This is a genomic window from Alicyclobacillus tolerans, from assembly GCF_900142255.1.
Classification (GTDB): domain Bacteria; phylum Bacillota; class Bacilli; order Alicyclobacillales; family Alicyclobacillaceae; genus Alicyclobacillus_I; species Alicyclobacillus_I tolerans.
This window is the reverse complement of the sequence record NZ_FRAF01000005.1, coordinates 57,672-115,342: the sequence shown is the minus strand read 5'-3', so window position 1 is coordinate 115,342 and position 57,671 is coordinate 57,672. Positions and strand designations below refer to the sequence as shown.

Below are 57,671 nucleotides of genomic sequence, written 5' to 3'. Positions count from 1 at the left end.
CTATATACCCGAACGGGCACACCGGCTGCTATGGCGCTTTGCGCAGCCAAAGCCACACTACCTGTTAGCGTTTCAGGATGAACCAAAGAGACAACTTCTACGGAGTACTGGTAATGTTTTAACCAACGGGCTGCGGCATATCCGTCTCCTCCATTGTTCCCCTTTCCTGCCAGTACGACGATATGGCCGCGCGGTCCGCGCTGTACCAACACATCGGCAATAGCTTTGCCTGCCAGATGCAAAAGGACAATCTCAGGAATGTGAAGCGACGTTACAGCGTGTCTATCGAGCTCTCTCATTTGTTCACTCGTGACCAGATACACAAGAGTACCCTCCCGAGGCTTGTTTCATAGATATTCAGCCCGTCCGTTCATTATGTATGGCTCCTCAATTCGATAAAATCGCAACAGCAAATGCTACTCCTGCAGCATGCGACAAACTTAAACGCACCTCAGTGCCAACAGGTAACAACGCATCCGAATGGTAGAAACGCGCAGTAAGACCCGCACTGCCAAGAAGAATATCCACTTGATGAGGATGAAGCTTGGCCAATCCACATCCAATCGCTTTAGCCAGAGCTTCTTTTGCCGCAAACCGACCAGCTACAAACTCGTGTAAACGTCTGCCTTCTAACAGACAGAAGGTTTTTTGCTCTTCCGGTCCCAATATGCGCTTGCTGAATGACGTTTTTTGGGAATTTATCAATCGGGCAATCCGCTCTATTTCTACAACGTCCGTGCCAAGTCCTAAAATCATGCTTCTCCTCCATACGAGTTTCATCCTATAATTTGCTTACTTCGCTCAGCGCATCATATGAAAGCACAATGGAAAAAGAAATTCTGCCGCCCAGTTTGGCAAAAGTTCGCACGGCAGATAGAATAGAGTAGAATTTTTATTTTACTCGAACAATGGCAGGTTGGAAAAACTACATTCAATAAGCTGGTTCTGATTCATCCCATTCTACATGTTGAAAGGACGATGGAATATGCATACGTTGTTACACTATGGTATCAAAATAGTATTTGCTATCATAACTGGAATTCTGCTCATTGCGGCTGTTGAGTTGCGACCGGACGGAAGACGTCTCAGTTGGCCGCGAAGAACTGCGATTTTTATCTTAGGACTCATTCTCGCAGAAGTATTCTTTTCTACTCAAACGCTCTATCAGACACCAATTGGCATTTAATGAACTTTCAGAGGTTAAAGTTTTTTTCAAATTTTTGTTCGGGCCTAAACCTCTGTCATTGCGTACCATTGTGAAGCCAGTAACGCACATATTGCTCCATGATATATTTCAATCGATATTTTGAATCATGAAGCGGATTGTACCTCTCTTCCGGCGGCAGAACCTGACCGCAGGATGGACATGTCCACGCTACATCAAACGGCGGCAGCGGCATAAATGAAGCATTGCAACCTGGACAAACTTGTGATGCCATATCCGTTCCCCCTACATTCGCCTCAGATACTTCTGTAGGTAATGTAGCACAGTTTGTCCAAAATAGGGTATGTAAAATGATTATACAGGAGGCTGTATCTTGATTGTTCTGAAAAGCCGACATGAAATTGGCATTATGCGAGAAGCTGGTAAAGTCGTTGCTGAATGCCACGCTGCTTTAAAAGATTTTGTACGAGAAGGCGTGAGCACGCTCGAAATCGATCAATTTGTAGAAAATTTTCTGACTCGCCACCATATGATTCCTGCCCAAAAGGGTTATAAAGGTTACCCATTTGCCGCCTGTACCTCTGTTAACGATGTCGTATGCCATGGTTTCCCCAGTGAATATCGACTTCAATCCGGCGATATTATCACCATAGACATGGTTGCCCAATATAAAGGATTGCATGCAGATTCTGCATGGAGTTATGCCGTTGGAGACATCAGTGAAACCGCCCAAAAATTAATGGAAGTGACAGAACGTGCACTCATGATAGGTATCGAAGAAGCGGTCATCGATCATCATATCAGCGATATCGGCCATGCTATCCAACAATATGTTGAAGCGCAAGGATTTTCAGTAGTACGAGATTTTATTGGCCACGGGATTGGGCGAAAAATGCATGAAAGTCCAGAAGTCTTACATTTTGGTCCACCCCATAAAGGACCACGCATCAAAAAAGGCATGACTTTTACTATCGAACCGATGGTAAATACAGGAACATACGAATGCCGCGTTGACGAAGATGGTTGGACTGCACGCACAGCAGATGGTGGACTCTCTATTCAATATGAACATACTCTGGCCATCACAGAAAATGGACCAGAGATTCTAACAGTGCTTTAATTTGTGAACTGAGCACAACTCTAAAACAGGTGTTGCGTAACACCTGTTTTTTTACGCAGAAATACAGCTAGATCTCTTTCTATAAAGTATTTTAGAATTTTTTATAGATAAATCTGAATTAATAGAATATATTGATCTTATCTGTTCGTAAAAACAGAAAACGTACGACCCAATCGTGCCCTCCATCAAACAAACGGTCGTATGAATGATTTTTGGGAGGGAGGCATCCCATTGTCAACCGTACTACAAGTGAAAGAATTCCCAATGTTTATGGACGGAAAATGGCAAGCGGCAGAATCCGGTGAATGGTTTGACATTATCTATCCAGGTAATGGTCAGACGGTAGCACGAGTAGCAAGTGGCCACAAGGAAGATGTAGACAAAGCTGTAGCGATTGCCCGACGCACTTTTGAAAGCGGTATCTGGTCCAAACAATCGATTGAAATCCGAGCGGCTTTGCTCCTCAGCTTTGCCCAACAAATTATGCAAAATGCTGATGAACTCGCTTATTTAGAAGTACTCAGTTCCGGGGGAACTCTCCGTAGAGTCCGGAACATGGATATCCTGCAAATCGCCGATCTCCTTTTGCAAACAGCAGAATTTATGAAATCATACCCATATGTTGAATACCTGCCCATCCAACCCTATCCCGGCCCTGCCAACGGTCAAGTTTGGCGTGAACCTATAGGCGTTTGCGCAGCCATCACTCCATGGAATTTCCCAATGATTTTAGCTATGTGGAAAATCGTTCCTGCTCTAGCCATGGGTAATTCTATGGTTATTAAACCTGCATCCCATACACCTCTATCCACTCTCAAACTCGCTGAATTAGCTGTTCGCGCCGGAATACCCGCAGGTGTTTTGAATGTGGTCACTGGCGCTGGCAGTCAAGTTGGCGAAGCGCTCGTCACGCATCCAGACGTGGACAAAATAGCTTTTACCGGATCAACTACAGTAGGACGTAACATTATGCGTCAAGCAGCAGGCACCATAAAACGCGTTACTCTAGAGCTAGGCGGAAAATCTCCCTCCATTCTTTTGCCGGATGCCGATTTGAGATTAGCTATACCCGGCAGCTTATTTGGCGTCTTTTTGCATAGCGGACAAATTTGCGAATCAGGCACACGTCTATTTGTACATGAATCGCAGTACGACCAAGTCTTGGCCAAACTGGCCGAACAAGCTCAAGCTATTCGTATGGGCGATCCGTTTGACATGGAAACACGCATGGGCCCACTCGTATCTAAACAGCAGATGGAAACCGTACTGAACTATATTGAGATCGGACAACAAGAAGGTGCTCGTTTGGTTTGTGGCGGCAAGCCCGTACAGATTCCTGGATGCGAAGGTGGATATTTCATTCCACCGACCATTTTTGCTGATGTAGACAACCAGATGCGCATTGCTCAAGAAGAAATTTTTGGCCCAGTCCTGTCCGTTATTCGGTATAAAGACGTAGACGAAGCAGTGCAAAAGGCCAACGAATCCATTTACGGCCTGGCCGCTGGAGTCTGGACACAAAATATCAATGAAGCATACCGCATTGCCCGACAATTACGTGCAGGCACCGTATGGATTAATGATTGGCACATGCTGCGCTCCGATGCTCCTTTTGGTGGTTTCAAGCAGAGCGGATTTGGTCGAGAATTGGGGAAATACGCATTGGATGAATATTCACAGTTAAAACATGTTCACGCTTCTCTCGTCACAGAAGAAAAACGTCGCGTAGCGTGGGATTTACTTTTGGAGAGCCCCATAGAAAAGGCATAGAAAGGAGTAGAAAAAGGGAATGACAACATCTCACTTCCAGTTCAATCTGCCAACGATAATTCATAGTGGTGTGGGTTGCCGCACACTGCTGCCGGAACTATTGCGCGGCCTTGGCGGAAAACGCGCCTTGCTGGTAACCGATCAAGGCCTGAAAAAGGCAGGTGTCGTCCAGCAGATTACATCTCTCTTTGAAGGCTTGCCACAACCAGTTCAACTTGTTGGCGTTTTTGATGAAGTTGAACAGGATGCCAAAGGTGCCATTATCAATCGTGCTGTCAGCGTTTACAAATCACATGCTGCTGACTGCCTGATTGCTCTTGGCGGCGGCAGCGTACTCGATACAGTCAAAGCCATGAAGTGGATGATGCATAAAGGTTTGACAGATATTCGCATGGCGCTGGTCACCAACACCATTGAGACTTTTCCCCGCGCTACGCGCATGTCGATTCCACACATCGCCCTACCTACCACCGCAGGTACTGGGGCAGAAGTCTCACCTATTTCCGTCGTATTCAATGAAATGCTACAGGTCAAGACCAATCTCATTCATCCATACGCAGCAGCCGATTTTGCTTTGCTCGATCCCGATTTGACAGTCGGTTTGCCAGCTTTTATAACGGCATTCACGGGTATGGATGCACTAACGCACGCATTAGAAGCTTATTTCTCGCCAGTTGCAGAACCAATCACAGACGCCTTTGCGATTCAGTCCGCACAAATGATAGTGGAAAATCTTCCCCTTGCTGTAGCAAACGGACAACACCTGGAAGCTCGTTCCAACCTGTTGATTGCCAGCGCCATGGCCATCACCGCTTTCAGCACAGCACTGAATGCTATTCCCGTTCATAACCTGGCACACGCCTTAGGAGCAAAATTCAATATTCCGCACGGACTGGCGAATGCTGTTTTATTGCCTTATGTGCTCGAAGAATTACCCGATTTTTACTTAACACGAGCGCAAAAATTTGCCGCTATTCTAGGCTGCAACGCTTCGTCTGAAACCCCACAAGCCGGCCTTCAAGCCATCGTGGAAGCCATTCAGAATTTACGCGCTAAAATTCATCTACCAGATACATTGACGGATTACAACATCCAGGAAAAAGATATGGATAGTATTGTCCAATGGGTTCATTCCGATCCATCGGGTATCCTCTTCAGATTACCCGAGCAGATGATTCGCAATGTTGTCAGACGCGCTGGAGGAATGATTCAAGTAGTCTCCTGATGCCCTAAGGTTCCATGCGCCAACCTAGAATTCTAATCAGATCGACGCGTGGAACCACCATTTTCTGGTTTCAACCTTGTATGGGGGTATTCTCAGCAACACTCACATGTAGTTTGCGAATGTAGTGGCTCAATAAGAACAGAGGTACTCCTGCGAGTACAAGCATGGCAACACAGCGAAACATCCAGGCGTCTCCCCAATCCCGCAAAACCACTCCACCGAGCCAAGGACCAAGAAAAAAACCGAACGAGGATAAACTGCTGGCTCCATAATAAGTAGCTCGCGCACCCAAAGGTGCTATCTCGGCAATATAGCGCGATCTGGGAGGGAACGAACAAATTTCCCCAAACGTGAGAACAACCATACCCAGAAATTCTCCAGGGAGACTATGGAGGATTCCAAACAAAGCATACCCTGCGGCAAATAGAATTTGTCCGATCACGATTTGTGATAAGGCAGACAAGCGTTGCACAGATTTGTGGATAAACCATTGACAAACTACAACTTCTACCGCATTGGTGAAAACAAGCAAGCTGAAGATATGGGCAGAAACAGAAACCGTATAGTGCATAGCCAAGCTTTCCGGAAGCGTAGAGTTAATTTGAGCATATCCAAATGTCTCCGTAAGGACGGCAAGTAAAAAAATAAGAAAGGCTCTATCGCGACCAAGAATTCCTAATAGCTGGAGAGGAGAAGGTGTTTTCAGCCCTGTCGATATAGGCTGTTGAACATCCAGACTTTGAATATTGGCTGGCACTTTCACCAAGAGAAAGATAACGTATAAGGCATCTACAGAAGCTGTGATATAAAAAGTCCAACCACTGGATACCGTGCCTAACCAAGCGCCTACCAACGGGCCTACGGCTGCACCAACATTAATGGCCCAGTAGCGAAGCGCAAAAGCTGCCCCCCGCATATCAGCCGGTGTAAAATCAGCAATGGTGGCCTGTGCAGACGGTTCAAAAAGTGGACGAACCAGCCCATTCACACTGCTAAAAACAATAAACGCAACAACACTGCGTGCATTTGCAAAGCCAATCATAGCAACTGTACCCAACAACATGCCGAATAGCATAAAGCGCTTTCTGCCTATTTTGTCAGAGAAGATTCCCGTAAAGAGTCCAAATAAGGTTCCTACCAGTGGTGCCGAACCTACCGCTAGACCTATTACCGCTGGACTAGCCTGCGTTTCGTGAGACATGTAAAGTGCAAGAAACGGCATGACCATGAATTGGGCAAAGCGAGTAAATCCAGTACCTGCAATAAGAAACCACACGACAGGATGAAGTTGAGGAATTTGGTTACGCCACCATACCATAAAGCCCAATCATCTCCGTTTCTGCGTTGCACTGGAAAATGATTGGGCCTATCGTATCAAGCAATCCTTCAAAGAGCAATGGTTCTAATTCATGAATAGTCAACAAAACTTCTTGATTTCACGTCTCAGGCATGCGGTAAGAAAATGATTCTTCCCAGTTCACCCAGACCGTAGGAGACACCACCCACTAAAATACCAACCAGCGTCATTTCCAAACCACTCGCCCACCAAGAACGTACCGTCATTCGACTTTTCAGAGCGCCCACGACAAAATGAGCAACAATCGAGACCACCGCAGCTGTAATCAACGCCGCGACCCCTTGCATGAAAAAGAAAGGAATCAACGGCACAATGGCTCCTACAAATGTCGATGCTGAACCAAAAATAGCCGATTGCCACGGATTGCCTTCACTCGTTTCGTGAATTCCAAGTTCCTCCTGGGCCATGGCTTTGATAAATTGCTCTTTATCCGCCGAAATTTGCGAAGCAATGCGCTCCGCTTCCGCCGGCTCGAAACCTTTTAATTCATAGAGAAGCGCCAATTCTTCGCGTTCATGATCGGGATCTTCTTCAATTTCCCTGCGCTCTGCAGCCAGTTCTGACTCCATCAGTTCATTTTCCGATTTGGTGGCCAACCAAGCCCCAGCGCCCATGGATAGCGTAGAAGCAAGTGCGCCAAAAAATCCGGAAATGAGTATGGTCGTATTTTGATTGGTGTAACCTGCCACACCTGCAATAATTCCAAAAATAGCCCCTAATCCGTCGTTGACTCCGTAAATCGCATCACCTAACCAGCCGCCACTTTTATTTCGATGCCAACGCTCATTGTCCCATATACGACTTAACTTTTTCTGCGGAGCAATGGCTGGTTTAAAGAGTTCGTCTAAACCGTGATGGTTTTTCTCGTCCTCGTCAATGATATCGAGAATCCGATGGATATCATCGTCATCAATGACGTTGCGTTGTGAAGCATACCAAGCTTCATTCCCCTGTTCCACACGTTCAATGGCATCCATCAATTGAGTAACGTCACTATGGGCTGGCAATTCTACCTTGGGGTAACTGAGCCCTTCTACCGTGCCACCGAGATCGGCTATTTTTTCCGCCCACATTTGTGCGTGTTTATACTCTACCTCCGCCAGTCTTTGCAAAATATTTTTGCGCCGCGCATCTTGCTCCTTTTCAGCAGAAACTTGATATAGATGGGCCGCCTGCATTTCTCTGCGCCAATTTTCACTCAGCGTTTTTTCTAAATATTTATCCATACGCCTTACGGCTCCTTTCTGCAGAAAGCGAATTGTACACCCGTCATAAAAAAGAAAAAGTAAAAATACAGTTACAAAATACAATAGCGATGGAGGATTATGCAAAGCTAATGTTTTGCATATAACCATCCATCGCTGAATAGTTAGGCTATACAAATTGACAATCTTCTAAATAAGCCGTATATAGGGTTCCAATATTTCGCAAATTTCCATGCGTTCCGGGAAACGCCCCTGTTCATGCTTTGAGAAAATGCATTCATCGTCTAAATAAACGTCAAAAGATCCATCGCCAAAATGAGGTACGAATACGAGTTTTGCTATACCGCTGCGATAACGATTCAACAATTCCTCAGCCACACGCATGGCGACGGACAGAAAGCCGCAGGACGTGCAGTATTCAATTCGCAATGAAACTCCGTCCGCCATTTTCTCCCTCCATCGCCTAAATTTTTCTAACCCGGATTGGACCCGGTTCATCTGTATAGCAGGAAATCAACCCGCGCTAGCCATTGAAAAATCTATTTGGCGCGTGCACAGTCGCTGAATCCTGCCGAACGATGACTACCGTCGCAGAAGGGCTTGTTCTGAGAATGGCCGCAACGGCAAAGTGAGAACGATTCTTTCACTGTAAACCGATTACCCTCAGCATCTTCCAAGATAACTGGACCTTTGACCCGCAATGAACCATTATCATTAACCTTAATGACTATTTCTTCAGACACTGCCCATCAACCTCCTATAAGCATCAACACACTTGCAACATCCCTTATCTAGTATAGAGAAGAAAACATGCTATTCTCAAGCGATATTTCAATGCCTGACCCATCCACGCAAGCTGTGGAAGTATTCCTCCATGCGCCGTGTCAAGAGATCATAAAGTAGAAGATAAGGAGCATGGAGGTGTGGCTTATGAAACATCATCAATCGATAAAACATAAATCTCATCATACAAAATCTGAGAGAAGAATAACCAGTAAACCAGTAAAACCTGCTTCTTCATCTATCTCTGTCGATGCTGAACCCTGTTTCCTTCCTCTGATGCTGCTGCCTCTTTTTAGTGGAGGACTACGCCGATGGAGCGGCAATCGTGGATGGATGAATTTTGGCGGTATGGGAGGATGGGGAAATGGGCAGAATCCTGCCTCCAATCAACCGTCTACTCCCAACTCTGGCTGGCAAGATGGATGGTTTGGTGGAATCTGGTCTCCCTTTGCCTGGCAAAAGTCTATGGGAATGGGGGGCTTCCCGTTTTTCAATGGTCAAAATCCACCTAATCTACCCATGAATGGCGGGTTTGGCGGATTTCCTTTTAGTTTTTGACAAGTTTTCGCCCAGACAAACTGAAGTGCGAACAACCCGATGTCTTTAGTAGTATAAAATGGATCCCAGACATCGGTTGTTCGCACTGCCATTTCTTTGGTCAAAAATAAAGCATTCCAATGGAGAATGCTTCACCATTGGAATGTCTGCCGAATGGATTTGAGTTAAATTTACTCAAGGAAGAACAGGTGTGGTGTTGCAAGTTGTGGTGTAGGTTGGAACCAACAAGAAGAAGAGAACAAAGATGATCAGGAACACCACAGCCCAACGTGTGTACCCACCAAATACTCCGTACATATGGAATTCCCTCCTTAAAGATTTGGTGCAACGCACGTTGTAATAAATGCACTCTTGTTCTGAATTGTCATGGATAGACGTCTAGATACTGATTATTTGATAAACTGTCATTGTAAACGATTAAGACAAAGGAGTCGGGCAGCATGAGATGGCTTTTGTTAGGTTCAGGACAAGCTGCCGCTGCTGTGACGCGCTGGTTTCTACAGATTGGTGAATCTGTAGTGATGGTGGTCATATCAAGCGAAAAAAGTCAAAGCGCGATACGTTATGCAGAACGATTTCCAAACATTGAGCAACTATCTTGGGAACATTTGCCTTATCGTTTACAAGATGCTGCTATTGACGGTGTCATTTTTTGTACGCCGGACACTGAAATCGCGCCCACTGCTGAACGTTTTGTGCATGAAATAGAAAAGATTTCAAAATTTCCCCAAGTGGCCTGGCAACTTTCCGGAGCACTGTCTTCTCAACAGTTAAACCCACTTAAAAGATTCTCTATTTCTGTAGCCAGCGTCCATCCATTGGCAGCCTTAACTTGGCAACTTCCAGATCAATGGGTACGAGGGATGTATTTTGCTCTTGAAGGAGAATCATTGGCCTGTGAATGGGCACAAATCTTAGTGGGTAAAGCTGAAGGACACACCATCCATCTTGCAGAATCAGATAAAGTGCGTTATCACGCAGCAGCCGTTTTAGCCTCTAATGCGCTGGTTGCGCTTGCTGATGCGGTGGCAACCATTCAGCCAACCCAGTATGGTATTGCACCATTCCTGCCCATCATGCGACAGACTCTAGAATCTGTCGCAAAATTGGGTACACATGACGCGCTGACTGGACCAGTGGTACGCAAAGATTTTGCAACCATCGAAAAACATTACAATGCTCTGCAGGCTTTTCCTATTCTGCAATCTTGCTATGCTCAGTTGAGCTTATGGATGGCTGAGATGGCCGACGCCGACCATTCAACGAATGTCCGAAAAATTCAATTACAACGCATCTTTGTTGATGAACTGTCTCATGATAGAAAGAAAAGAAATCGTGATCGAGAAAAATAAGGAGTGGAGGTAGAACCAAAATGACCCAAATCACGATACGCAATCTTTTACAGATGAAACAGAAGAAAGAAAAGATTGCTATGCTTACTGCTTATGATTATCCAACTGCGCGAATCATGGATCAATCAGGATTACATATTTTGTTAATTGGTGACTCACTCGGCATGGTTGTACAAGGCCATTCAACAACCTTACCTGTAACTTTGGATCACATGGTCTACCATACGCAAATGGTTTCCCGCGCCGTCGAAAGAGCCATGGTTGTGGCTGATATGCCCTTTTTGACACATAACGTATCGACAGAGGATGCATTGCGTGCAGCTGGGAGAATCATGCAAGAAGGCGGTGCACAAGGCGTCAAAATTGAAGGTGGCCGTGAATTGTCAACGACTGTGGAACGCTTGGTAGGAGCAGGTATACCTGTGATGGGTCATATTGGCTTAACACCGCAGTCGGTGCATGCTCTTGGTGGGTTCCATGTGCAAGGACGGACAGAAGAAGCTGCCATTCGACTTCTAGAAGACGCTTTGGCACTGCAGGATGCAGGAGCTTTTGCCATAGTCCTGGAAGTCGTGCCCGCAGAAGTGGCTCAAGTGGTGACAGAAGCATTATCCATACCAACCATCGGCATTGGTGCAGGCCCTCATTGTGACGGTCAAGTGCTCGTCTTTCACGATATGGCAGGCTATACTTCCGGTTACATTCCCAAACACAATAAGGCCTATGCTCATCTGGCCGACATCCTCAAAGAGGCGGGGGTGAAATATGTTTAGGAAGTGCAAAACGGAGAATTCCCTGGACCACAACAATCTATACATCTTCGTTCGGATGAAAAGAGTATGCTGACGAAATTGCAGCAACACGCCGCAACTCATGATAGGCAAGGAGAGATGCGCCCATGAGAATAACATGCACGATTCAGGAAACTCGGGAAAGATTGGCAGAAGCCAAAGCAGCCGGCAAAAAAATTGGCTTTGTTCCAACCATGGGCTACTTGCATGAGGGACATGCTCGACTTGTGGAAGTTGCAGGAAAACATTGTGATTTTGTAGTGGTCAGTATTTTTGTAAATCCTACTCAGTTTGCGCCTGGTGAGGATTTATCCACCTATCCAAGAGACGCTGAACGAGACGAAGCATTGCTAAAAAAAGTGGGATGTCAACTTCTCTTTCGTCCAGATGAAAAGGAGATGTATCCAACTCCTTCGTTGACAAGAATTGAACTTCCCGAACTGGCGAGCCAACTTTGCGGAAAATCGCGACCCACACATTTTCAGGGCGTAGCTACGGTTGTTGCTAAATTGCTCCATATAGTCCAGCCAGAATTTGCCTTCTTTGGTATGAAAGATGGACAACAACTCGCCATAGTCAAACGTATGGTGGAAGATCTCAACTTTCCTGTCCAAATTATTGGTGTGCCTACCGTTCGTGAAGAAGATGGACTGGCTAAAAGTTCACGCAATGTTTATCTGAATGAACATCAACGACAAACTGCGCCGCAAATTTATCAGGCATTATTGAAAGGTAAAGCGGCTATTGAAGCAGGAGAGACCGATCCAAATCGTGTTCGGCAAATCATCTACAGTCATTTGCAAGACCAGCCAGAATTGCGAATTGACTATGTGGAAGTGGTGCGACTCTCTGATTTACAACCTGCCGCGCAAATCGAAGGCGATATCATGTTGGCCGTTGCAGTTTATCTCGGCAAGGCACGCCTCATTGACAATCTGCAACTGCATGTCAAAAACAGCACATCAGGTCAGAGGCGTCAAGTTTTGGACAAAGGATTGGATATCCTCTAAACCCCAATTTTCTGATGGATTCCTTACAATCACCAATATATTTTGTCCATTTTGATATTGTATAAAAAGAGCGTGGCGCGTCGGTTGATTAGGCGTTTGGAAAGTTTCCCAGTCAACCGTTTGCGCCGTTTCCATTGGGCCCAAATGTTCTACCATATCCGGTGAGTCAAGAACAAGAGAATGATTTGACTCATAGACTACGTAATCCGCATAATTGAGGGTCAATATACCTCCCCCGTCAGCTGAAACAGATTGAAAATCGCCCAATCCAATTTTGCCGTTGGGCAGCAAAACATTGGCCAAATGGCTATGATTCGCCGCCTCCCGAATTCGACTAAGTTCCGCTCCCTGACTGGCTGAATATAGATTCCCCCCTTCTACCGCCTGTACCAAACGTACACAGCCACCTATCACAACAAGCGATAGCAACCCTGCAACAGCAACCCTTGTACGCTTCCCTATTTTGCGACGATAGTGATGGCCACGCCTGGTTTTTCGCCATCTCAAACGATTCATGGCAATTCTCCTCCCTTTTTTAGGGATACAAAATACATCCTGTAGCAACAGGATGTACCAAGCGTTGGGAGGAAATACCCTTTCTATTGGAAAACTTTTGTTGGATCCAGGAAAAGATTAATCGGGGTCAAACATACTTTCTCGGAGTACCCGATCAATACGTCTTCGTTCGTCTTTGGAGAGCTCTTTGCCTTCGTAATTTTCCACGTAATCCAAAAGTTTTTCTGCCCCTCCCTGGCTTACTAAAAACATCGGCATTCGGCTATCGCCATCAACATCCAAATGAACATCTGGATTTGAAAAATAGACAATGCCTTGCACCCAAACACGCACACCTTCTTCTTTCAGCCGCTCTGCCAATCGGTAGACATGCGTTCCCACCTGTTTGAGAGGAGAGTATACACGTTTTTCATACGTGTGACCGCTTGCAGTTGTTTTATATTGAATCCAATCCGATTCTTCCGTTTGACCGACTATCGTTCCTACAATATTTTTGGTTTCTACAACAAACACACCATGAGGAGCAACAATCACGTGATCAATCTGGCTCGATTTCCCGTCCCATTCTACAACCAGATTAGAATATACCGTGTATCCACTGGGTAATTCGCTAAAAGCGAGTATCGCTGCCTCTTCCCCTGCCAGACCTGCTCCAAGTACATTCATTTCTGTTCGTACTCGCTTCAATACCATAGCAGCTACAGCAATCGTCAACATACCTAGCAACGAATACATAGGTCTCGTAGCCATTGGACCGATGAGAAACAATAGAGCACCCACAGCTATAAAAAACCACGCATAGCGGCGGCGGCGGCGCCAATCATCGAGATCGGACTCCAGATGATTCTGTTCACCCTTGACAATTTCGGCCATCATCAGCTGTCTCCCTATGACAAAGTTTTCATAGACAGTATAGGCCGAACCATAGGTCATTTATACTCTTCCATCAACCGCAACAGGTTAAAAATCCGGATTATTTTGGAGAAAACCGCGCCACATACCTGCTATTCTCTGATGCATTTCACTTGGCATCATGGCTAATCGTTGTTTGGCATCGCCGTAGCCAATTTCAGTTTCACCACGCAGATAATCCGCAAATACTCCATCAGCAAAAGCATCCAACGGTTCACCAAACGTATGCAAACCCACACCACCTAAATCGGTATTGACCGCAGGTGGCAAAATTTCTACCACACGCACTTGGGTATCCGCCAATTGTTCGCGTAAAGAGAGGGTGAAAGAGCGCAGCGCTGCTTTGGTAGCACTGTATATAGGCGCAAAGGGTGCGGGAATCAAGGAGAGACCCGATGTAACTTGAATGATGGTCGCACGCTCCTTACTGCGCAAATGCGGTAAAAATAGAAGCGTCAAATGGATTGCCGCCTCTAAATTGATAGCAATTTCCTCTCGCAATTCTGACCAGGAACGGTCAGAGATTTTTGTCAGATTGATCCGCTTTTGAATGCCTGCGTTATTCACCAGCAAATTGCACTCTGGGTAATTTTCCACAACCCAATGGTAAAGTTCCACGCGACTTTCTTCATCTGCAACATCAGCAACACGTGTAATCAGACGCGGATGCTTGTCTTGAGCCTCTGCTAATTTCTCGGCACGTCGACCAACCACAATCACCTGACAACCCTGTGCTAAAAAGCGTTCAGCTAAAGCCAATCCAATACCTGTAGCGCCACCAGTGATGAGTACCGTATCAGTTGTGTTTGTCAATTTTGTAACCTCTCTTTCATGCATGTTCATCGGTACGTCTTGGCTGTTTGTAAAAATGAGCCAAGGCGGTTGCCAAGAGTTTTTGCTCATGATTCAAAACCTCGCCACGAAAAACAAGGATGGCACGGCTGTTTTGAATCGGCATGATGCGTGCTTGCAAAACATCTGAAAGACGTCCTGGGGCTATAAAATCGACTGACAAATTGAGTGTTAATGCCCTGCCTACAGAATGATCGACCGCAAACGCTGTTTCTGCCATAGCGGTGTCAATAAAAGCTGTCATCAATCCACCATGGAGAATGCCATAACGATTGAGCATTTCTTCTTGAACGGTCATTTCGTAAATATAGGCTCCATCATGCAGTCCACAATTTTCAAATTTCATCATCTCTTGTACAAACGCCAATGGGCGGTGATAAGTCGCTTTTTTTGCTTCAATCAAGCGATAGATAGCCTGTAACTCTTCTTCTGGCATACCCTGCAACGATTCTATAATTTTCTCTTTCATAAACATCGCCTCTCTTCTTATCTGACTTTACCGCCCATCTATTTACTGTGCAGATGGTTGATAAACCGCTGTATCTTCTGCACCCACCAACGGTTTTGGATAGGGGAAGAGATCGAGTGCACTCACAATTCGACCCTCTGTATCTTTAAAGACCACATGTTCACGTGAAAATTCACGCGGACTGGCTAACCCACAGGCCGCCGCCAAAGCAAAAACACTTTCACGCACATGGAGAATGTAATTCATAACGCGATATTGTTTCTCTTCCGGTACAAGCGCTGACATGTATTTGGGATCTGTCGTGGTAATACCCGTAGGACATTTTCCTGTATGGCACTGCATGGCCATAATACATCCGTTGGCAATCATAAATCCGCGGGCAGAGTTGACAGCATCCGCACCAAGCGCAAGGGCAATCGCAACTTTGTCAGGGGTAATCAACTTGCCAGATGCAAAAATTTTAATGCGATCACGGAGTCCATAACGGCGTGCCGCATTATCGACCTCGACCAGGGCTGAGAAAAGCGGCAATCCCATGCCATCGGCCATAGCTTTGAATGTCGCACCGGAACCTCCTTCGCTGCCATCCACAGTTAGGAAATCCGGACAGATATTCAACTTCTTCATAGCTATAAACAGTTTTTGCAAACGTTCCACGTTACCCACAACAATTTTCAAACCCACAGGTTTTCCGCCTTTTTCCTGCAACTTTTTCACAAACTCCAACGCTTCTTCTTCGTTATGAAGGAACGGAAACCGATTCGGAGAGTTGACCGTCTGTCCCACGGGAACTTTTCGTATATGGGCAATTTTCTCGTTGACTTTAGAACCTTCCAGATGGCCGCCGCGGATTTTGGCACCTTGATGAAATTTCAACTCAAAAGCCACAATGTTGGGTTGAGCCGCATGGGCAGCAAATTCCTCGAAAGAAAACTGACCGTGATCGTCCCGAAAACCAAACAACCCAGGCCCAATTTGGGCTATCACATCTACGCCTGTGGATAAATGCTCTGGTGCTACACCTCCCTCACCCGTGTTCAGCCACGCGCCGCCAGCCATAGCCGCGCCACGTCCTGTAGAAAGAATATAGTGCTCTCCGACGGCACCATAAGAGGTAGCAGAGACTCCAAACATACCTCGTAACTTCCAGGGATGTGGCCGCGATTCACCCACCACCACAGCGTCCTCTTCTGAATACAACCAACGTTTGGCCGAATCATTCACAATCTTTTCATGACGCGTGAATAACCCTTCATGAACAATGGTGTATTTTTTGGCTGGAATGGCTTCATCATTCGCAGCACGCAACTCGCTGGTCAGTTTTGGAAAAACATCATTAGCCAAATAAAGACCTGGCTTTTCAAAATCACGTTTCCCACCAAAACTGATTAAATCCGTACGATATTTCCCCGCAAAGACAACTGCTAAAAAATCAGCCCGGGAAAAAGGTCGTCCTTCCGTATCATTGTCAAACCAATACTGACGAAACTCTGGACCGAGTTTCTCCAAAAAATATCGCATCCATCCGAGATAGGGATGCGCACGTATCACAGAATGCTGAGGTTTTCTGGAGAGCACATAGAGATAACCCAATACTCCAATCGGCAAAACTACGAGAATAAAGATAACCGCAATCAGCAGTATCAAAATCGTTGTTTGCACGGCCATTGCCTCCTCTTTGTTCGGGTTCCAAATGGATGGTTTAGCAAAATCCTCCCCGGTTCATTTTCTACCCTAGCAAGGTCTATAAAAAATATCAAACATCCATTAAATGTAAAGCTGTATCAAACAAATACTCTGCCAACAACTGCATAAACCTTGCCGCAAAGAAGCACATTAGGCACAGCGGAGGGATGTACGATGAATCAACATTGGATACGTTACTTTGCGGTAACCGCTGTTACACTGCTGGCTGTTAGCGGTTGCAGCGTGCCCAGACAACACCAGCGCAACGGCACGAATACAGAAGTGAAAGCAACAGGGGCAAGAGCGCTCCCTTTTGAAACCGTGTTGGTCACCAATAGACAAGGTATGAACGATCTCGGTGCAAACGATGGTGCCTGGAATGGACTAGTCAAGTCGCATGAGATGGCAGACACTCAACCAGGCGTCGTACAATCTCATACAGTTGCGGATGAAATGAGCAATCTCGAACAGTTGGGCGAGCAGCATGTTCAATTCATCGTGGCTTCTAGTGGAATTCGAGAATCTGCGGTTCGAGCGGCTGCCAAGAAATATCCACTTACGCATTTTCTGTTGCTGGGTCAAGCAACGACAGGTCAAGCGAATGTTGCTGGTGCTGTTTTTGACACTCAACAGGCAGCATACGCCATGGGATATCTGGCAGGTTTAGCAGACAAGTCAAAGAATATGAATAAGCCCCAGAAAGTAGCAGTTCTCTATAATTCACAAAGTGCACAAGAGTTAGCGAATGCTCATGCGTTTGCCAAGGGATTTTCTCAAGCATATCCAGGACAAAAGCCTATGCTCATGCGTCTCCCGACTCCGTTTGCATCCATGTCTATCCAATCTGCCATCCACAACGCTACGGAAAAGGGAGCGTTTTTAATATATGGCGCAGGCAACGTGGAAACAGGACCACTCTTACAAGCAGCCGAAACTTCATCTCTACAAATTATGAACACAGGTTACGATGCGGCCAGTAGATTCCCACAACATGTACTTGCCAGTTTAGTCCCTCAGTACAATTTAGCTGTAGAGAATGCGGTTTCAGAGGTCGATCACAATCAATTCAAGAGCAACACAGCCACTTACAACTTGCAAAACCACGGCGTTGTCGTTAGTGTAAGTCACGATTGTCCCATGGAATGGTCGATTGCTGAAGACCGAGTTTTGCAATCTTTTGGGACAACCAGTGTTCGTCATACCTGACCTGAATTTAAACGCCAAGCAGCGCCGGATATGAGAGTTAAGGGAAGTTTTGTATACCAGGTTTATTGTGACGCAAATTCGAAAACAAAAGGGGCTGTCCCTCAGTTATGGACTGATTTGCGGACAACCCCTGTTTCATCTTGCCAAATTCAGATTACATATGCATCATCAAATTAAGTTTAAAAAATGTTACTTTTTCGTCTTTAAACGCAACTGATGAGAGACTGAAACCCACAAAGAAACCATCAAAGATAGCCATAAAATACCTGCCGCTATAGTGTGATGATGCAAAACAGCAGAAATTGCAGCTAGCAGGATGCCAACTACTAAAATAGAAGCAAGGCGCCCATCATCTACTAGAAGTCCCCATAGGGTTTTCAAAACACTCATGATTGGCTGACCTCCCCAGGAGTTTGCGATGAATCCTCTCCATGCGAAGAACGTAGAGCTCGCTTACAACGAGTGACCAATATATATGAGAGCAGGAGCAAAGTTACAATTAAATAAATAATAGACAAATCCTGATTAGGCCAACGTACATGAAAACTTTCTCCTAACCAGTAGGTTCCGAAAGAGGTGAGCATAATGCCGACAATAAATTTCATTGTGTTTTCAGGAATTTTAGATAAGGGCTGCTTTGCAATGATACCGAGTAAGATGACAACAACCGTGGCTATAAGAGCGCCAAGCACAGCAGATGAAATCGAATGCGAGGCCAATCCGAATGTGATGACAATAAAAATAGCCTCAAGACCCTCTAAAAATGTTCCGCTAAACGTTGTGGCAAAGGCAAATCGATCTATACCAGGCTTTACTTCTCCAGCCGCCTTCTGACGCTGTACTTCTTCTTCATAGCTTTCGGCTTCATTATGCAATGCTTTCAGTCCCGCATAACGAAGAATTGCCTTGCGTAACCAACGTATACCAAACAGCAGCATAAACAAACCAACCATCAACTGCACCCAAAATAAATCAATCACCTTAGCTAAAGGCGCACCTATCAGCGTAACCAAAATCGCTAAAACCAAGACAGCAGAGAAGGCGCCAAGCAGCGCATTTTTCCACCCGCGAATGGCCGCTACGGCGAGAACAATGGTCAACGCTTCAATGAATTCCACACCTGTACCTAAAAAGCTAGAGAGGACAGCAAACCCGTTCATGAATAGATCACCCCAATTTTTTTTGGTATCGTGACTGCTCACTCTCACCTCCTGCAACTAAGGTACAAGATTTCTTTTCCGTCCATACCCATACCTTACTCTTTATGGGGTACGCTTCTGACTGCCAAACCTCTAAAATTTCTTTTCCATGAGGCAACAAGATTTCCACTTTATAAAGCCACTGTGCTCCATGATAAGCTCTTTGCATAATGACACCTGTCCAGCTAAAAATATGATCGCCAGAAGAGAGGGACGGATGAAATCTGTCCTTCCATTCCACAGTTCCATCATAAGTATGGAGATGTAAGTGATGAGGACGGAGGAGAAGCAAGTACGGCATACGCTGGACAACTTTTTTGCCATCAAGCAACATCTGATATCCTTTCCAGTCTACCATAATCGATGAATGATCTGAACGTACAACTTGTACGGGTAAAACATTGGCAGCTCCCATAAAATGCGCCGCAAAAGCCGTACTGGGCTGAGTATACAGCCCTTGAGGAGAACCTGTCTGTTCCACTTTTCCCGCATTCAACAGTACGATATGGCTAGCCATGGACAAGGCTTCAATTTGATCGTGTGTCACGTAAATGGTTGTCGTCTTAGCTGCAGATGAAAATTCTAGTATTTCCCAGCGCATTTGTTCACGCAATTTAGTATCCAAGGAAGAAAGAGGTTCATCCATCAAAAGAATCTGTGGATTTGGAGCCAGGGCTCTGGCTATAGCAATTCTCTGCTTTTGTCCTCCTGAGAGTTGATGAACCATAGCATGTCGATATTCCTGCATGCGAACCAGAGAAAGGACTTCCTCCACACGATCGACAATCTGTTGGCGAGGCAATCTTTTCACCTTAAGTCCAAACGCAACGTTTTCAAATACCGACATATGTGGCCAGAGTGCAAAATCCTGAAACACCATACCCACATTGCGCACTTCTGGTGGTACAATATAACCGGGTCTAGCCCAAACCTCTCCAGCTACTCTTAATTCACCTGCTTGAATGTCTTGAAACCCTGCTAAAATCGACAGCAATGTGGTTTTTCCACACCCTGATGGACCTAATAGAGCTAAAAAAGCCCCAGAAGGAATATTCAAGGTAATGTTTTGTAAAACTTCTTTGTCTCCATAGCTTTTACTCACTCCCCGAAACTCAATCAGCATAGGGCATATTCTCCTTTCGCATGTCTAACGTACCGTTCAACAAAGTTTCTACTCGACTCCAACAGAGTTGGAAGAACGTAAAAGCATAGACTCTACCCATCTTCCCAGCATATACAGAAGGAGTACAATGATGAGTCCAAGAATGGACATTGCTGACCCCCGCGCAAATTCAAAAGCATTGAATTTCTGTTGAATCGTCTCTGGAAAAGGTGGCGAACCTGGTGGATAAAGCAAAGATGAGGCAGGAAGCTCAAACATTGTGCCGGTCATGGTCATAAAAAATGTTGAGACCGTCGTCGTTCGCACCAATGGCATGACAATTTGTGCAATCACTCGCAAGTTGGAAGCACCTAAACTAAATGCGGCAGTCGCAAGATTCCCAGACACTTGCTGCATGCTCCCTATCTGCAAACGTACAGCGTACGGCAATGAGCCTGCTAAATAAGCCATACCCAGACATATCGGCGTGCCGTAAATGACGAAATGAAGTGGAATAAGCCATGTTGCATTGTAAGCAAAGATGAAACCGGCTGCTAAAACAATACCCGGAACTGCAATGGTAGCTATCATTAACAAATTGATAAATTGATTGATTTTAGAGCGACGAAACATCATCTGATAGGCCAAAAAAAGCCCTAAAATCATTGTTAAAAATGCATTTGTCAACGCGTAGACCAACGTGCGTAAAAGCGCTTGAAGACCACTGCCTCCTGGTTTGAATAGACTCTTATAGTGGACGAGTGTCCAACTATGGGCATCAAGATGAGTCACATAATTTTTCAAAAGTGATTGAATGATGGTCGATCCGATGGGTAAAAAAAACGCTAGAAAAAGTATAAAAAAAGCCACAAGACTGAAACCACGATGATGGTTGCGTATTTCGGTTTGTTCTTTACTGTGTGTACTGATGGTGGCAAAAGAACGTGTTTTCAAAAAATGAAATTGCAGATAAAAAGCTAAGCCCATGATGACGATTAAAATCAGCGACAAACTGGCAGCTGAAGGGTAATTTACAGGCGTCTGGTCTAGAGAAGCGTATATTTGATACGTAATAAGCGGAATGTGCATCTGCGGAGTGATGGCTGCAGCCATACCAAAATCTCCGAATCCTTCAGCAAACGCCAACGACGCACCCGCTAAAAGAGCTGGTAAAAGCAAAGGCAATGTAATGCGTCGCAAACGATACCCTGCATTAGCGCCTAATAATCGACCTGCTTGTTCATACTCTAAGCCAATATTTTGAATGGACGGCACAAGAGCAAAATAAATAAAAGGAATATACCGCAAGGCCATGACCACAACGAGTCCTTCTTTTGAAAAAAACCATTGTGTCAATCCGTTTGGCAAATTCAACAATTCACTAAGAATACCTCCTTCTTGCATCAAACTCACCCAGCCCTGGGCGATGACATAGGAAGGAGCAAAAAAGACAATCCATACGGCAGTGTCTAAAATTTTGCCCATTTTCTTTCCACCACGAACTCTTGCAAAAGCAACCAACGTCGCCAAAAAGGTTGCCAAGATGGCAGAACCAGCTCCTAAAATAAGAGAATTGACTATGGCTTGCCCATTCAGAGGATTAGCAAAAAGTTGTTGCAAGGGTTGCCATGATGGTTTCCAAGATATAGGTGTATTAAAAACATTAGGAAATCCTACTTGAAGCAACAACGCTGCCAGCGGATAGAGAATGAGAAGAAAAAAAATCAGCAAACCGGGCAAAGAACCCAGCCCGCTGAAAAATGGCCTCCACTTCTGCTTATTCCGTAATGTTGTCATGGAACCATTCCTGAATTTGATTTTCCTGATTGGCAGCTTGTACAGGATTGACCCTTACCCAGTGAATACCATTTTGTTGTCGCGCTGGATTGGGAGATTCTCCTTGAATAATAGGATTAAAATATGAATCTCCTCCACCATTTTGCGGATTCAACATGACCTGTTGCCCTTGATGAGAAAGAACAAATTCAACGAATTTTTTGGCTGCAGCCATATCTGGAGCGTTTTTATCGATGCCCAAAACATCCGGTAACGTGAATACGCCAGATGAAGGATAAATGATTTGAATAGGTGCGCCCTTCTCTTTTGCAGCTACTAATGCAGAATCCTGAATCATAATAGCCTTGACCTGACCTTTTTCTAAAGCCTGCAATGTGACACCATTGGTTGGAAATATTTTTAACCCATTTGCCTTTAGACGAGTGAAAAAAGCTTCCCCCTGCTGTTTGCCCATCAACTGTAAAATCCCCGCTACAAAAGGAAAGGTAGGTCCTGAAATAGCCGGATCGTTCATAGCAATCTCATTCTTCCAATAGGGTTTAAGCAAACTGCTCCAATCGGTAGGATATTCAGAAGGAGAAACAAGTTTGGTATTGACAGCAATAGCTGCAGCTGCTGTTACACCACCTGGAAAATAGGCGTCACTAGAGGGAACCAATGATTTGCCCAGACTTGTATAGTTGTCATAATCGCTAGGCTTCCAGCCCTCCAGAAGCATCCCTTGATTGGCAAGCGCCTGCATGGTAGCTGCTCCATCAAACCAGGCAACGTCCCAATGAGGATTGCTTTTTTCAGCTTCCAATTTGGCGACAATCGTACCTGTTGAATTATCGTCTAGTTTCACTTGAATTCCTGTTGCTTTTTCAAACGCTTGAGCCATGGCTGAATCATAGCCTTGCGCTGAATAGAGCACCAATTGCTGATGACCAGTTGAGCTTACTGATGTAGTGTGGTTCTGTTGTTGACTGGCATTTGCATTTGTCGTGGATGCAGCAGTTTGACATCCTGATACCAAAAAGCCCAAACCTAATAATGAACCGAAAATACCCAACAATTTGCCATATCTCATGTTCAATCAATCTCCACTCCTTCTGTAGACATGCTTATGAACAAAACACGCGCAAACCCTCTAAAGGCTTGCGCGTGTAGACTAACAAATGAATATAAATGATAAATAAATTTCTCGTAAATATTTGTAAACTTATGATGAGGAATGTGTAAAGATTACAACACCGAAGTGGAAACGGCTATGGAGCTCTCTCGTCCTAAAGAACATGCTTCGACTATTTCGCGCCATTCCATATAGCGGCGCAAAATATCTTCTTCTATCAATTCACTTCCACGCTGTACTTCGACGAGTTTCAGTCTATCCAACGCACGAATGGCATGCCACTGTTCAGCATATACTCGAACCACATCTCCTGCACCAATGGGGAAAATACGATTGTCCAAAGCTACTTCTCCGTGTCCTTCTAAAATCGTCCAAGTCTCCGTGCGATGGAAATGTTTTTGGTAGGAAAGGTTGCAGCCAGGGGAAATTTCAATCCACTTGGTCAATACTTCTCCCTCTTCAAGTTTTTGATAATCGAGCACTCGATAACTTCCCCAGCGCCGTTCTTCATACATAGGTCTTCCTTGAAAAGGTTCGACCACATCTTTTAAGTGGGCGCTAGCCTCTTTATCTGCAACGAGTATGCCATCCGGCGTGGCCGCAATCATCATTCCCTGCACACCCAGCGCTACCACGGGAATACCCAGTTCGTTTAACACATGCGTCTCCTGGCAATCTTTTAGAACACCCGAACCAAGTAACGGCTGACTCATTTCTTCAGACAAACTCGCCCATGTACCTAAATCTTTCCATACTCCTCGATAAGGTAAAACGGCAATTTTTCCCGTTTTCTCTACAACTTCGTAGTCGAACGATCTTTTCGGCAACTCTAAAAATTGTCCTCGCAATCCTTGATAAGTGGCGTGATAACCTCTGCTTGCCAGCCAATGGCGCAAAAAAGAAAGACGAAATGCAAACACTCCGCAATTCCATAAAGCGCCGCGGTCCATCAATTTTTGTGCAATATCTGATGAAGGTTTTTCCACAAATTGTTCCACCCACGCTATACCATCCGTGGATTCACCAGGAACAATGTAGCCAAATTTGCTTGTGGGCTCTTCAGGAACGACTCCCATTAATACCATATCGGCTGACGATTCCTGTAGAACTTGCTCCAAACGAACAATTTGTTGAAAATAATGATTCTCCACAAAATGATCGACTGGTACCACGGCCACCACTTCATCTGGTGAAATTCCTTCTCTATCCAACAGATATAAAGCAGCCAAGCTGATGGCAGGAAATGTATCCCTGCGAGCTGGTTCTTGAATAAAAGAAATTTCTCCCAGTTGACTTTGCACCAATTCCCACTGCGCTTTGGACGCACAAACATAGGCGTTATTTTGCATACCCACGTCTTCCAACTGCTTCCACACTCGTTGCAACATAGACACAGGTTGACCCGTTTCCTTGTCTGGCAGTACTTTAAGAAATTGTTTCGATCTCGCTTCATTGGACATGGGCCAAAGCCGTTTTCCAGAACCTCCGGAAAGAAGAATGATTTTCACACCAAACGCACCTTTCTTGCGCACTCTATGACGAGTAATAACCTAAAAAGTAAACCATCTGAATGAAAGTTTCGCCACGAACCTATTGAAACCTGCTGATTTGCTTCTCCCTACAATACCTTCGGCAACACAACGGCCTCATTTTGAACATGGGGTGTAAACCAGCGTATACCTATACTTGGAGCATGTCCGTCACTTGGAGAAACCACCAATTGACCATCAGGGATGCGAGTCGAGCCCACAAAGATGCTGGTGTGCATGGGATGGGGTGTGTAAAACGTTATTCCTCTCAATTCAGACAGACTTGGCCAATGTTTACCAAACACCGGATCGTACAAGGGGTCAATATGAATTTCCAGCCACCGCCCCCGTTGAAGCAAATGATAGTGGAGTTGACTGTGAACCCGTTCATAAGTCAGTAATCGACTCGTTCGAGCCACCAATATTTTCCCATCATCCTGCCAGTGCGCCAAGGTCTGCAAAGCTTGGACCGCATTTTTTGGAAGACAGAGAAATTCCTGATTGGCAGCTAAATGTTGAGCAACGACCACCGATTTACCTTCACGAACCAATTTTCTCAGATGCACAAGCGAAAGTTCATCATCCAAATCCCCCGCGGTCCACTGCCAAAGAACTTCTCCTCGACTGCCAATCTTTTCATGAGTATAACGAGAAAATCCGTACAAAATGGATCCATCCGGCATATGTACCGGTTTCATTACTTTTTTCAATCCAAAGGATGTACTGTCGATGTCTGTCCACATATAACGAATACCCAATTTACGTGTTACATCTAAATGATAGTACGGAGATTGCGGTACCGCTCCCATTTGATAATAAAAAAACGGGCGCAAATGACGGGAACCAAAGTTATCAACATTAGCCATATTACCGTGATCGATCCATACGGGAACCTGGACACCATCCGAGAGCATACGTTGAACAGCCTTTACTGCAAGCAACCGATGAAAACGTGTACCTTTTTCTGTTACGGTACTGAAATCGCCATAACTATGCAAACTGTCTATCCATCCACAGGATAGATAATGGCGAATTGCGCTAGCTGCATAAGGTTTGAGACTCAAACCGTAAAAATAGGCAAGCTGTTGATGTAACGGAACACCGCCCACATCAATATTTCGTTGAATGTTGCTTCCGTTATAAATAAAAAAAGAATCGGCAATATCCAAACCAAGTCCCCGTCCGTATGGCGTCATATCATACGTGTTGAGAAACTGGTGAATTTGATTAAATTTGCGTAACGTCTGATGATCTGCGTCGCTGGCAATGGCTAACATGGCATGATAGGGATACGGATAGGGACGAAGTTGTACAGGCTGATTGAAGGATTCGAGAATTCTTCCCGGATGTCCAGACACACGCTTCCAAGGCACCATGCCATGCTCCTGGCAGGATGGCACCATAGACAGTGCCGAGATGAATCCGAGAGCAAGCAGAGCGAAACGTTGCCACGCTGAACGCATCAAGGCCACTCCCTTCATCCATACTCCAGAGCAGTCAGGATCGATGAGAGTATGGCCTTAAATGGTCAGCCATAATCAGGGATTTGATTGCGATTCGGGAATAAATTGGAATGTGTGAAGTGTCACGACATTCTGTGCTGAAACACTGGCTTGCACGCGCAGCCATTCATTTTGGCCTGCTACGCGAATCTTTACGCGACCTTTTACCAACAAAAGACGTGTTCCTTGAACATCAAGTTGAACATCAAACTGGGATGCATAATGTACTTGTTGGATGGAATGATGCAGCAGGGGATCCATCTGTGTGATTTGTTTCTGCCAGGCAACAGGGATCACTTTTGCATCAGGATGAAGTAACGCGTAAAGTTCTGGGATTCGATTTTCTGCTGACATATGCACAAATGCCAGAAATAATTCTGTAATGGCATTGGCGGCGGACAGCGGCGCATTGCTCTGTTGATAGGCAGGAGAAGGATTGCCTGTGTATATCAACGTGCCCATGGGTAATGGATTGTTGGCCAGTTGAATTTGTGGCGAATCCATAAGTTTTTTCGACAATTGCACGCTGTAAATGTCACTCGTATGAGCAGCAAGTACGGATTGAGGCGTAGCCTGTACAGCAACAAGCCGAGCAAAAACCAGATAGCGATAGGGTGTTAAATAGAGCGCATCGAGGGGATAACAAGCTTCCAAAATCATGCTGGGAGCTACCGTATTGGGTACGCTTGCACCCACATGTGCGATTTCATGTCCTGTAACCTGATATATATAGGTTTGTCCATAAGACTCAAATACCAGTTGGTCACCACTCTTCAGTCGATTGATGTGGCGAAACCAGGTTGCGTTGTGCGCGGCAATGACACTAGCACCAGGTTGTCCCGGTTCAGCACTGTTTTTTAGATGTCCAGCAGCTACATTGAGCACCGTATCGTCAGTTCCCTGCAAAACGGGTACGCGAACAGATAGACTTGGAATTTGCAGTATACCCATCAGGGGGGCAGATGGTACGCCCCCAAGAGATGCTGCTAACGCTGAGGCTGCAGGAGAAAGTGGAGCCAGAGACTGACGACTGGAACGCAACATTTGTTTGGCCTTCGCCAATTCGGCTTGCCCAATAACGCGACTTCTCAGATAAAAAAATGGAATTCTAGCTGCTATGCCAAGCCCTATGACGCAGAGCGCAATGCCGATAATAGTCAACCAACGTTTGGAAAGCTTTTGCATGACTTACCTGCGCCGGGCAATCCGCAAAACACCCGCGCCAAATCCTAGAAAAGCTAATGCCATAGCAGCTTCCGGCAATACAGGAACTCCCGTAACTGGCTTGGTTGCTGAAACAGTTTGTATGACCGGTGAAAGAACCACATATTCACCTGGTGTAGAAACTGAGAACTTGACGCTGCCCGGTTGAAACGACGCCGTTTGCACCGATTGCCAACCACCGGGGGTCTTCTGAACCAATTCATCTCCTGTTTGCAGAGAAGGGAATTGTAATTGGACACTTAAAGGCGCTTTTAAGCTTGTATTGGCTGAAAAATTGAGGGAGAAACTGGTTACCACGCGATCGCCCGCTGGTATCATTCCTTGAACTTGCGAGGGAGGCAGACTCACAAACAGCACTTCTGATTTTGAACTCACTGCACCTGCTAATGCGGAAACGGTGTATTTGAGAGCACCCAACTGTCCGGTAACCACGCTGCCACTTGGTTTCATTTGTGCATCGGCGCTGACAGAAGACGTGACAGGAATGGAAAGAGGGCTAAGATGAGCTTCAGCCAGTGCTGACTCACCAACCTGTGCCAATACTTCTTGTCCTTGCAGAGTGGGATGGACATCATGCAGGTATAGATCAACATATTCCAATTGATGACCGGCAAAAGCTGAATGCGCATGAGCTACAACCACTTTAGGGAAAGAGGCTGCCTCCTGGCGAATAATGTCATCCATCATTCCTTGAAATTGATTGGTCACCTGATGCAAGGGACTACCAGAAGGAAAGGGATTATAGAGCGTATATAAAATAATGGGTGCCTGACTTTCTTTACGAATGGCTGCTAATGTGGCCTGCAAATTTTCTTTAAATTGGTCAACGAGCTGCATACCACTTTGCATCTCTGACGGCGTCAGTTGCAGCCCATAGGTGGTAGCAACTGTGGAAGCATCTTGCAACAGATTATAGCGAGCGGCAAAATGAAGTAAATCGTTGCTGCCAATGTCCAGTGTAATCAGACTTGCGTGTTGAATACTCGAAGAAATGTCTGGTTGTTGCAAATTGAGCAGCAAATCTTTTGACGTCCATCCAGGCACGCCAAGATTCGTAACAGAAAGGTGATATTGTTTTGCCATCCAATCAGGAAACGCTTCCACAGAGGGAGTTGTATTGCCAGCAGTATCTGGCAAGTTATACCCAAACGTAATAGAATCCCCCAGTGCCACCAAGGTGCCTTCCATGGGGGCTTGCGTTGCCGCCATAACCGTTGGTGCGCTCAGTAGCGCCACTAACCCTGCTGCACCCACTGCGCCAGCAATCAGGCGCGTAGTATGCTTTCCTTTCATATCCATCGCGCTCCTTTGACCCACTTTCAAATCCAAATTCGTAAAGAATACTTCAGTGACTGACACAATGTCTGCTTGTCTGTCTTTCATCATATACCAAATCATTGAAAAGAAGAAATAGTTAAAAAAAAGCCTGGCAAGGATTCAATCATCCCTGCCAGGCTATCCGTATCTGCTCGATTTCTCAATGGCTTGAAACAGTTATTGTCCGTGCGCTACAGTAGCAGCAACCGGCGCAGAAAGTAAATCCTGCAACCAATCCCGCTCATGATGATCTGAATCTGTAAATACAATCAGGACCATATTATCTTCCATCCAATAGAAGTTGATTTGACCCTGTACACTATGAATAGATGATTTATCCAAATTCATGCCCTCAATTTGTTGTTGCAAATTCTGGAGTGTCTGCAGATATTGCAACAGGACAATCTCAATTTCTTCATCATAATCTCTGTCCGAAGCAATACTGTGTCCATTTTGATAGGCCATCCATCCGAGTACGCGAGTTTCTTCATGCAACTTGTAAAAGCGTTGAATCCAATCATCCAATTTTCCACTTTGCAATCCTTGTGAGACCAGACGGAATGGATGTCTATTTACAGGTACACGCTTGACCCCACTGGAAACGTTACTAGCAGAAGCAACAGGAGTCTCGTTCAATGAAGATGAGACAAACGGCTGATGAGCTAACGGCTCTGTTCGGTGTTCTTCAGTCATTCGCTCTACGTCTTCGAGAAGCAGCGATAAAAAATGTTGCACGTCATCCGTATCCACGTTACTGGTGGCTGCTACCTCTGTTTGAATGGGCGCTATCTCATGTGTCTGCGCCAGTTGGCGAAGTACGGTCGCCGCCTGCGAGGCCAGCGACTGTTCCTCCGGCTTCTTGGTTGGTTCTGCTGCCTGCGGCTCAATCATTTGCTTTAATACACGCTCCATAGCCACATCCAGCGAACTTTTTTCCGTTTTATGATGATGACCTGAAGTCTTGCTGTGCTCCAAATCTTCCAATACATTTTCCGCCAAACGTTGGATATCCATAGCTTCCATCCCCTTTCTTTCTGCCCGATCACGATGAACCCATCAGCTAGCTGCTTAGACTGACATTCTGTTTATGTTCCAAAACTTGCTGCAATAATTGAATCGCGCGGCGCGCTTTTTCCTTTTCTTCCTCCGGAGCATCCGGTAAAAGTCCTGTGCGTGCTTGATGCAAAGCAATCAGACCCAATCTTTCCATACGAGCAATTTCTACTGAACTAAGCAAACCTGTGGATTTCGGCAAATCCGCTTTTGACTGCATTTGCTCGGCAACCGCAGCCACACGATTGGTTTTACAAAAAACAGTGGCAATAGCTGCCAGAAGAGCAAGACCGCCTGAAATCCAGAACGCTAAAGCCAACCCATGATGGAATGCTGGCCCAATCATGTTTGGGAAGAAATGCATACCGAGCAATGTAGAACGATTCGCCGCGGACAGATTGTTCAAAATCTGCGCTGGCAACAAATGAGCCATTGGATTATAGCCAAGAAGCGCAGCAAAGAGAGACGCTGTAGGCGGAAGTTTGGAGACCATTTCTGCATACGGAAGTGGTACGCCATGTTGGCTCAACCCATTCAAATACGCTTGCGGCAAACGACTGGCCAATCCACTAATCACAATACTGAAGAAGAGACCCATACTCATTAACTGTCCAGCATTCATGAAAGTGGCTCGCATTCCCGAGGCAACCCCTCGATAACGCGGTGGCACAGAATTCATGATAATGGCTGAGTTTGGCGAAGAGAAGACACCCATACCTATACCAATGATGAAAAGATACGTTGCGAACGTCCAATAATGAAAATTGAACGGTAAAGTATTGATAAGTGCAAAACCACCAGCTGTAATAATCATGCCAGCAAACGTGTACCATTTCGCGCCTGCTTTGTCTGACAAATACCCGCTAATAGGTCCTGCTACCAAGAATCCGACCATCTGCGGCAGCGTGTCAATGCCTGCCTGTAATGGTGTATGAGAGAACGAAACGTTATGGAGCGGCAACCAGATACCTTGCAGCCAAATGATTAACATAAATGACAAACCACCGCGAGCCAAGGCAGCAAATAGTGAGGCAATATTGCCTAATGTGAACGAACGGTGCGCAAATAAATGCAACTGGAAAAGCGGATGCTCCACGTTCATCTCTACAAAGACAAACACAATCAAACAGACTACGCCGCCAGCCAAAGCTGTGACGACCCACGGATTTCCCCAACCCATGGAGCTTGTGCCATAAGGCATGATACCATATGTCAAACCCAGCATAATACCAAGAATTCCCAATCCCAAAAACAAATTCCCGAGCAAATCAAGCGAAGCTTTTACCTTGACGCCAATCTCTTTCAAAGCCAGATACGCCCATATGGTTCCAAAAATACCCACCGGAACATTGACTAAGAAAATCCAGCGCCAATCTCCAGCATCAGCCAACAAACCACCAACAACCAGACCAATAACGCTGCCACCCACTGCAGCAATCTGGTTTAATCCTAAAGCAAAACCGCGTTGTTCCATTGGAAAAGCATCTGTTAAAATCGCAGAACTGTTTGCAAACAGCAATGCGCCGCCGACACCCTGCACCAAGCGGAAGATGATTAATTCAACCTCACCGGCCACACCTTTGCTCCAGGTGATTGAACATAGAATTGAGCCAATGGTAAAGATGAAAAACCCAAGATTATAAAGCCGAACTCGCCCAAACATGTCCGACAGTCGTCCAAAAGTAACAAGAAAAACAGTAGTAGCCACATTGAAACCAAGTAAAACCCAGAGTAAAAGCGAAGTCTGATTGCCCGCCAGCGGATCGACTTGAATACCTTTAAAAATGGCAGGTAAAGCAATAATAAGAATGGTCTGGTTAATAGAGGCCATCAAAACACCGAGCGTCGTGTTAGATAATGCTACCCATTTATAAGATGAGCCACGCCCTGATGCATTGACGGCTGCAACTGATGTAGACATGCGCCTACTCACTCCCCTTCTGTGAAATAAATGTATATTTTTTTGTCTCTAAAGCTTTTTCTGTCATGCGAAGTTTTTCTTCGTAACGATTTTTCATATTTTGCAGATTTTGCATTTTTAACTGAATTTGAGAAAGTGTGCTGCGCAGCATATCAGCCGCTTCCTCAAGCTCAGAACGGCGAATCTCTTCACTGAGACACGCATTGTCCGCATTGAGACGAATCTGGTCAAGCCTAGACTCCACATCCAGCATATGACGAATCTCATTGAGAGAGTATCCCAGATGATTTTTTAAGCGGACAATTTGCTCAAGCTTGCCCACGACCTTTTCATCGTATAGGCGGTGTCCACCGCTTGTTCGAGATTTTGGCGAAATCAGGCCAATTTCTTCGTAATAATGCAGTGTTCTCGCCGTCAGCCCAAGCCGCTGGCAGACGGCTTCTACAGACAGTTCCGCCTCCGCTTGTTCCACTCTCCCCACCTCGTTGTTGATTTTAGACACTCTGATATTTCGCCTCACAAAAAGATACTAACGAAAATGTAACCTTACGTCAACGTAAGGAAGCGATTTCTTTACGGATTTTTTTTGATTTCATTAAATTGCCCATATTTCTTTAGCTCACAATAACAATTACAGACAACTCAAAAAACCTCACCCCCTGAGTTAAAGAAGGGTGAGGTGTGGAAAATCTCTATTCTAGAAATTTCATTAATGTTTGCTCGATTTTGGTTTACTGGGTGCAGGTGCCGATGTCGGTAGCACCGAGTTTCCTACAGGCACTGAATTCCCCTGTCCTCCAGGCGCTGGCGGTGAAGGTGGAGAACCCGTATTCCCAGTACTCGAAGAATTTCCAGTGGTGTTGCCCGGGTTGCCACCATTCGTATTATTTCCCGTGGTGTTTCCCGGGCCTGTGCCGTTTCCCTGACCACTTCCCGGTCCATTTGGTCCCTGTCCAGGTGGGTTGCCGGGATTGTTGTTACCTGGACCGTTGCCTTGATTGGGCAAAGTGGCAGACGGCACATTAATGGTTACTGTCAAGGGAGAGCCCACTGTCTGCTGCGTAGAAGGATCATACGCCTGAACTTGATACGTGTACGTGTTCCCCTGCACAACACCGGGATCGACAAACGTGGTATTTTGCGTTTGACCAATGAAAGTCAAGCTGCTTGAACTTGAATTACTGCTGTTTGCAGAAGAACTGTTGTTTGTTGTATTGCTTGCGCTGTTATTGCTGTTGCTTGCATTGGATGAACTGTCTTCTGCGCGCGAAATTTGATAGACCCAACCATTGTTTTGGCCATTCGCCTTCCAGTTGAGAATAACCTGATTTTGGCTGGCGTTGTAACTAGCCTGTAAACCAGAAATAGGCTGTGAAGTGTTCATAGCTGCATTCGGCAGACCTGTTGCATAAGGATAGGGACCTTCCGGAAATTGTTGCGGCGTCTGACCAGCAAGCGCGTTAACCATCACGTCTCGCCAAAGTTCAGCGGCATTGCCTGATGGGTCGAGCGTCACCCAAGACATATGATGTTCTGGGGTTGTCACGTCATAGCCGATGTAAATGGAACCCACAATATTCGGCGTGTAACCGTCAAACCAGCCCGTTCTTACCCAATTTGGATGATTGCCTACCAATCCAGGAGAATACTGGACTGTCCCTGTTTTACCAGCCACACCCCATCCCTGAATTTGCGCTAACTGACCCGTTCCAAAATCGACAACATCTTGCATCAAACGGGTTAATACGTGAGCCGTATGAGGTGTCATGACCTGCTTGGCTTGAACCGGATCGCGATAAATGACCTGACCGGATGCGTTGACAATTTTATTGATAAGATGCGCTTCCATTTGAACACCATTGTCATCAAACGGCTCATACGCCTGCGCCATCATGATCGGACTGACATCGAGATTCCCACCAATAGCAATACCCAACTGATGAGACGCCTGTTGGCTGACAGGTATACCATCATTTTCCGCAAAGCTCACACCGTTTTGAATGCCGATTTGCTGCAGCAACCAGACAGAAGCAACATTCTGGGACCACTGGATACCGTATTGCAAGGTAATTTTCGGTGGCGCATTGGGATTCCAGTTTTCCGGCGTATACCCACCGCCAAAATCATGTGGAGTATCGTCCAAAACGGACAAATAGTTCCATTTGCCACTTTCGATAGCAGGGCCGTAATCCATAATCGGTTTGATGGACGATCCCGGTGAACTAAGCGAATAGACACGATCAATGCCTAGTCTTGTGTAATCTTGTTTACGGCTGCCTGCTGCGCCTAAGATTGCACCCGTTTTTGGATCAAGGAAGATGGCGCCGCCTTCAACTACTGTACCGGTTGTGGGGCCTGGCCAATCATTGTCATATTTATTCGTAAAGAATACTTGATGCAAAGCCGCCTGAACATTGGGGTCAATCGTCGTATAAATTTTCAAGCCGCCCTGTGAAAGTTCTTCTGGCGAGATGCCATGACGCTGAGCCCAATCAAAGAGAAAATTCGTGAAAAGTGGATGTTGGCTCCAACCACTTTCACCCATAGAATGTGCAGAAACACCCAAAGGTTGCTTCATAGCCCAATCTGCTTTGGCCTGCGAGATATAGCCGTAGTTAGCCATATTTTGCAAGACAATATTGCGCCGCGCTATGGCTGCATGCGGATGCAGCAACGGATCGTATGCAGAAGGCGCTTGAGGCAAGCCAGCTAAAAGCGCAGCCTGATCTAGCGTCAAGTGAGGATCTTTGCGCAAGTCTACGCCAAAATACAATTTGGCCGCCTGTTCGACACCTGTAGCATTAGATCCCAAAAAAACTCGATTCAGATACATGGTTAAAATCTCTTGTTTGGTGTAATGACGAGATAATTGAACACCCAAGACCACTTGTTTAACCTTGTAAGAAATCGACTTGTTGTCGGTTAAGTAGACCATCTTCGCCAATTGTTCCTGAATGGTACTAGCACCTTGATCGGCTCCGCCAGCAAGCAGATCGACATAAGCTGCACGTAAAATAGAACGGAAATCGATACTCGATGGCGAACTCCAGAAGGTATGGTCTTCTGTAGCCACTAAAGCGTTCTGTAAATCCTTTGGAATATCCTGATAGGGAATCGAGGATGAACCATTGCCAATCGTTATATATTTTTGTCCATTACCATCATAGACAACGGTTGGCGAATTAAAATCATTCATTTTAGCTGCATTAAAAGGTGTAAACTGCACCAACAGAAAGAATCCTACAGTAAATAGGATAACCACTACCAAAAGAACAATAATCAGCGTCAAAATTAACTTTCCAATGGAAAATCCGCCTTTTACTGCTTTGGTCGTATTTTTTCCAGCAGGTGCTGTAGGTCGCTTCGATCGCAAAAGGTTCCCTCCTTGGCCGGAGCCTTATTCATCGATAATGATACTTTCTGACAGTCTAACAGAAGATGAGGAAAAGGGCACGGGAAGCCATCACATAGACTTCTTTACCCGTGCCCCCAACTCTTTTGTGTTTTCTTACCTTAAATATGTTTTAAACGCCAACTATACGATGGTGCGGGAATACTGGTTGGTGCTGTTAATGTTTCACTGATCTTTTGATTTCCCGCAATCACGGTTACAGTACCAATGGTTTGCCCAGCAGCAATGCTATGTGCCTTCATTGAATCTAAGTGTACAACGCGATGGACAGTCATTCCAGGCCAACCAACCATGCTAATGGGTGAAGTGGTTGTCACTGTTATTGGATTCGACATCCATGGTACAGACAATTGAGCCACAGGTGTTTGAGCAGGTAAAACTTGAACCACGCGAATCATTTTTTGCGCCTGCTCAGAAAGAGATACACCTTCATTTAAGGCATTCATTAAAGGTTGTAACCCTTCCTGCCCCAGGACCACACCCAGAATGGTCGCTTTTTTGCCATCTACCATCTTTTTGGATGCAAAGACGAAACACCCCCCCGCCTGTGGCGTACTTCCAGTTTTACCAGCAAAAATACCACCTTGACCTAAATTATAATCTACATTATATATCGTTCCTGCAACAGGCACGGTAGCCTGGGCCATGCCGGAAATATCTCGAAAAGCCCGAATTTGAATCACTTTGTTGAACAGCTTTAACAAGTCCTGAGCATCACTCGCACTGCCCGGGTTAAAACCGCTCGCATCCACGTAATGCGTATGAGTCATGCCAAGTTTTTTAGCTTCAGCGTTCATCTGCTGGACAAAAGCAGACTGACTGCCGGCGACCCAGTGAGCCAGAATGTAAGCAACATTGTTACCTGAAGGAAGTAACAAACCTTCTAAAAGCTGGCGCTCGGAAAGTTTTTCCCCCGCAACCACTTTCATCACAGATTCGCCTTGAGCCACATCTTCTTGATAAACTTGCACATCTTTAGGTGTCATGGTTAATTCCGGACCACTTTCACCCACGCCGAGAGGATATTTTTTCAAAGTCAGATAAGCTGTCATAAGCTTGGTCACACTGGCAATGGGCAGTGGAGTGTTGGAACCGAAATGACCCATTTCGCCGATCCCGAGAACTTCCAGTGCCGCTTCGCCTTGCTGTGGCCAGCGTATGGAAGCCTGTCCAGGAACCTGCGCATCTGATGCCAGTATGGGTGTAGCAGTAATTGAAGGTATGGGACGAAGCAACTGTACAACAGGTAGTGCAATCACCAACAAGACAATGAGTAATACTATCCAACGAATTCGCACACTGTACCTCCCACCACCTGATCTGCCTTCGTATGAAAAGCCAGCCGTCAGGTTTACTCTCTTTTTAGGTTTGATGTCTCATCCAGAACTTAGATAGGGCTGAAAAACATTTTATACATAATCTTGCTTTCAAGACCATTCATGATGCTGACTCAGAAGCAGCAGCCACTCGTTGTCCAGCAAGATGACGATACCTCAAATACATAACAATTCGCCATGGTAAAATCATTCCAAAAGCAAGAACAAAGAATAGAGAACCTGTCTGCAGGATGGTCACATACTGTTCTACATAAGTGTGCAGAATAATCCGTAAAGCAAGCAGAATCAGCAGAATGGCTATAAAACCGCGTGAGCGTTTGAGATAAATATGGCCATCTTCAGCCCGATACATTTTCGAGGTGGAGATGAGCGGATAGCTAAAAATGACACCTACCAGAAAAGCAGCGACGGCGTATAGAAATGGTTCATGCGTCTGTGGCGCGATATACATCAGAAATCCTGTACTCATGGCTACTGGCGGAATTAAAATTTTTCGCGCGTTTGTTGGTTTTCGACTTGCCCGAACACGCACAAAAATGACAGTCAAAGCAAAAACGACGGCAATTAGTGAACTGAGAATCTCAGCTGTCACTTCACTCACCTCTCTCCTGACTGACAAATAAATTCCCTCGCATCAAAGCGGGATGCGTTTTCAAACACGAATCTTATCATCGCTGCTTTTACATTATAACGGACTTGCCCATACAGACAGACATGCAATTTTGACGATTACTCGACACCCTATCATCAACCCAGATTATTTTCCTTTTTTTACTTGAGCTCAAGTAAAGAAGTCGTTAATCTGTCGTTATGATGTTTTGTCTCTAAATAATTTAAATACATAACTATAAAGTCAAGAAACGAGGGAAGAGAATTCATGGGGGTTTATACGCGTTTTATTGTCAGATTTCGCTGGCTGGTTCTTCTCTTATGGCTGGCCCTAACTGTTGCCGGCTTGATAGGGTTGCCGAATTTAAACCGTGTCGTTCTACACGTACAAACTAACTATTTACCCAACAACAACCAGGTAATGGTGGCTAGCCGCCTGTTAAAAGAAGTGAATCCGGGTAAAAACGGCCAAAGTTCAGCTGTAATTGCCATTTATCAAAAAGGCGGACTCACCCATGCAGATCAAACGTACTTTTCAAATAAATTAAACTATATGAATGCCCACAAACAAACTTATGGCATCAGTAGCATGGCAGACGCAGAGAACACCAAGGCTGACCAGAGTGCCTTTATCAGCCAAGATAAAACAACGGAAATCGCTATTGTTAACTTTCCTGGTGGAGATATTGCTGGTTCTACCGATAAAAGTCTACAAAAACTGAAACAGTGGTTTACCGAAAACCCGTCCGGAAGCCATATCTACTTTACTGGCGATGTGCCTATCCAATGGGATGATTCAACCATATCTCAGCAAGGTGTGGAAAAGACCGCTGGAGTGACCGTTGCCCTGGTACTGATTATTCTGTTGATAGTTTTTCGTTCCTTGCTCGCACCTCTGGTAACTTTGCTGAGCATCGGTATATCCTTTCTCATTTCTTCGTCGGTGGTAGCATGGTTGGCAGAGCGAGGCTTACCCGTCTCTACTTTTACACAGACCTTTCTTATCGCCGTGCTATTCGGAGCCGGAACAGACTACTCCATTATCTTTCTCAATCGATTTCGAGAGGAATTAACGAGAAATCACGAAACATTAACGGACGCTATTGAAGCCACGCTTCGTTCTGTTAGCCGTACAGTTCTTTTTAGCGCCTCGACAGTACTCGTCTCATTTGCAGCTCTCAGCTTTGCCCATTTTGGACTTTATCGATCCGCTGTTGGTGTTTCCATTGGTATTTTTATAGCTCTGCTCGCGATTCTCACCTTTACCCCCGCATGGATGTCCATTTTGGGCCGAAGCCTTTTTTGGCCTCGCCGTCCGATGCCAGGAAGTGAACATCCTCCCTCACGTATCTGGGGGAAAACAGGTAGTATCGCTACACGCCGTCCTTGGTGGACCATGCTTGTACTTCTAGCCATCCTTACCCCGATAGGTATGCTATTTAGCGATGACCGAACCTTCAATCCTATGGACGATATCCCTAACGCTCCATCTGTACAAGGCTTTCATGTAGTGGCCAACGCCTTCGGTCAGGGACATGTTCTCCCTTCCACCATCGTTCTTTATAGCCAAAAAAATTTCCGCAGCCAAGCAGGGCTTGCCGCTATTCAAGATGTTTCACATACACTTTCCTCTGAACCTGGTGTAAGTGAGGTCATGAGTGCCACACAACCTACCGGCAAAGCGATTTCCTTATTCACATTAGCGAAACAAAATCAAATTGCAGCCAACGGTCTGCAACAGGTGTCTGCTGGATTACAACAATTACAATCCGGCTTCAGTCAAAGCAGCGGCAATCAAGAGGGACTCACCGCTTTACAAAAAGGTGCCCAGCGTGTCGCCAACGGAGCTCAACAATTATCAGGAAAAATCAGTCAAGCAGCAGTAGGAGCTAGCCAACTTTCCAAAGGAACAAGTCAATTAGCATCCGGAGCCCAGCAATTCAATCAAGGTACGCAACAGTTGGCAAAAAGTGCTGCTCAAAGTGCCAATGGAGCCAATCAATTAGCACAGGGTTTGACAAACGCCAACCAAGCTGCAAGCACACTGGCAGACGGCAGCGAGCAAACAGCAAACGGCGCCAATCAGTTAGCACAGGCAGCGAATCAATTGGCAAATGCCCTTGCAGCATGGAGCCAGTCGCATCCTAACGACAATACCAATCCAGCTTGGCAACAGATTTTAGCCCTCGCCACAGCAGCCAAAAACGGATCGACAAAGGTGGCAAGCGGTACGGAAGCATTGGCTGCTGGTACGAAAAAATTAACAGAAGGACTGGGACCACTTGCGAGTGGCGCAAGTCAGTTAGCCAAAGCCAATCAGCAACTGAATCACGGCGCAACGCAATTAACCTCAGGTATTGAAGGAATTGCCAATGGAGCGAGTCGATTGAACGAAGCTGGACAGGCCTTGGCAGCGGGGACTCGTCAATTAGCCAACGGGGCATCTCAATTGGCAAACGGAAATCGACAAGTTGCCCTTGGAGTAGAACAATTTACGGCAGTTCTCGCACCTGTGGATCAGAATTTACAAAAAGCAGGAAAAGGTATGAGTCGATTACAGCAAGGTGTTCAACAGATCCAAAATGCCTTGAGGGAATCCAGCATGGCTGCAAGTCAGGGGAATCCAGGATTTTTTGTGCCTGCCCATACATTGAATAGTAACCAAGGTTTACAACAGGCGATGAACGCCTATATTTCAGCCAATGGCCATGTTGCAACCATCAGTGTAGTTCTGAATCATAATCCTTATTCCCTGACGGCCATGCAACAGTTAGGAGAACTCCAACAAGACGCCGCTACTGCTCTTGCCGCTACACCTTATCAGGGAAGCAATATCTATACTGCAGGACCTACGGCCGTTCAAAACGCGCTCAATCAAGTTTCGACGGATGACTTTGTCCGTACCGTATCGATTATCTCTGCTTGTATCTTTTTGTTGTTGATTTTCATGTTGCAGTCCATTTTGGCACCGCTTTATATCATGATCTCGTTAATGGGAACCTATTTCGTCAGCATGGGCTTGGTACAGACATTGACCATACATGTGCTGCACAAGCCAGGTCTTTCCTGGCCTGTGCCCTTCTTTGTCTTCTTGTTGCTGGTTGCTCTTGGAGTTGATTATTCCATGTTCTTGATGGCGCGCTTTGATGAAGAACTCAAAAAATCGCCAGACGCTCCAGCAAGCGCTATGCGTGCGGCTATGTTGCGTATGGGGGGAGTTGTCTTCTCTGCAGCCATCATTATGGCAGGGACATTTGGCAGCCTAATCGTCTCTGGCGTCACTTCATTGATGGAAATTGGTTTGGCTGTGATTATAGGTCTCATGCTCTACGCTCTTATTTTGCTTGGCCTATTTGTGCCGTCCGCAACAGCCATTGTAGGATTGGCTCATCATTGGCCATTTGCCAAGCGTTTTCGACAAATAGAAACAAACTAATCTAGTTGATCACGATGAACTTGCAACTGTTCAGCTGAATTGAGACGTAAGGTCATTTCACCAAGCGTTGTAGAGCCCCCCAAATTGGGCAATAGAACATTATAGCTCAGTGAAAGGGCAGACGTATCAGGTAGTTGTATTTGTACAGATGAATGCTCATTCAAACGCAGACTGTTTAAACGATTGACAGTCTGCCACGTTTGCCCGCCATTCACACTGTAATTCGCATTGTTCGAACTGGCTATGTAAAACTCACCTGCCGCACTGACGTTGGGCAGAGTGACAATCCATTGCTTACCATTCGATGAAGCCTGAACTTGGATACCATCAAAAAATTGATAGGTGTCTTGAATCACTTGTTGAACAGCTTGATTGGATGTGAAAAAAGGTTGACCATTGGCTGTCATATCCCCTTGAAAGGTAGCCATAGCTTCATTTTCTGGTGGATATACAATCTGCCATTGATGCTCTTTTAAAGCCTGATAGCCCTGTGAGTCATCTGCTATCACATGTAACATGGCATCGGCTTCAGTAGGTGTAACATCAGCCGTTAAACTTAAACCAGCAGGATTGAGGCCAATGAATTGAGCCCAAGCCGACATACTTCCGCCGGGTTGAAAGGCAGGATTACTCATGCCGAGAAAATTCCAGTCTAATTGCTCCGCCTCTTCAACAGTAAGTGGTTCATAGGCACCCAAGTATTCTGTATGCTGTGTAGAATTCGTGTCCCACCAACCATTTTGAATTGCGAATGACATGGCCTGCAAAGGAGTACTATGGGGTGGCAATTCCCCTTCCTCAGTCAAAAATTGCAAGACAAAGGAACCTGCAGCCACCTCGTTGGAAGGGAGTACAGGTGGAAGAGATAGAGTTGGAGAAGTTTGTTTGGAAGGCGTGACGGTTTGCATGGACCAGATGTGATCTTTCCATATAGAAATTACCCCAGCTTGTTTGAGTATTTGCATGATATACCAAATCGGCGCATACGTTGTGGCCTTTTTCGTTAACGGATCGGGCGCAACGAAAGAAGGAACTTGGGCCACCTTTTGGCCGTTGAGGAAGATGGTCATGTTGCCTTTACCGCCTATGCGGGATAGTGAGGAAGAAGAAACGGATGGTGCAGTGATTTCCCATTGTTTCCCGTTCCACTGACTCTGATATTGAAAAGAATTCAACGCCTGCATCACATACCAAATCGGTATAAAAGTCGTGTTTTGATAAACTCGCCCATAAGGTCTATCCATACCTTTGCCGTTGATACGAATGGTTGTCACAAACTCTTGTGAACCTTCAAGATGATGGGAGGTTTGAGTACTGGCCAAAACCACAGTCGGGCAGAAGGTCATCAATAGAGCCGCAGTACAAAGGGAACGTACGATTCTCATTGAATGGGTGCTCCTATCTTGTTATATTGTCCAGAAACAAAATCATAAGTATCATCATAAATCGCGCGTGTAAATGGATTAGCCGAAGCTTCAGCGTGAGATAAAAAATTGGCGCCATCGTAAAAAGCGTGGGAAACACCTTGACCTAATCCATCCGCTGCAAATTGTTGCAGTTGTTGGACATAGAGCGTTTCGCCATTAGGAGTCAGACGCGTCCATTCCAGTTCCAATCCCATACCATAACGCTCTGCAATGTCTGCTGCGTTTGTCAATCGTGCCGGAAAAGCCTGATTGCCAAGTTCAGCATAATTGGGTTGCAGCCATGCAGCCTGAAAACCCAGATGCTTCCATACTGTGACGCCACTGGCCGCGTAAAAGGGTATCCATAGAAGTGGCAGCTTGTCCTTAGCCAACAGGGCACTGCTATATTGAATCAGTTGTTTCTCTCCTAGAGCGTCGGATGGACAATCTTCTCGCTGCCAGTAAAAGCCAGCCAAGCGCAAATTGGGATAAGCACCTGCCGCGAAATCCTGTACAGCTTTTTGCAAAAACCATTGAATGGCAGCTTCTCGTGCTTGCACAGCAAAGGGATGCGTCAAAGTTGGATTGAATGACAAGTCCTGACCGTCTATTTCACCAAAATCGCCACCGTTGTACGGAGTCGATGGTAGGGTCAAAACGACATTCTCTACAGCATTTGGAGTACCAAGCTTGGCATTGTCTTGATAAACTGCCTCCTGCAGTTGAGCTAATTGGCCATGAGAAGAAAACAAGTTTCCCAAATATTGATTCCAAGCACTTTTGTTATCTTGCACAGAACCATCTGCAAGGAAAAGAATCGTATTGAAAAAAGGAGCTACCGGCTCATTCTGCTGATTATCATAAGCTACTAATGAGGCAAACTGACTTGAGGTGTAGAGCGGACTGTCCGGTGATACGTTAACAAGCAACATGTTCTCTATTTGATTGGCGGATGCAGGTGTTAAAGCTTGACCCGTCGTATTCGCAGGAGTCACGCTGGAAATCGGATAATCATTAGCCGTCTTCGCGTCAGAAACAGCCTGATAGGTTCCCATACAAGCGATTTGACGGGCAAAAACCCAGACATGGACAGGAAAAAGAATCCGAAACGTCTGACCTTGCGTAGGTGGAAAATAAAGTGTAAAGCGTTGCGAACTATCTCTGAGGCCGATACGAGATCGATCATTATAAACTCGTCCGAGCGTATGCCAAACTCCGTTCTCTCTAACTTCAAACTGGACATATGATGGGTAGTAAATTCCCATTGGTAAATATTGTCGCACATCGATGGATAAGGCATGTACCACCGCTGGTTGAGGCAAATGAATATCTAACTCTCGCCCCCCCTGATGACTAAACCCCTGCCAAGCACTGCCTTGCAATAGATTCCCTTGATAAGCATCTTCCTGTTCAGCAAACTGTTGATCCGGATAGCCTGTGACGGAAATTTTCAAAGTAGCTTGACTCGCTAGATTCGTCCAGATGGAAGCAGCATCGGCACTTGTCCATGAACTCACTCCCAACCAGGCTACGCTCGACAAAGACGCCAATGCCATTTGAATGACTCGCTGTCTTTTCATGATGTCCTCCTCATTCCACATTCAAAACATAGCAAAATCTAATGAATCCCATTTTATAGAAATCTTCGTGGATGCATGGAGGTTTTAGATGATAGTTACCAATTCGTCATATTTCCGACAAAAAAACTTTGATAAAACGTCAAATTTATGGCTGCGAGTTTTTACTCGAATCCACTGATTCGTACATAAGGCATCCGTTTTTCGCAAACGCTGATAAAGAGAGGTGATGGATTGTGAGAAAAAAATTCGGTCTGCAGTGGCTTCTGGCATGTATGGTAGCTGGTAGCTGTTTCGCCGTTTTGCCCAACAGCCCTGTCCAAGCTTTTTCCGATCGCAATCTTTCCTACGGCTGTATTGGATACAGCGTTTACGAATTGCAGAACCGCTTAAAATATTTGGGATACTACCACGGTCCCATCAACGGTATTTTCACGTGGGATGTTTATTGGGCGGTGCGTGATTTTCAATACGCGTTTGGCATGCAGCCCACTGGTTATGTGAATATGGCGACTAAAATGCAATTGGTCAAGGCAACTCAGGGATGGCATTATGTCGGACCTTTACCACACGGTATGGAGGAACTTCCGGATGGCCAAATCGTTCCCAATCCACAGAACGGCCAAAGTAATGCGGAAAGCGTAGCAAGCGGTCAAAGTGTCCCTGCCAACAGCGATGTAGTGACAGGCGCTGCCGTATCGAATTCTGGAACCAGCGCGCTTACGCCAGCTGATATTGATCTGATGGCTCATGTCGTGCACGCAGAAGCCAAAGGCGAGCCCCTGCTGGGGCAGGTAGGAGTTGCAGACGTTATTCTCAACCGACTTAAAGATCCTAAATTTCCGCAAAGTATACCCGGTATTATCTATCAGCCTGGAGCCTTTCAGTGTGTCAGCAATGGTACCATCAACGAACCATACAATGCTGAATCGTTGCAGGCTGTCATGGACGCAATTCATGGCTGGGATCCAGTCGGTTCAGCTCTCTACTATTTCAACCCGGCAACCTCTACGTCACCCTGGATATGGGGTAAACCAGAAATTACAAAAATAGGTAACCAAATTTTCTCGCAATAATGGATGCCCAACAAATTTTAAAAAATGGGTTGCAACTTTCATATAGACGACATAAGATGAACTATAGAAGTTGCCCACAGGAAAGATTGTGATCTGGGTAAAACCTTACTGTGCGGCATTTTTCTTTCAAAAAAAGTTTCTCTAGGCTAATTTTGATTCACAAAAGAAATATTGACGATGCAACCTATCCCATTCAGTTTGGATGAAGTGCAACTATAGGAAAAGAGGTGATCTTTTGAACGCGCGTGAAAATACCTCCAGAGCACTGGATCGTTGGAAAGTTATGGATGCTAAAACCAAAGGTAAATACGCACGTTTACTTTGGTTGTTGATTGGTCCAGGTGTACTGGTTATGTTGGGTGAGAATGACGCACCTTCCATGCTCTCTTACTCTGCTTCCGGTTCACAATATGGAATCGGCGTGTTTCTTCCGTTTGTTGTTCTAACTTTTTTGATGGCCTTTGTGGTTCAAGAAATTACTGTCCGACTTGGAGCCGTGTCCAAAGCAGGACATGCGGAATTGATATACAAACGTTTTGGACGATTTTGGGGCAATTTTGCCATGATAGATTTGATTTTCACCAATTTCCTAACACTTATTACCGAGTTTGTCGGTGTGGTGGCGGGAGCGAGCTATTTTCATATTTCTAAATTTATAGCTATCCCTGTTGCCATTGTAATCATTCTTTTGGCCTATAGCTTCCGCCGTTACTGGTCATGGGAAAGAATTACCATGGCATTGGCTCTCTTTAATCTAGTGTTTATTCCCATTGCAGTGCTAGCTCACCCCGACTGGAGTGCGGTAGGAAAGTCTTTTCTGACATTTCAACCGTTTCCTGCCGGCGGTCTAAATAACAATAATCTGGTCATCTTTCTTTCTGATATCGGCGCCACAATCACTCCCTGGATGCTCTTTTTCCAGCAAGGTGCTGTTACAGATAAAGGCTTATCGAAACACGATATACGTCACGGCCAACTGGATACTTTGCTTGGCGCAATTTTGGCTACGCTAGCTGCAGTGGCTTGCATCATTGCTACATCACCTTTGTTTATTCATCACATGAACAGCGCGTCGTTTGGCGCGGCTCAGTTTGCGCAAGCTCTCCAACCGTACATTGGGCGAACAGGTTCCACTTTGTTTGCACTAGGAATTATGGAAGCTGGGCTTGTAGCTGCTACTGCCATTTCAACTTCTTCTGCTTACGCATATGGTGAAGTTCAGAGGAAAAATCATAGCTTGAACAGTTCATTCAAAGAAGCTAAATCTTTTTACTTAACACTATTCGCCATTGTTATGGTGGCTGGAGGCATTGTCCTCATCCCCCATTTCCCACTAGAATGGGTGGTACTCATTGTCAACGTGATCGCCGTACTCACCATGCCACCAGCATTAGGCTTTCTGCTCCTGCTCGTCAATGACAAGGAGATTATGGGCGAATACCGCAACAAGGCATGGGCCAACACATTAGCAATCAGTATCGGCGTCTTCATTTGCATAGCTGGTATCCTGTACGCTTTGACAGCCATTTTCCCCAACTTCACGTTATAAGAGGTGAACAACATGACAACAACTTCCATAGCGACGAACGATACAAGTTCTGTTACAATACGAACACAAAGAGAGATGGAGAAGCATCCGGAGCTTGTTGAAGCGTTGCTCACTGAACAAAAAGAAGCGATGCAGCGCTTGGAAAATATGGGCCGTATGCCTCTCGGCTGGGGATTAAAGACCTTAATTTGGGGTCTGCGGCTTTACGTCGTTTTCATGTTGGTTGCCGTAGCATTCACGGTTGTCAATAACCTTCGATAAATGACTCGAATGGTTGAGACAACGCGCAACCAACATCAATGATGTCCGCACAAAATCCGCGAACCCAGCGGTCGAGGCGGAGAGGAGTGTTGCTCGGTGTCCACCACCCCGAGTCAGGAAGACTATATTGAAGCCATTTGGATTCTGATTCAAAATAAAGGTTATGCACGAGTTACCGATATTGCTGACCGACTCGGTATCAATAATGCTTCGGTTTCCAAAATGATTCAAAAATTAGATGAAGATGGACTGTTGATTTACGAGCGTTACCGAGGTCTTAACCTGACACAAGAAGGCTATTCCCTTGGTTTGCATCTATCCAAACGACATCAGATGTTGGAGTCTTTTCTTCAATCGCTTGGTCTCACGGACACAGAGGAAATTGACCGAACGGTGGAAGGTATTGAACATTATTTTTCACGCAACGCCATGAAAAAAATCAGCAACCTGATGGAGTTTATTGAAGCTCATCCCGAATGGTGGGAAGAATTCAATCAATGGTCCAAACAAAAAAGCTAAGGCGCAATACCTGCGTCTTAGCTTTTTGAATCACCTTACATCATTAAGCTGCGATTACTGAATACTGCCCACCAGGCGATTATCAGGCAGATGGCTAGTCTCAAGAGAAACGGTTTCTGTCATATATTCGTTGGACAATAAAGTATTGGGGCCTTGATTGGGACTATCCCAAGTCGGATCCATGACTACCCAACGGCCTCCCACGTCCGCTTGAAGCCACTCATGATTATCTTCCGCACTATTGACTGGGGCTTTACCAATCACAGTTTCTGCGGGAATGCCAACTGATTTCATCATCGTTGCTGCTAATTCGGCAATCTCTTCGCAAACACCACTACGCAAAGAGAACGCTGATGCAACATCTTCAAACAAATACTTGCCCCCATCTACCATGGACCAATCATACGACATGCTCTCACTGGCGTAATTTGCAATAGCTGCCGCAGCCGTTTCTTGAGATGGAGAATTGGCGAAAATTTGGCTCGCTATCATACTGGCATTCGGATTTACATTTCCATCCATAAACGCTGAATACAGTAACGCCTTTCTGGACTCACTTGTTTGCGGTCCATTGATAGAAAGTGTATATCCCCCTTGCCATGTGTAATCTCCAGAAGTATTTAGCTGGTGATAAAATTGTGAAATATAGGAAATACTTATACTTCCAGTAAACGGAGAACGAATATCTGCCGAGAATTCGTGATTTTGCACAGGGAGAAGATAATTCCATATACCTTGTCCACTGTTACTGGATAGCTGAACGACAACATGAGATTCATCCCCCATGACCGTTCCCTGTACAGGAATCCAGTCTGTATTGGCTATGGGGTTGTACTCTACATATTGAATATTACCCGTCTCGCCAGTAGCTAACGCTGGTCCGGCATCAGTTGCAGAGAAGGGCTGTACACCTGTCCATTTAGCTGATTGAGGAGAAATTTGACCTGCTAACTGTTGTAACCCTACTATCAGTACCAAAGGCACACTGTATTGACCCTCGGAGCTAGCTTGCACTGTATAAATACCAGGCTCACTGGCTGTGAAAACAGCCATTTGGACTGTGTTGGAGCCATACTTCCAGATTTCATCTGGTGAATCCGGCACAATGGCAGCATCCGGACTATTGACCAACCAACGAACTGAAGTCAGATTTTTGTCACCTGTATAGGCCATTAAGTATAACGGCTCTCCAGGTTGAATATTAAGCAGTGTTTGCGTCCCACTCTCTGTATAAGGTACACTACTGGCTTGTATATAAAAGTCATTGCTAGCTCTTGACCAATACATACTATCGGATTGTGCTTGATTGGGAAAATGAGATGCGGAAAGACCATCTGCGAAAACTTGTGGCGCACAGAACGCCCCTATGGAAAGTGTTGAAATCGTTGCTACCCCTACAGCCCATCCATGCTTTTCCATGTCTATTTTTCCTCCAAAGCCACCACACCGCGTGGTGCCGAATGTCTGCACAGCATTGACTGGGGGGATGCAGACATTCGGAGGGTGAGCAGCGGTGCCGAAGCAAAGGACAACCAGCCTTGGGTTTGGAGAAAAAAGAGCAATCTCCCCAGGGAAGATTGCTCTTTAACATCAGCAACCATGGCAGCCCGGCTATCATAGGTATTAACCCGTAGACCCGAAGCTTTGCGTCCCAGCATTTCTACTGGTTTGCCCTGAGCATCGTTGGTGGAATATGCGACTTGATGTCTATTATTTTATCAAACATACGAAAATTGTAAATAGGTGTCGAAGTTTTTTGTCTATTTTATTTTAAAGAGAACAGAAATGAGAATTTGTCCTGTTGGCCGAGTGTTGATTTTTTCAATGCTCTTTCAATATTTCTAACTTATAATCATTCCCATGGAACAGCCCTAACCCCCTTACAGCGATCCAATTGGATCGCTCTTTTTTTACCAGTTGCAGCAAATCGATAGGATAGGTATTCTGCTAGCAGAGCATGCTGCAGAGGTGAAAGACGTGCGCAGATACAGTCGCCCTACAGAAGAAAGAAAAACTTTACGGGAATGGGAACAAACCTACGGTCTGTGGATTTTGGATATGGATGGATTTGATCTCTCAGATCATGAACTGTTTCAAAGACGTATGACGAAAAGTGAATTCTTAGCTGGACTCGCCTATTGTACAGCGTTACGACGTTCAGATGCACATTCAAACGCCGTGGAAGAATTACCGGAAGCCAACTCTGAGCGCCCCGTCGTCTATTCAGGATGGAAGCGCAAAGAGCGGAGCTCCGGTGCGGAAAATGCATCTACATTGGAAAAACCACGATTGGATATCCAGCCACCAGACACGGATACAAACTTTTACAGTCCACAAACACTGTCGCGTAAACGTCAAACGATTCGTTGGCGCTTACTTTGTGTTGTACCGCTCCCTTATCTGGCTATCTGGGGCGCTACACTCATCAAAGAAAAACTAGAACGCTATTTGCGAATCCGCTGGTATTGGTGGGCCTGTATACTTTTGCTCGATCTCGGTGTCATCTCTTTTGCGCCCATTGTTGCTGTCTTGATTGCTTTTCTTTATCCATGGTACCTTGTTGCAGCCGGTTTCGCCCGCCTGTTTGGCTGGTTGCGGGAGCACATACTTAACCTCTTCCACCAATCCAGTTTAACAGGCATGGGTCTCCATACTCCGCTTAATGCTCCCTTTCTCTCTAATATAACGGTGGATGGGAATCCAGCAAATCTTTATTTCCATTTTAGTACCGCTCTTGCCTCTTCTTTTGTTTGGGGTTCTATGTGGGTGAGTATTTCTGCATTATTAAACCTTTTACGTCGTTTATCTTCTTCAAAATCAAACCGCGCCCGCTCATGAACCGAATGGCTCATTTGCTGGGCACGGCTAAATAGAAACATCTTCTGCATAATCTTTTTGATTAACCTTTAACCGATCCCGCCAGTAGTCCTCGAACAAAATATTTACCCAGGAAGATATAAACAATCAACGTTGGAATCGACGCAATCAAGGCACTGGCCATCTGCTCGTTAAATTGCACAGTTTGACTGCCCGCGATATTGACAAGGGCTACTGTCACAGGCTGATGAGGTGGATTGGTCACAGCCACGGCAAAGAGGAAGTTATTCCATACTTGTGTAAACTCCCAAATTCCCGCTACCACAAATCCAGAAATAGAAAGCGGCAAAATGATATGCCGATAGATCCCCCAATACCCTGTTCCGTCAATTTGCGCAGATTCAATAATATCCGTTGGAATCGAAGCGTAAAAATTACGGAATATGAGTGTACAAATAGGAATTCCATAAACCACGTGAACCAAAATCAGGCCAGGAATTGTATTGTACAGAGAAATCAAATCAAGTACTTTCAAGAGCGGAATCAATACGCTTTGATAAGGAATAAACATTCCAAACAATATGAGAAAGAACACCACATTGGCGCCTTTAAACTTCCATTTAGATAATGCGTAGCCATTAATGGAGCCAAACAGTGACGCCAAGATGGTGGCAGGAATGGCCAACATAAAGCTGTTACCAAAATTAGGGCCCAAAGCATGCCAAGCAGCACCAAGCGCCTGTAAACTCCATTGGTGTGGAAGCCACCACATTTGCGACAGACTAACTTCTGTATTGGTTTTAAAACTGGTGACCAAAACAACATATACGGGAATGAGGTAAAAACAGGCAATGAGCAGCAACAATACGTAGAGCAGCCCGCGATTGATTCTTCGAATCGCCAACATGGTTTACTCCTCCTCCCGTAGAGTCGATATGAGATAGGGAATGATAAAGAGAGCTATCAAAATTAACATGACAATGGAAATAACCGCACCTTGCGCAAACTGATCTCCCTGATAGGTCGTTTGAAACATATTCATACTTGGCATGTCCGTGACAAAATCCTGTCCGGGACCGGTCATGGCATAAATCAAGCCAAACACCTTCAAGGATGCTGCAGTCAAAATAATAATGATGGTTGTTGTCGTGGCCTTCAATTGCGGGAGAATGACTGACCAAAAAGTTCTCCAGGCATTAGCACCGTCAATTTTTGCCGCCTCTTTTAATTCATCAGGTATACCGCGTAATCCAGCAAGATATACGGCCATTGCAAAGCCTGACATCTGCCAAACGGATGCTATCAGCACAGCCAAAAGAGCAATAGGAATACCAATTTGAATTTGTCCACCCGGAATACCTGGAACTATTCGAGTACTCAGAAACCATTGGGGCACATGTTTAAGCCCAAAAGCTTTTAATATCAAGTTCACGCCAGTGTCTGGATTCAGCAGCCAAGACCAAACAACACCCGTGGCAACTGCAGAAATCGCCATGGGAAAGAGATAGAGACTGCGGAAAAAAGACTCCGCTTTAATGCGCTGATCAATTAATAATGCCAGACACAAGCCTACAATCAGACAGATGAGAATGAATAGAACGGTAAAAACAACCATATTCCGAATATCTGATTGAAAACGAAACGTTTGAAAGACTATCTGATAATTCTTTAAACCTACGGAAAGAAAATTGGGAATGATGCTGTTCCAAGCGGTTGTTGAAACCCAACCCGTCCAGCCAATAAAACCATACACAAAAATGAGTAAGAGAATCATGGACGGAATCAACGTGATCATAGACCAAATTTTCCCTGACGAGAGCCGTTTTCTCCGACGTTCAGGTCCTGTTTTGGCTAATTGCACATCCACCACTTGACTCAAGCGCTCTCACCTGCCAATCTCACATATTCTTAGCGGACTATACCGCTGCAAAAAGGTTCCCCGCCTGGCTTTTGCACAGACGGGGCAGCCTTCTTCTTTTTTAGCATCCTAGCAGTTTAGCTCAAAGGATTGGTTTGAGCCGCATTCTCAATAGATTGAATAAACTGCTTGGTATTGTGGTTTGTAACAAAAATGGCCATAGCATTCTCAAAGGCTGTAGTAAAGCCTGGGTTTACAGCACCCTGACCAATACAAAGTGTAAGCTGGTCTTTTTGATACGACTTCATGGCCGCTTGAGAGTACGCATCGTAATCACTTGGATTTGCATCAAGACGAGGCGAGAAAGTACCTTTCAATGGATTGAACACTTTTTGCCCCTCGGCCGATCCAAGGACTTTCAAGAAATTCAGAGCCACTGCTTTTTGTGAAGCGCTGAGTTTGGAAGGCAGAGCAAAGACGTCGGAAACTACTGAGAACACTCCTTGAGTACCAGGTGTCGGCGCCCAACCAAAGTCTTTGCCAGGTGTCAGGTTCAACGTGGTCTTAAAGTAACCTTGTGCCCAGTCACCCATTACGTTCATAGCCGCTTGACCATTCGCCACCAATTGATCAGCCTGTTGCCAGTGCAGGGCAGAAGCATCGGAATTGGTATATTGCATCATTTTGGTGAAGGTATTCGCAGCCTGCACAACACCAGGACTGTTCCAAGACATTTGACCATGCAATAATTTGTTGTAATCCGTATATCCAACCGTACCTAACAATACGTCGCTAAAGAGAAGCGTCGTTTCCCAGTTTCCATGATTGGCCAAAGCGAGCGGAGTAATACCATGCGCTTTTAATACTTTAGCGTCTTGGAAAAACTGACTAAAGGTAGTTGGCGGTGTCAGATTGTATTTCTTGAAAATGGACGGATTGTACCAAAGCACATTGGCTCTCTGCATATCTACAGGCACAGCGTAAATATTCCCATTAAAGGTAATCAAATTGAGTAATGATTTCGGATACTTATTCAACCATCCTTGACTTTGGTAAAGGTTGTTTAAGGAATCCAAGTCTCCAGCTTGTACCCAAGAATACAAAGATCCATTACCAGCGTGCACTTGGAAGGTTCCTGGAGGATTGTTGTTTGTCATGCGGCTAGCCAAAACGGCATGCGCATTTGAACCTGCTCCACCCGCCACTGCTTCATTGATAACTTGGACGTGAGGATATTTTTCATTAAAAACATGAATCAAAGCTTTCAACGCTTTAGATGATGCAACACCTGTCCACCAAGAGAAAATCTCCAATTTGCCAGTTGTTCCAGCATTTCCTGTTGGTACCGGAGCACTGGAGCTTGGTGTAGAATTCGTCGTATTGGCAGTTCCACAACCAGAAACGAGCGCAGTCAATGTCAAAACTCCTACTGCCGCGACACCTATTTTTCTAAATTTTTTCACGTATGACCCCTCCTATTGGCGTGTTCATTCACGATTCTGCATGCTATCGAATCAGCAAGCAGAAACGCGCGCCTTATGGAACGAAAAGATTTAAAGTAAAGATTGACCTGGAGAACGCTTACAGGAGAAACTTTCTTTCGATTTCATTGGTTGTCAAATTGGGCGAAAAAATAGGACCATGGTTGCTCGATTCAACGAAATCTCAAGTAAAGATGAGTAAAAAAGGTCTCCAATCTTATGAAAGCGTCCTCTTTTTCTGAACTTGGTTTGTATGATAAACTATCTTCAATCTTATTTCAACGAAATTTCAATTCGTTTTCGAAAATTTTTTCGCTATTTTAGGTTGGGAGTGAGAAACCTTGACCACCTCCATCGACAGCGCCATGATGCGACGTTTTAATAAAACAGCTGTCTTTCGAACCATCTACCAAAATGCCCCTATCTCTCGGGTGGATATTGCCAATTTACTTGAAATGAATAAAGCAACCATCTCTTCCATTGTTGACGAACTCATTGCGGAAGAGTTTGTTATCGAGATTGGTTATGGTGAATCACGCGGCGGCCGCAAACCCATGTTGCTCTCCCTGAACGAAAACGCCGGCTACTGCATTGGTATCGATGTACAGATTACTCATGTGACTGTTGCCCTCTGCAACCTGAGCGGCAAAATCATAGAACAACATCACGAACCCATCTATCTGTCTGATGGAATGAGTGTTCAGGAAGCACTGTTGCAGAGTCTTATTGCTGCTTCAAAAAAGGTGATTTCTAAAGCACCAACGAGTAAATACGGCGTCATTGGAGCAGGTGTGGCCATCCCTGGCATGGTCAATTCACAAACCGGATATCTGCATTATTTGCCGAACCTTGAAATTCATGAGTGGAACTTCTTAGAAAGCTTGCGCGCAAATCTAAAAATCCCTATTTTTATTGACAACGACGCGAATTGTGGCGCATTAGCTGTACAACAAACCTGCCATCTGAACCATCTGGTCTTTGTCAACGTAGGCATGGGAACAGGTGTGGGTATTATCACCAATGGCAATCTGATTCATGGATACGATGGAATTGCAGGAGAATTTGGACACACAACCATTGCTGCAATGGGGCTGAAATGTTCTTGCGGCTCATATGGATGTTGGGAACAATACGCTTCCGAACGGGCACTTCTTCGTTACCTTCAGGAGGTTGGGGCTTATAATCTCCCCTCATTCCCGAGTGCGCATTTTATTGAGGAGTGTGTTCTACGCGCTGATACGGGCGATGCTCTCTATATTCGCGCCTTCCAAACTCTTGGTCAACATATTGGCATTGGGCTTGCTAATGTATTAAATGGATTGAATCCGCAAATTGCCATGATTGGTGGACCGATTGTGTTAGCAGGAAACTATATCTTGCCCGATATTGAACGCACAGTCGCCAATCGCGCTGTTTCCCTCAATCGCCGTGTCAAAGTACACATTGCCTCACCTGAGACGGTTGTACATGGCGCTGCCCAGCTTGTACTTCGTTCTCTGCTGCTGGTGGATATAGAAAGTTTAAAAGAGAGCGGCGAATTTCCAACCCCGCTTACTTTGCCACATTAAATCAAAGTCTAAGAATTGATGCCATTTGAATCCTGAGGTTTGGGCAGAGGATAGGTGTATCTTGGCAATCGAATGGTTACTTGGGTACCGTGACCTGGTTTACTTTCAATAACCAACTCCCCTTGATGCTCAGATACTAATTTATTGGCAATCATTAAACCAATTCCTATCCCTCGCTCGGAAGTGCCGTAAAAAGGTTCTCCTAGGTGGCGAACACGTTCTATGGACATGCCAACTCCAGTGTCAATAATTTGCCAAACGACTTTATTTTCTCTTATTTCAAGTAAAATGGTTAATCTCCCACCCTGCCCCATAGCTTCAAGCGCATTTTGCCAAATACAAGCAAACGCTCTGCCCAAAGCGTGCGGATGGCCTAAAATCCACACATCTTCTTCTATCACTCGTTCATCCACATAAACACTCTGTTGCTGCGCTTTACTCCTTACTTCTTCCATCCATATGTTCAACCATTCGCGCAAATTGAAGTAAATAGCAGTCGATGCGGAAAGAGAATGCGCTAGTTGCAAATAGTCGTTAATCACCTGTTCTATATTGGTCAGTTCGCTATACATCATTTGCCAATATTTCGGATGATCTTTATATAAATCACGTGAAAGTTGCAAAAATCCTTTAATTGAAGTAACTGGATTACGAATTTCATGAGCGACACCCGCAGCCATTTGACTGACCACTGCCAACCGATCCGCCTTAGCCACTTTCTCTCGCCACTGCTCTCGTTCTGTCACGTTATTGACCACGAGTACCACACCAAGCAAACGCTCCTGCTCATTCATGGCGGGAGATATATCGAGATCGAACGCAATAAAATGATTCGCGCGATGCTCATGAAATGTAAACTGTTGTGACTTTTCTGTTTCCAGAGCCTTTTGATAACCTTTCACAATTTTTGACATGTTATCTTCGGAAAGAAATTTCCAAGCAACCGCTTCCAGCGACTGCCCACAAAAATCACCGCAATTTTCAATTAAATTGCCAGAGCAATATCGAATGATTTGCGATTTATCCACAAACACGATGTATCGATTGATATTCTCCGCAACCAGCCGATAATGAAAATGGAGCTCCTGCTGCTTTTCGCGCAATTCATTGAAATGATAAATCAGCATGGAGAAGCTGATATAAGGAATTGCAATCCAGAACAGGTCGTTGCGAATATTTGTATCATTGGTGGTTACCACGATTAACGAGCGCCAAAGTCCTATAACGGCAGCCAGAAGCGGCCAGAGCCAATAGGATTGACGCAACAAAACATATCGCCATCCACCATAAAAGAACTTTTTGGGATTGCGAATCACAACTTGTCTTGTATCTATAAGCCACTGAATAAATTCAAACAGAAATACTGATGAAACCGCCAGTGCCAATGGAGGCCAGCCCTCAGCAAGGTTCATAAATCCATCTGTAATCAGGTAGCCTAGAGCAAAAGAAAAATAGCGCCTGACAGATTGGGCAAAATTTATACGAATAGATAGTTCACGTGATACAATCCAATTGGAAGAAAGCAGAGTACCCACCAATAAAGCAAGACTAAGCCAAAGCGGTGCACTGCGAAAGATTAATAAATTTGCCACCAATGTGCCTGGAAAAATGATTAGCCTGCCTATTTTAACTGGAAATAAAATGAAAACCTGCGCCAACACAAACAAAAATAACAGAATCAACAAATGGTTATGATTCGTTTGTAAAAATGTGAAAGTATATAACACTCCGGTCAAAAACAATCCTGCCCAAAATCTTGTCCGCCATTTCAAGAGTGTAGTCTTCCTTTTATCTGCAATATTCACTTACAAAGAGGTGTTTGGGTGAACCTACCCATGAATTGACAACTAAAATAAACGTGTAGTATGTTCATGAAATGAAAATGTACGGGGTAGATCTAGTGTATCATATGACCCGGGAAAATGTTCATATAGAAGAAAAATAATTTGTCCCTGTATTTGATTAGGAAAACACCGACAGATAATTACGACCTGAGACTCCAGAGCGTTTAACTGTCGGTGCCTTTGAATTTCACATCATCTTTACATCGAGAACCGTCTATATCCATCTCACAAAGTCCCCCTGGCAAAACCTATGATGACCAGAACAACCATAGCCAGAATGTAGATCCGCAATCCCCAGAACACCACATTGACCCAACCCTTTACTTTGGCTCTTTGCAAAGGTGCATGAACGGGAATGGGTGTCACCTTGTTGAGTTCTACCAAAACATCATTTTTTTCTGCCGATCCGTTGTTCAACATGTGGTTCAACCTCCCTGTCTATCGAAATGAACTCACTCATGGTTTTTCTCGTCACGAGAAGAGATTGGGGAATATAACCGTCAAACCATACAGACCATTCAGTACTACGAGCAGGCCAATAATGACGAATCCGGAAATATTTTGCCATTTTTGATTGACATATTCCCCCATAACCTCTTTGTCATTCAGAAGCAAGAGCAAGAAGAGCAATGCGGCAGGCATAAAGATGGACGCAATTACCTGCACCAGCATATTCAAGAAACCAAGTGGAGCATGCGGAATCATGACAATAGCAGCCGCCAAAACCGCACTAAGAATTCCCGGCAAATAAAACTTCCAAGCTTTCAGAGCTGGCATGTTGATGCTCTTTGGCCAATGGAACGCTTCCCCCATAGCCCAAGATGTACTGGCCGTCAAGGCAATGGCCGCTATCGTACCCGCTTCAACCAATCCTAGCGCAAACAATTTCTCTCCAGTGGGCCCTAAGCGACGTCCAATAATATCCATAATTTGCGAGATATTGAGATTGGCGTTACCCGTACCATGAACAAGCGAACCCGTCAAAACGATGATAGCCAGCGCTACAAGAACCATAGCCAGCGTACCAATGCCTGTATCCAGACGACCGTGTTTAATATCTTTCACCGTCAAACCTTTATCTACCACCGAGGATTGCTGAAAGAAGAGCATCCACGGAGCAATGGTTGTTCCAAAGTTAGCCAATACAATGAACAAGAACATGGCTGTAAATCCGCCAGGAATGTTCCAG

The 57,671-nt window shown here is 45.3% G+C and carries 53 protein-coding genes and 1 riboswitch (2 of these 54 cut by a window edge); of the genes, 16 read left to right on the top strand and 37 right to left on the bottom strand.

Going from position 1 to position 57,671, the window contains the following annotated elements; all coding sequences use genetic code 11:
• On the bottom strand, positions 1-323 hold the 5' portion of the coding sequence (locus BUA75_RS04210) for a bifunctional ADP-dependent NAD(P)H-hydrate dehydratase/NAD(P)H-hydrate epimerase (RefSeq protein ID WP_072873341.1). Its footprint begins 1,159 nt before the window's first position; the window shows 323 of its 1,482 coding nt (coding positions 1-323); its start codon is at positions 321-323; its stop codon lies beyond the left edge, outside the window.
• Between the two features lie 64 nt (positions 324-387).
• Complete coding sequence (gene acpS, locus BUA75_RS04205; RefSeq protein WP_072873340.1) at positions 388-756, bottom strand: holo-ACP synthase; 369 nt, start codon at positions 754-756, stop codon at positions 388-390.
• Positions 757-985: 229 nt separating this feature from the next.
• Between acpS and BUA75_RS04200 the strand changes: the two genes are divergently transcribed.
• Positions 986-1,186, top strand: coding sequence for a hypothetical protein (locus BUA75_RS04200; RefSeq protein ID WP_072873339.1), 201 nt, complete (start codon positions 986-988; stop codon positions 1,184-1,186).
• Positions 1,187-1,241: 55 nt separating this feature from the next.
• Here the strand turns inward: BUA75_RS04200 and BUA75_RS04195 are convergent, their stop codons facing one another.
• Entirely contained in the window at positions 1,242-1,439 is a 198-nt protein-coding gene (locus BUA75_RS04195; RefSeq protein WP_072873338.1) for a hypothetical protein, read from the bottom strand.
• 99 nt (positions 1,440-1,538) lie between these two features.
• On the opposite strand from BUA75_RS04195, the gene map reads away from it, so the two are divergent.
• The 3 genes from map (at position 1,539) to BUA75_RS04180 (ending at position 5,280) form a co-directional block, all read left to right on the top strand.
• The gene (gene map, locus BUA75_RS04190) at positions 1,539-2,285 is read left to right on the top strand and encodes a type I methionyl aminopeptidase (protein ID WP_072873337.1); all 747 of its coding nucleotides are present in this window, start codon (positions 1,539-1,541) and stop codon (positions 2,283-2,285) included.
• Between the two features lie 264 nt (positions 2,286-2,549).
• On the top strand, positions 2,550-4,055 hold the full coding sequence (locus tag BUA75_RS04185; protein ID WP_423219866.1) for an aldehyde dehydrogenase family protein: 1,506 nt from the start codon (positions 2,550-2,552) through the stop codon (positions 4,053-4,055).
• Positions 4,056-4,074: 19 nt separating this feature from the next.
• Positions 4,075-5,280: an iron-containing alcohol dehydrogenase gene (locus BUA75_RS04180; RefSeq protein ID WP_072873335.1), complete on the top strand. Its 1,206-nt coding sequence runs from the start codon at positions 4,075-4,077 to the stop codon at positions 5,278-5,280.
• Positions 5,281-5,350: 70 nt separating this feature from the next.
• Here BUA75_RS04180 and BUA75_RS04175 read toward each other — a convergent pair whose 3' ends face one another.
• From BUA75_RS04175 to BUA75_RS04160, 4 genes are all read right to left on the bottom strand, one after another.
• Entirely contained in the window at positions 5,351-6,598 is a 1,248-nt protein-coding gene (locus tag BUA75_RS04175; RefSeq protein ID WP_072873334.1) for an MDR family MFS transporter, read from the bottom strand.
• A gap of 125 nt (positions 6,599-6,723) precedes the next feature.
• Positions 6,724-7,863 carry a VIT1/CCC1 transporter family protein gene (locus tag BUA75_RS04170; RefSeq protein ID WP_072873333.1) on the bottom strand — a complete coding sequence of 380 codons (1,140 nt, stop codon included), beginning with the start codon at positions 7,861-7,863 and terminating at the stop codon, positions 6,724-6,726.
• 168 nt (positions 7,864-8,031) lie between these two features.
• Entirely contained in the window at positions 8,032-8,289 is a 258-nt protein-coding gene (locus BUA75_RS04165; protein WP_072873332.1) for an Rdx family protein, read from the bottom strand.
• Between the two features lie 92 nt (positions 8,290-8,381).
• Entirely contained in the window at positions 8,382-8,585 is a 204-nt protein-coding gene (locus BUA75_RS04160) for a CDGSH iron-sulfur domain-containing protein (protein WP_072873331.1), read from the bottom strand.
• Between the two features lie 187 nt (positions 8,586-8,772).
• Here BUA75_RS04160 and BUA75_RS04155 point away from each other — a divergent pair, with 187 nt between their 5' ends.
• Entirely contained in the window at positions 8,773-9,183 is a 411-nt protein-coding gene (locus BUA75_RS04155; RefSeq protein WP_072873330.1) for a hypothetical protein, read from the top strand.
• Between the two features lie 174 nt (positions 9,184-9,357).
• On the opposite strand, the gene BUA75_RS16370 is transcribed toward BUA75_RS04155, so the two are convergent.
• Positions 9,358-9,480: a hypothetical protein gene (locus tag BUA75_RS16370; protein ID WP_255567373.1), complete on the bottom strand. Its 123-nt coding sequence runs from the start codon at positions 9,478-9,480 to the stop codon at positions 9,358-9,360.
• A gap of 143 nt (positions 9,481-9,623) precedes the next feature.
• Between BUA75_RS16370 and BUA75_RS04150 the strand changes: the two genes are divergently transcribed.
• The 3 genes from BUA75_RS04150 to panC all read left to right on the top strand — a co-directional run bounded on the left by BUA75_RS04150 (position 9,624) and on the right by panC (position 12,336).
• A complete protein-coding gene (locus tag BUA75_RS04150) occupies positions 9,624-10,535 on the top strand; it encodes a DUF2520 domain-containing protein (RefSeq protein ID WP_072873329.1) in 912 nt (303 codons plus the stop codon).
• A gap of 20 nt (positions 10,536-10,555) precedes the next feature.
• Complete coding sequence (gene panB / locus BUA75_RS04145; RefSeq protein ID WP_083574066.1) at positions 10,556-11,308, top strand: 3-methyl-2-oxobutanoate hydroxymethyltransferase; 753 nt, start codon at positions 10,556-10,558, stop codon at positions 11,306-11,308.
• A gap of 125 nt (positions 11,309-11,433) precedes the next feature.
• Complete coding sequence (gene panC / locus BUA75_RS04140) at positions 11,434-12,336, top strand: pantoate--beta-alanine ligase (protein ID WP_072873328.1); 903 nt, start codon at positions 11,434-11,436, stop codon at positions 12,334-12,336.
• Here the strand turns inward: panC and BUA75_RS04135 are convergent.
• From BUA75_RS04135 to BUA75_RS04115, 5 genes are all read right to left on the bottom strand, one after another.
• On the bottom strand, positions 12,289-12,852 hold the full coding sequence (locus BUA75_RS04135) for a hypothetical protein (protein WP_072873327.1): 564 nt from the start codon (positions 12,850-12,852) through the stop codon (positions 12,289-12,291). The two genes, panC and BUA75_RS04135, sit on opposite strands and share 48 nt — an antisense overlap.
• A gap of 117 nt (positions 12,853-12,969) precedes the next feature.
• Positions 12,970-13,785 carry a nuclease-related domain-containing protein gene (locus BUA75_RS04130; RefSeq protein WP_072873326.1) on the bottom strand — a complete coding sequence of 272 codons (816 nt, stop codon included), beginning with the start codon at positions 13,783-13,785 and terminating at the stop codon, positions 12,970-12,972.
• 27 nt (positions 13,786-13,812) lie between these two features.
• Positions 13,813-14,577 (bottom strand): SDR family oxidoreductase, encoded by a 765-nt coding sequence (locus BUA75_RS04125; protein ID WP_129583513.1) that lies wholly within the window; start codon positions 14,575-14,577, stop codon positions 13,813-13,815.
• Between the two features lie 16 nt (positions 14,578-14,593).
• Complete coding sequence (locus tag BUA75_RS04120) at positions 14,594-15,085, bottom strand: PaaI family thioesterase (protein ID WP_072873324.1); 492 nt, start codon at positions 15,083-15,085, stop codon at positions 14,594-14,596.
• A gap of 42 nt (positions 15,086-15,127) precedes the next feature.
• Entirely contained in the window at positions 15,128-16,753 is a 1,626-nt protein-coding gene (locus tag BUA75_RS04115; RefSeq protein ID WP_072873323.1) for an FMN-binding glutamate synthase family protein, read from the bottom strand.
• 192 nt (positions 16,754-16,945) lie between these two features.
• Between BUA75_RS04115 and BUA75_RS04110 the strand changes: the two genes are divergently transcribed.
• Positions 16,946-17,977 (top strand): BMP family ABC transporter substrate-binding protein, encoded by a 1,032-nt coding sequence (locus BUA75_RS04110; RefSeq protein ID WP_072873322.1) that lies wholly within the window; start codon positions 16,946-16,948, stop codon positions 17,975-17,977.
• 189 nt (positions 17,978-18,166) lie between these two features.
• Here BUA75_RS04110 and BUA75_RS04105 read toward each other — a convergent pair whose 3' ends face one another.
• The 15 genes from BUA75_RS04105 to BUA75_RS04035 all read right to left on the bottom strand — a co-directional run bounded on the left by BUA75_RS04105 (position 18,167) and on the right by BUA75_RS04035 (position 37,082).
• Positions 18,167-18,367, bottom strand: coding sequence for a hypothetical protein (locus BUA75_RS04105; protein ID WP_072873321.1), 201 nt, complete (start codon positions 18,365-18,367; stop codon positions 18,167-18,169).
• Positions 18,364-19,137, bottom strand: a complete 774-nt coding sequence (locus BUA75_RS04100; RefSeq protein WP_072873366.1) for a COG4280 domain-containing protein — start codon at positions 19,135-19,137, stop codon at positions 18,364-18,366. The genes BUA75_RS04105 and BUA75_RS04100 overlap by 4 nt, the downstream gene beginning before the upstream one ends.
• Before the next feature lie 7 nt (positions 19,138-19,144).
• Positions 19,145-20,299: an ABC transporter ATP-binding protein gene (locus BUA75_RS04095; protein WP_072873320.1), complete on the bottom strand. Its 1,155-nt coding sequence runs from the start codon at positions 20,297-20,299 to the stop codon at positions 19,145-19,147.
• 48 nt (positions 20,300-20,347) lie between these two features.
• Positions 20,348-22,009, bottom strand: coding sequence for an ABC transporter permease (locus BUA75_RS04090; protein ID WP_207549703.1), 1,662 nt, complete (start codon positions 22,007-22,009; stop codon positions 20,348-20,350).
• 46 nt (positions 22,010-22,055) lie between these two features.
• Positions 22,056-23,144: an ABC transporter substrate-binding protein gene (locus tag BUA75_RS04085; protein WP_129583516.1), complete on the bottom strand. Its 1,089-nt coding sequence runs from the start codon at positions 23,142-23,144 to the stop codon at positions 22,056-22,058.
• Positions 23,145-23,299: 155 nt separating this feature from the next.
• A complete protein-coding gene (locus BUA75_RS04080) occupies positions 23,300-24,694 on the bottom strand; it encodes a sugar phosphate nucleotidyltransferase (protein WP_072873317.1) in 1,395 nt (464 codons plus the stop codon).
• 110 nt (positions 24,695-24,804) lie between these two features.
• The gene (locus BUA75_RS04075) at positions 24,805-26,178 is read right to left on the bottom strand and encodes a hypothetical protein (protein WP_072873316.1); all 1,374 of its coding nucleotides are present in this window, start codon (positions 26,176-26,178) and stop codon (positions 24,805-24,807) included.
• 75 nt (positions 26,179-26,253) lie between these two features.
• A complete protein-coding gene (locus BUA75_RS04070) occupies positions 26,254-27,402 on the bottom strand; it encodes a class D sortase (RefSeq protein ID WP_072873315.1) in 1,149 nt (382 codons plus the stop codon).
• Positions 27,403-27,405: 3 nt separating this feature from the next.
• A complete protein-coding gene (locus BUA75_RS04065; RefSeq protein ID WP_165611944.1) occupies positions 27,406-28,734 on the bottom strand; it encodes an SGNH/GDSL hydrolase family protein in 1,329 nt (442 codons plus the stop codon).
• Between the two features lie 201 nt (positions 28,735-28,935).
• Positions 28,936-29,772: a hypothetical protein gene (locus BUA75_RS04060; protein WP_072873313.1), complete on the bottom strand. Its 837-nt coding sequence runs from the start codon at positions 29,770-29,772 to the stop codon at positions 28,936-28,938.
• Positions 29,773-29,818: 46 nt separating this feature from the next.
• A complete protein-coding gene (locus BUA75_RS04055; protein ID WP_072873312.1) occupies positions 29,819-31,732 on the bottom strand; it encodes an MFS transporter in 1,914 nt (637 codons plus the stop codon).
• A 4-nt stretch (positions 31,733-31,736) separates the two neighbouring features.
• A complete protein-coding gene (locus tag BUA75_RS04050) occupies positions 31,737-32,204 on the bottom strand; it encodes a helix-turn-helix domain-containing protein (RefSeq protein ID WP_072873311.1) in 468 nt (155 codons plus the stop codon).
• 237 nt (positions 32,205-32,441) lie between these two features.
• Positions 32,442-35,105: a transglycosylase domain-containing protein gene (locus BUA75_RS04045; protein WP_072873310.1), complete on the bottom strand. Its 2,664-nt coding sequence runs from the start codon at positions 35,103-35,105 to the stop codon at positions 32,442-32,444.
• 140 nt (positions 35,106-35,245) lie between these two features.
• Positions 35,246-36,442, bottom strand: coding sequence for a D-alanyl-D-alanine carboxypeptidase family protein (locus tag BUA75_RS04040; RefSeq protein ID WP_083574061.1), 1,197 nt, complete (start codon positions 36,440-36,442; stop codon positions 35,246-35,248).
• A 139-nt stretch (positions 36,443-36,581) separates the two neighbouring features.
• Complete coding sequence (locus tag BUA75_RS04035) at positions 36,582-37,082, bottom strand: CcdC family protein (RefSeq protein WP_072873308.1); 501 nt, start codon at positions 37,080-37,082, stop codon at positions 36,582-36,584.
• Between the two features lie 276 nt (positions 37,083-37,358).
• Here BUA75_RS04035 and BUA75_RS04030 point away from each other — a divergent pair, with 276 nt between their 5' ends.
• On the top strand, positions 37,359-40,526 hold the full coding sequence (locus BUA75_RS04030) for an MMPL family transporter (protein WP_072873307.1): 3,168 nt from the start codon (positions 37,359-37,361) through the stop codon (positions 40,524-40,526).
• On the opposite strand, the gene BUA75_RS04025 is transcribed toward BUA75_RS04030, so the two are convergent.
• Together BUA75_RS04025 and BUA75_RS04020 are read right to left on the bottom strand one after the other, a co-directional pair.
• Positions 40,523-41,911, bottom strand: coding sequence for a stalk domain-containing protein (locus BUA75_RS04025; protein WP_072873306.1), 1,389 nt, complete (start codon positions 41,909-41,911; stop codon positions 40,523-40,525). The genes BUA75_RS04030 and BUA75_RS04025 overlap by 4 nt on opposite strands.
• A complete protein-coding gene (locus tag BUA75_RS04020) occupies positions 41,908-43,512 on the bottom strand; it encodes a DUF4855 domain-containing protein (protein WP_072873305.1) in 1,605 nt (534 codons plus the stop codon). Before BUA75_RS04020 ends, BUA75_RS04025 begins: the two co-directional genes overlap by 4 nt.
• Positions 43,513-43,745: 233 nt before the next feature.
• Here BUA75_RS04020 and sleB point away from each other — a divergent pair, with 233 nt between their 5' ends.
• The 4 genes from sleB (at position 43,746) to mntR (ending at position 46,914) form a co-directional block, all read left to right on the top strand.
• On the top strand, positions 43,746-44,585 hold the full coding sequence (gene sleB, locus BUA75_RS04015) for a spore cortex-lytic enzyme (protein WP_083574059.1): 840 nt from the start codon (positions 43,746-43,748) through the stop codon (positions 44,583-44,585).
• 235 nt (positions 44,586-44,820) lie between these two features.
• Positions 44,821-46,134, top strand: coding sequence for an NRAMP family divalent metal transporter (locus BUA75_RS04010; protein WP_207549702.1), 1,314 nt, complete (start codon positions 44,821-44,823; stop codon positions 46,132-46,134).
• A gap of 12 nt (positions 46,135-46,146) precedes the next feature.
• Positions 46,147-46,395: a hypothetical protein gene (locus BUA75_RS04005; protein ID WP_072873302.1), complete on the top strand. Its 249-nt coding sequence runs from the start codon at positions 46,147-46,149 to the stop codon at positions 46,393-46,395.
• A gap of 96 nt (positions 46,396-46,491) precedes the next feature.
• On the top strand, positions 46,492-46,914 hold the full coding sequence (mntR, locus tag BUA75_RS04000) for a transcriptional regulator MntR (protein WP_072873301.1): 423 nt from the start codon (positions 46,492-46,494) through the stop codon (positions 46,912-46,914).
• Between the two features lie 54 nt (positions 46,915-46,968).
• Here mntR and BUA75_RS03995 read toward each other — a convergent pair whose 3' ends face one another.
• Positions 46,969-48,333, bottom strand: coding sequence for a transglutaminase family protein (locus tag BUA75_RS03995; RefSeq protein WP_072873300.1), 1,365 nt, complete (start codon positions 48,331-48,333; stop codon positions 46,969-46,971).
• A 179-nt stretch (positions 48,334-48,512) separates the two neighbouring features.
• Positions 48,513-48,597: riboswitch (cyclic di-GMP riboswitch) on the bottom strand.
• A gap of 234 nt (positions 48,598-48,831) precedes the next feature.
• On the opposite strand from BUA75_RS03995, the gene BUA75_RS03985 reads away from it, so the two are divergent.
• Positions 48,832-49,752 (top strand): hypothetical protein, encoded by a 921-nt coding sequence (locus BUA75_RS03985; protein WP_129583512.1) that lies wholly within the window; start codon positions 48,832-48,834, stop codon positions 49,750-49,752.
• 61 nt (positions 49,753-49,813) lie between these two features.
• Here the strand turns inward: BUA75_RS03985 and BUA75_RS03980 are convergent, their stop codons facing one another.
• From BUA75_RS03980 to BUA75_RS03970, 3 genes are all read right to left on the bottom strand, one after another.
• Entirely contained in the window at positions 49,814-50,635 is an 822-nt protein-coding gene (locus BUA75_RS03980; protein ID WP_203115633.1) for a carbohydrate ABC transporter permease, read from the bottom strand.
• A gap of 6 nt (positions 50,636-50,641) precedes the next feature.
• Positions 50,642-51,526, bottom strand: a complete 885-nt coding sequence (locus BUA75_RS03975; RefSeq protein ID WP_083574073.1) for a carbohydrate ABC transporter permease — start codon at positions 51,524-51,526, stop codon at positions 50,642-50,644.
• A 200-nt stretch (positions 51,527-51,726) separates the two neighbouring features.
• On the bottom strand, positions 51,727-53,052 hold the full coding sequence (locus BUA75_RS03970) for an ABC transporter substrate-binding protein (protein ID WP_072873296.1): 1,326 nt from the start codon (positions 53,050-53,052) through the stop codon (positions 51,727-51,729).
• Positions 53,053-53,411: 359 nt separating this feature from the next.
• On the opposite strand from BUA75_RS03970, the gene BUA75_RS03965 reads away from it, so the two are divergent.
• Positions 53,412-54,638, top strand: coding sequence for an ROK family transcriptional regulator (locus tag BUA75_RS03965; protein WP_072873295.1), 1,227 nt, complete (start codon positions 53,412-53,414; stop codon positions 54,636-54,638).
• Positions 54,639-54,646: 8 nt separating this feature from the next.
• On the opposite strand, the gene BUA75_RS03960 is transcribed toward BUA75_RS03965, so the two are convergent.
• The 3 genes from BUA75_RS03960 to BUA75_RS03950 form a co-directional block, all read right to left on the bottom strand.
• Positions 54,647-56,410 (bottom strand): ATP-binding protein, encoded by a 1,764-nt coding sequence (locus BUA75_RS03960; protein WP_072873294.1) that lies wholly within the window; start codon positions 56,408-56,410, stop codon positions 54,647-54,649.
• 297 nt (positions 56,411-56,707) lie between these two features.
• Positions 56,708-56,902 carry a hypothetical protein gene (locus BUA75_RS03955; protein WP_072873293.1) on the bottom strand — a complete coding sequence of 65 codons (195 nt, stop codon included), beginning with the start codon at positions 56,900-56,902 and terminating at the stop codon, positions 56,708-56,710.
• Positions 56,903-56,953: 51 nt separating this feature from the next.
• On the bottom strand, positions 56,954-57,671 hold the 3' portion of the coding sequence (locus tag BUA75_RS03950) for an NRAMP family divalent metal transporter (protein ID WP_072873292.1). Its footprint extends 626 nt past the window's final position; the window shows 718 of its 1,344 coding nt (coding positions 627-1,344); its start codon lies beyond the right edge, outside the window; the stop codon is at positions 56,954-56,956.

What these genes read in the sequence shown, in the direction of transcription:
- BUA75_RS04165 (WP_072873332.1), bottom strand. Translation starts at nt 8,289, where the DNA reads ATGGCGGACGGAGTTTCATTGCGAATTGAATACTGCACGTCCTGCGGC.
- BUA75_RS04085 (WP_129583516.1), bottom strand. Translation starts at nt 23,144, where the DNA reads ATGAGATATGGCAAATTGTTGGGTATTTTCGGTTCATTATTAGGTTTG.
- BUA75_RS03975 (WP_083574073.1), bottom strand. Translation starts at nt 51,526, where the DNA reads ATGATCACGTTGATTCCGTCCATGATTCTCTTACTCATTTTTGTGTAT.
- BUA75_RS04105 (WP_072873321.1), bottom strand. Translation starts at nt 18,367, where the DNA reads ATGAGTGTTTTGAAAACCCTATGGGGACTTCTAGTAGATGATGGGCGC.
- BUA75_RS04130 (WP_072873326.1), bottom strand. Translation starts at nt 13,785, where the DNA reads ATGACCTATGGTTCGGCCTATACTGTCTATGAAAACTTTGTCATAGGG.
- BUA75_RS04110 (WP_072873322.1), top strand. Translation starts at nt 16,946, where the DNA reads ATGAATCAACATTGGATACGTTACTTTGCGGTAACCGCTGTTACACTG.
- BUA75_RS04065 (WP_165611944.1), bottom strand. Translation starts at nt 28,734, where the DNA reads ATGAAAGGAAAGCATACTACGCGCCTGATTGCTGGCGCAGTGGGTGCA.
- BUA75_RS04100 (WP_072873366.1), bottom strand. Translation starts at nt 19,137, where the DNA reads ATGAACGGGTTTGCTGTCCTCTCTAGCTTTTTAGGTACAGGTGTGGAA.
- BUA75_RS04170 (WP_072873333.1), bottom strand. Translation starts at nt 7,863, where the DNA reads ATGGATAAATATTTAGAAAAAACGCTGAGTGAAAATTGGCGCAGAGAA.
- BUA75_RS04195 (WP_072873338.1), bottom strand. Translation starts at nt 1,439, where the DNA reads ATGGCATCACAAGTTTGTCCAGGTTGCAATGCTTCATTTATGCCGCTG.
- BUA75_RS04155 (WP_072873330.1), top strand. Translation starts at nt 8,773, where the DNA reads ATGAAACATCATCAATCGATAAAACATAAATCTCATCATACAAAATCT.
- BUA75_RS04175 (WP_072873334.1), bottom strand. Translation starts at nt 6,598, where the DNA reads ATGGTATGGTGGCGTAACCAAATTCCTCAACTTCATCCTGTCGTGTGG.
- BUA75_RS03955 (WP_072873293.1), bottom strand. Translation starts at nt 56,902, where the DNA reads ATGTTGAACAACGGATCGGCAGAAAAAAATGATGTTTTGGTAGAACTC.
- BUA75_RS04180 (WP_072873335.1), top strand. Translation starts at nt 4,075, where the DNA reads ATGACAACATCTCACTTCCAGTTCAATCTGCCAACGATAATTCATAGT.
- BUA75_RS04150 (WP_072873329.1), top strand. Translation starts at nt 9,624, where the DNA reads ATGAGATGGCTTTTGTTAGGTTCAGGACAAGCTGCCGCTGCTGTGACG.
- BUA75_RS04005 (WP_072873302.1), top strand. Translation starts at nt 46,147, where the DNA reads ATGACAACAACTTCCATAGCGACGAACGATACAAGTTCTGTTACAATA.
- BUA75_RS16370 (WP_255567373.1), bottom strand. Translation starts at nt 9,480, where the DNA reads ATGTACGGAGTATTTGGTGGGTACACACGTTGGGCTGTGGTGTTCCTG.
- panC (WP_072873328.1), top strand. Translation starts at nt 11,434, where the DNA reads ATGAGAATAACATGCACGATTCAGGAAACTCGGGAAAGATTGGCAGAA.
- BUA75_RS04120 (WP_072873324.1), bottom strand. Translation starts at nt 15,085, where the DNA reads ATGAAAGAGAAAATTATAGAATCGTTGCAGGGTATGCCAGAAGAAGAG.
- BUA75_RS04070 (WP_072873315.1), bottom strand. Translation starts at nt 27,402, where the DNA reads ATGCAAAAGCTTTCCAAACGTTGGTTGACTATTATCGGCATTGCGCTC.
- BUA75_RS04185 (WP_423219866.1), top strand. Translation starts at nt 2,550, where the DNA reads ATGTTTATGGACGGAAAATGGCAAGCGGCAGAATCCGGTGAATGGTTT.
- BUA75_RS04030 (WP_072873307.1), top strand. Translation starts at nt 37,359, where the DNA reads ATGGGGGTTTATACGCGTTTTATTGTCAGATTTCGCTGGCTGGTTCTT.
- BUA75_RS04095 (WP_072873320.1), bottom strand. Translation starts at nt 20,299, where the DNA reads ATGCTGATTGAGTTTCGGGGAGTGAGTAAAAGCTATGGAGACAAAGAA.
- BUA75_RS04200 (WP_072873339.1), top strand. Translation starts at nt 986, where the DNA reads ATGCATACGTTGTTACACTATGGTATCAAAATAGTATTTGCTATCATA.
- BUA75_RS03995 (WP_072873300.1), bottom strand. Translation starts at nt 48,333, where the DNA reads ATGGAAAAGCATGGATGGGCTGTAGGGGTAGCAACGATTTCAACACTT.
- BUA75_RS04020 (WP_072873305.1), bottom strand. Translation starts at nt 43,512, where the DNA reads ATGAAAAGACAGCGAGTCATTCAAATGGCATTGGCGTCTTTGTCGAGC.
- BUA75_RS04115 (WP_072873323.1), bottom strand. Translation starts at nt 16,753, where the DNA reads ATGGCCGTGCAAACAACGATTTTGATACTGCTGATTGCGGTTATCTTT.
- BUA75_RS04135 (WP_072873327.1), bottom strand. Translation starts at nt 12,852, where the DNA reads ATGAATCGTTTGAGATGGCGAAAAACCAGGCGTGGCCATCACTATCGT.
- BUA75_RS04060 (WP_072873313.1), bottom strand. Translation starts at nt 29,772, where the DNA reads ATGGATATCCAACGTTTGGCGGAAAATGTATTGGAAGATTTGGAGCAC.
- acpS (WP_072873340.1), bottom strand. Translation starts at nt 756, where the DNA reads ATGATTTTAGGACTTGGCACGGACGTTGTAGAAATAGAGCGGATTGCC.
- BUA75_RS04025 (WP_072873306.1), bottom strand. Translation starts at nt 41,911, where the DNA reads ATGAGAATCGTACGTTCCCTTTGTACTGCGGCTCTATTGATGACCTTC.
- BUA75_RS04055 (WP_072873312.1), bottom strand. Translation starts at nt 31,732, where the DNA reads ATGTCTACATCAGTTGCAGCCGTCAATGCATCAGGGCGTGGCTCATCT.
- panB (WP_083574066.1), top strand. Translation starts at nt 10,556, where the DNA reads ATGACCCAAATCACGATACGCAATCTTTTACAGATGAAACAGAAGAAA.
- BUA75_RS04075 (WP_072873316.1), bottom strand. Translation starts at nt 26,178, where the DNA reads ATGCGTTCAGCGTGGCAACGTTTCGCTCTGCTTGCTCTCGGATTCATC.